Annotated in this window: 49 protein-coding genes and 3 tRNA genes; 16 read left to right on the forward strand and 36 right to left on the reverse strand. The window is 65.1% G+C overall.

Translation table 11 applies throughout. From position 1 onward, the window contains the following. Positions 1-19: 19 nt before the first annotated feature. The 6 genes from QA639_RS23195 to QA639_RS23220 form a co-directional block, all read right to left on the reverse strand. Positions 20-754 carry a PopZ family protein gene (locus QA639_RS23195; RefSeq protein WP_157341285.1) on the reverse strand — a complete coding sequence of 245 codons (735 nt, stop codon included), beginning with the start codon at positions 752-754 and terminating at the stop codon, positions 20-22. A 334-nt stretch (positions 755-1,088) separates the two neighbouring features. Continuing rightward, complete coding sequence (locus QA639_RS23200) at positions 1,089-2,492, reverse strand: TolC family outer membrane protein (protein ID WP_028331944.1); 1,404 nt, start codon at positions 2,490-2,492, stop codon at positions 1,089-1,091. 215 nt (positions 2,493-2,707) lie between these two features. Continuing rightward, positions 2,708-3,373 carry a protein-L-isoaspartate O-methyltransferase family protein gene (locus QA639_RS23205; RefSeq protein WP_157341283.1) on the reverse strand — a complete coding sequence of 222 codons (666 nt, stop codon included), beginning with the start codon at positions 3,371-3,373 and terminating at the stop codon, positions 2,708-2,710. Positions 3,374-3,507: 134 nt separating this feature from the next. Then, positions 3,508-3,687, reverse strand: coding sequence for a hypothetical protein (locus QA639_RS23210; protein WP_028331942.1), 180 nt, complete (start codon positions 3,685-3,687; stop codon positions 3,508-3,510). A 136-nt stretch (positions 3,688-3,823) separates the two neighbouring features. Further along, positions 3,824-3,898 (reverse strand) — tRNA-Asn (locus tag QA639_RS23215). A gap of 260 nt (positions 3,899-4,158) precedes the next feature. Next, positions 4,159-4,641 carry an anthrone oxygenase family protein gene (locus QA639_RS23220; protein ID WP_283087483.1) on the reverse strand — a complete coding sequence of 161 codons (483 nt, stop codon included), beginning with the start codon at positions 4,639-4,641 and terminating at the stop codon, positions 4,159-4,161. A gap of 94 nt (positions 4,642-4,735) precedes the next feature. Here QA639_RS23220 and QA639_RS23225 point away from each other — a divergent pair, with 94 nt between their 5' ends. Together QA639_RS23225 and QA639_RS23230 are read left to right on the forward strand one after the other, a co-directional pair. Continuing rightward, positions 4,736-5,380: a TetR/AcrR family transcriptional regulator gene (locus QA639_RS23225; RefSeq protein WP_157341281.1), complete on the forward strand. Its 645-nt coding sequence runs from the start codon at positions 4,736-4,738 to the stop codon at positions 5,378-5,380. 435 nt (positions 5,381-5,815) lie between these two features. Beyond that, positions 5,816-5,998 (forward strand): hypothetical protein, encoded by a 183-nt coding sequence (locus QA639_RS23230; RefSeq protein ID WP_024584196.1) that lies wholly within the window; start codon positions 5,816-5,818, stop codon positions 5,996-5,998. A 43-nt stretch (positions 5,999-6,041) separates the two neighbouring features. On the opposite strand, the gene QA639_RS23235 is transcribed toward QA639_RS23230, so the two are convergent. The 6 genes from QA639_RS23235 to QA639_RS23260 all read right to left on the reverse strand — a co-directional run bounded on the left by QA639_RS23235 (position 6,042) and on the right by QA639_RS23260 (position 16,179). Beyond that, positions 6,042-6,115: transfer RNA gene (locus tag QA639_RS23235), tRNA-Cys, on the reverse strand. A gap of 120 nt (positions 6,116-6,235) precedes the next feature. Next, positions 6,236-6,961, reverse strand: a complete 726-nt coding sequence (locus tag QA639_RS23240; RefSeq protein ID WP_157341280.1) for a tRNA-uridine aminocarboxypropyltransferase — start codon at positions 6,959-6,961, stop codon at positions 6,236-6,238. 35 nt (positions 6,962-6,996) lie between these two features. Further along, the gene (locus tag QA639_RS23245; RefSeq protein ID WP_283087484.1) at positions 6,997-10,101 is read right to left on the reverse strand and encodes an efflux RND transporter permease subunit; all 3,105 of its coding nucleotides are present in this window, start codon (positions 10,099-10,101) and stop codon (positions 6,997-6,999) included. Continuing rightward, the gene (locus QA639_RS23250) at positions 10,098-13,226 is read right to left on the reverse strand and encodes an efflux RND transporter permease subunit (protein ID WP_157341278.1); all 3,129 of its coding nucleotides are present in this window, start codon (positions 13,224-13,226) and stop codon (positions 10,098-10,100) included. The genes QA639_RS23245 and QA639_RS23250 overlap by 4 nt, the downstream gene beginning before the upstream one ends. A gap of 48 nt (positions 13,227-13,274) precedes the next feature. Continuing rightward, entirely contained in the window at positions 13,275-14,720 is a 1,446-nt protein-coding gene (locus QA639_RS23255) for an efflux RND transporter periplasmic adaptor subunit (protein WP_157341276.1), read from the reverse strand. Continuing rightward, positions 14,710-16,179, reverse strand: coding sequence for an efflux transporter outer membrane subunit (locus tag QA639_RS23260; RefSeq protein ID WP_157341357.1), 1,470 nt, complete (start codon positions 16,177-16,179; stop codon positions 14,710-14,712). The genes QA639_RS23255 and QA639_RS23260 overlap by 11 nt, the downstream gene beginning before the upstream one ends. Positions 16,180-16,793: 614 nt before the next feature. On the opposite strand from QA639_RS23260, the gene QA639_RS23265 reads away from it, so the two are divergent. After that, positions 16,794-17,828: a cysteine synthase A gene (locus tag QA639_RS23265; protein ID WP_157341274.1), complete on the forward strand. Its 1,035-nt coding sequence runs from the start codon at positions 16,794-16,796 to the stop codon at positions 17,826-17,828. A 50-nt stretch (positions 17,829-17,878) separates the two neighbouring features. Here QA639_RS23265 and QA639_RS23270 read toward each other — a convergent pair whose 3' ends face one another. Genes QA639_RS23270 through QA639_RS23285 form a run of 4 tightly spaced genes read right to left on the reverse strand, consistent with a single transcriptional unit; the run spans position 17,879 to position 22,393 of the window. Beyond that, positions 17,879-18,619, reverse strand: coding sequence for an amino acid ABC transporter ATP-binding protein (locus tag QA639_RS23270; protein ID WP_028331915.1), 741 nt, complete (start codon positions 18,617-18,619; stop codon positions 17,879-17,881). 11 nt (positions 18,620-18,630) lie between these two features. After that, positions 18,631-20,151 carry an amino acid ABC transporter permease gene (locus QA639_RS23275; protein ID WP_157341272.1) on the reverse strand — a complete coding sequence of 507 codons (1,521 nt, stop codon included), beginning with the start codon at positions 20,149-20,151 and terminating at the stop codon, positions 18,631-18,633. Beyond that, complete coding sequence (locus QA639_RS23280; protein WP_157341270.1) at positions 20,148-21,353, reverse strand: amino acid ABC transporter permease; 1,206 nt, start codon at positions 21,351-21,353, stop codon at positions 20,148-20,150. Before QA639_RS23280 ends, QA639_RS23275 begins: the two co-directional genes overlap by 4 nt. 23 nt (positions 21,354-21,376) lie before the next feature. Next, positions 21,377-22,393, reverse strand: coding sequence for an amino acid ABC transporter substrate-binding protein (locus QA639_RS23285; protein ID WP_157341268.1), 1,017 nt, complete (start codon positions 22,391-22,393; stop codon positions 21,377-21,379). Positions 22,394-22,716: 323 nt separating this feature from the next. Here QA639_RS23285 and metC point away from each other — a divergent pair, with 323 nt between their 5' ends. The 5 genes from metC (at position 22,717) to QA639_RS23310 (ending at position 28,516) form a co-directional block, all read left to right on the forward strand. Continuing rightward, positions 22,717-23,913 carry a cystathionine beta-lyase gene (gene metC, locus QA639_RS23290; RefSeq protein WP_157341266.1) on the forward strand — a complete coding sequence of 399 codons (1,197 nt, stop codon included), beginning with the start codon at positions 22,717-22,719 and terminating at the stop codon, positions 23,911-23,913. A 281-nt stretch (positions 23,914-24,194) separates the two neighbouring features. Then, positions 24,195-24,995 carry a Flp pilus assembly protein CpaB gene (gene cpaB, locus QA639_RS23295; protein ID WP_157341264.1) on the forward strand — a complete coding sequence of 267 codons (801 nt, stop codon included), beginning with the start codon at positions 24,195-24,197 and terminating at the stop codon, positions 24,993-24,995. 34 nt (positions 24,996-25,029) lie between these two features. Continuing rightward, entirely contained in the window at positions 25,030-26,478 is a 1,449-nt protein-coding gene (locus QA639_RS23300) for a type II and III secretion system protein family protein (protein WP_157341262.1), read from the forward strand. Positions 26,479-26,510: 32 nt separating this feature from the next. After that, complete coding sequence (locus tag QA639_RS23305) at positions 26,511-27,251, forward strand: CpaD family pilus assembly protein (RefSeq protein WP_157341260.1); 741 nt, start codon at positions 26,511-26,513, stop codon at positions 27,249-27,251. Beyond that, positions 27,248-28,516 (forward strand): CpaE/TadZ family protein, encoded by a 1,269-nt coding sequence (locus QA639_RS23310; protein ID WP_157341258.1) that lies wholly within the window; start codon positions 27,248-27,250, stop codon positions 28,514-28,516. The genes QA639_RS23305 and QA639_RS23310 overlap by 4 nt, the downstream gene beginning before the upstream one ends. A 19-nt stretch (positions 28,517-28,535) precedes the next feature. On the opposite strand, the gene QA639_RS23315 is transcribed toward QA639_RS23310, so the two are convergent. After that, entirely contained in the window at positions 28,536-29,360 is an 825-nt protein-coding gene (locus QA639_RS23315; RefSeq protein ID WP_028331906.1) for a tetratricopeptide repeat protein, read from the reverse strand. A gap of 140 nt (positions 29,361-29,500) precedes the next feature. Then, positions 29,501-29,746: a PilZ domain-containing protein gene (locus QA639_RS23320; RefSeq protein ID WP_026192789.1), complete on the reverse strand. Its 246-nt coding sequence runs from the start codon at positions 29,744-29,746 to the stop codon at positions 29,501-29,503. A gap of 338 nt (positions 29,747-30,084) precedes the next feature. Here QA639_RS23320 and QA639_RS23325 point away from each other — a divergent pair, with 338 nt between their 5' ends. Then, positions 30,085-31,785 carry a Na/Pi cotransporter family protein gene (locus tag QA639_RS23325; protein WP_157341255.1) on the forward strand — a complete coding sequence of 567 codons (1,701 nt, stop codon included), beginning with the start codon at positions 30,085-30,087 and terminating at the stop codon, positions 31,783-31,785. Positions 31,786-31,834: 49 nt separating this feature from the next. On the opposite strand, the gene QA639_RS23330 is transcribed toward QA639_RS23325, so the two are convergent. From QA639_RS23330 to QA639_RS23360, 7 genes are all read right to left on the reverse strand, one after another. After that, complete coding sequence (locus QA639_RS23330; protein ID WP_157341253.1) at positions 31,835-33,634, reverse strand: M23 family metallopeptidase; 1,800 nt, start codon at positions 33,632-33,634, stop codon at positions 31,835-31,837. A 203-nt stretch (positions 33,635-33,837) separates the two neighbouring features. Then, complete coding sequence (locus QA639_RS23335) at positions 33,838-34,176, reverse strand: lipid-A-disaccharide synthase N-terminal domain-containing protein (RefSeq protein ID WP_016845896.1); 339 nt, start codon at positions 34,174-34,176, stop codon at positions 33,838-33,840. Continuing rightward, the gene (locus QA639_RS23340) at positions 34,176-34,967 is read right to left on the reverse strand and encodes a glycosyltransferase family 2 protein (protein WP_028352429.1); all 792 of its coding nucleotides are present in this window, start codon (positions 34,965-34,967) and stop codon (positions 34,176-34,178) included. The genes QA639_RS23335 and QA639_RS23340 overlap by 1 nt, the downstream gene beginning before the upstream one ends. Before the next feature lie 66 nt (positions 34,968-35,033). Continuing rightward, entirely contained in the window at positions 35,034-35,879 is an 846-nt protein-coding gene (locus tag QA639_RS23345; RefSeq protein ID WP_028331904.1) for a phosphatase PAP2 family protein, read from the reverse strand. Position 35,880: 1 nt separating this feature from the next. Then, the gene (locus QA639_RS23350) at positions 35,881-37,626 is read right to left on the reverse strand and encodes an ArnT family glycosyltransferase (RefSeq protein ID WP_028331903.1); all 1,746 of its coding nucleotides are present in this window, start codon (positions 37,624-37,626) and stop codon (positions 35,881-35,883) included. An 82-nt stretch (positions 37,627-37,708) separates the two neighbouring features. Then, a complete protein-coding gene (gene pbpC, locus QA639_RS23355) occupies positions 37,709-39,916 on the reverse strand; it encodes a penicillin-binding protein 1C (RefSeq protein ID WP_198400082.1) in 2,208 nt (735 codons plus the stop codon). Beyond that, on the reverse strand, positions 39,913-45,120 hold the full coding sequence (locus QA639_RS23360) for an alpha-2-macroglobulin family protein (protein WP_283087485.1): 5,208 nt from the start codon (positions 45,118-45,120) through the stop codon (positions 39,913-39,915). The genes pbpC and QA639_RS23360 overlap by 4 nt, the downstream gene beginning before the upstream one ends. Before the next feature lie 288 nt (positions 45,121-45,408). Between QA639_RS23360 and QA639_RS23365 the strand changes: the two genes are divergently transcribed. After that, a tRNA-Arg gene (locus QA639_RS23365) sits at positions 45,409-45,485 on the forward strand. A 193-nt stretch (positions 45,486-45,678) separates the two neighbouring features. Continuing rightward, entirely contained in the window at positions 45,679-45,894 is a 216-nt protein-coding gene (locus QA639_RS23370; protein ID WP_283087486.1) for a peptide deformylase, read from the forward strand. Positions 45,895-45,952: 58 nt separating this feature from the next. On the opposite strand, the gene acuR is transcribed toward QA639_RS23370, so the two are convergent. The 3 genes from acuR to QA639_RS23385 form a co-directional block, all read right to left on the reverse strand. Beyond that, a complete protein-coding gene (acuR, locus tag QA639_RS23375; RefSeq protein ID WP_283087487.1) occupies positions 45,953-46,585 on the reverse strand; it encodes an acrylate utilization transcriptional regulator AcuR in 633 nt (210 codons plus the stop codon). A gap of 60 nt (positions 46,586-46,645) precedes the next feature. Further along, the gene (locus QA639_RS23380) at positions 46,646-48,274 is read right to left on the reverse strand and encodes an alpha/beta hydrolase domain-containing protein (RefSeq protein WP_283087488.1); all 1,629 of its coding nucleotides are present in this window, start codon (positions 48,272-48,274) and stop codon (positions 46,646-46,648) included. Between the two features lie 85 nt (positions 48,275-48,359). After that, a complete protein-coding gene (locus QA639_RS23385) occupies positions 48,360-48,878 on the reverse strand; it encodes a hypothetical protein (protein WP_283087489.1) in 519 nt (172 codons plus the stop codon). A gap of 1,217 nt (positions 48,879-50,095) precedes the next feature. On the opposite strand from QA639_RS23385, the gene QA639_RS23390 reads away from it, so the two are divergent. Further along, positions 50,096-50,566, forward strand: coding sequence for a DUF992 domain-containing protein (locus tag QA639_RS23390; protein WP_283087490.1), 471 nt, complete (start codon positions 50,096-50,098; stop codon positions 50,564-50,566). A gap of 660 nt (positions 50,567-51,226) precedes the next feature. Here the strand turns inward: QA639_RS23390 and QA639_RS23395 are convergent. Then, the gene (locus tag QA639_RS23395) at positions 51,227-51,466 is read right to left on the reverse strand and encodes a YdeI/OmpD-associated family protein (protein WP_283087491.1); all 240 of its coding nucleotides are present in this window, start codon (positions 51,464-51,466) and stop codon (positions 51,227-51,229) included. A gap of 20 nt (positions 51,467-51,486) precedes the next feature. After that, positions 51,487-51,900, reverse strand: a complete 414-nt coding sequence (locus QA639_RS23400) for an SRPBCC family protein (protein ID WP_283087492.1) — start codon at positions 51,898-51,900, stop codon at positions 51,487-51,489. Between the two features lie 232 nt (positions 51,901-52,132). Here QA639_RS23400 and QA639_RS23405 point away from each other — a divergent pair, with 232 nt between their 5' ends. Then, positions 52,133-52,438 (forward strand): hypothetical protein, encoded by a 306-nt coding sequence (locus tag QA639_RS23405; RefSeq protein WP_057016599.1) that lies wholly within the window; start codon positions 52,133-52,135, stop codon positions 52,436-52,438. Positions 52,439-52,454: 16 nt separating this feature from the next. On the opposite strand, the gene QA639_RS23410 is transcribed toward QA639_RS23405, so the two are convergent. The 3 genes from QA639_RS23410 to QA639_RS23420 all read right to left on the reverse strand — a co-directional run bounded on the left by QA639_RS23410 (position 52,455) and on the right by QA639_RS23420 (position 54,373). After that, on the reverse strand, positions 52,455-53,090 hold the full coding sequence (locus tag QA639_RS23410; RefSeq protein WP_283087493.1) for a 2-dehydro-3-deoxy-6-phosphogalactonate aldolase: 636 nt from the start codon (positions 53,088-53,090) through the stop codon (positions 52,455-52,457). An 11-nt stretch (positions 53,091-53,101) separates the two neighbouring features. Next, complete coding sequence (locus QA639_RS23415; RefSeq protein ID WP_283087494.1) at positions 53,102-54,016, reverse strand: 2-dehydro-3-deoxygalactonokinase; 915 nt, start codon at positions 54,014-54,016, stop codon at positions 53,102-53,104. 141 nt (positions 54,017-54,157) lie between these two features. Continuing rightward, entirely contained in the window at positions 54,158-54,373 is a 216-nt protein-coding gene (locus QA639_RS23420) for a hypothetical protein (RefSeq protein WP_026192800.1), read from the reverse strand. Positions 54,374-54,581: 208 nt separating this feature from the next. Between QA639_RS23420 and QA639_RS23425 the strand changes: the two genes are divergently transcribed. Beyond that, positions 54,582-54,758: a hypothetical protein gene (locus QA639_RS23425; protein WP_167350394.1), complete on the forward strand. Its 177-nt coding sequence runs from the start codon at positions 54,582-54,584 to the stop codon at positions 54,756-54,758. A gap of 14 nt (positions 54,759-54,772) precedes the next feature. Here QA639_RS23425 and QA639_RS23430 read toward each other — a convergent pair whose 3' ends face one another. Both QA639_RS23430 and QA639_RS23435 read right to left on the reverse strand, forming a co-directional pair. Beyond that, positions 54,773-55,048 carry a hypothetical protein gene (locus QA639_RS23430; protein WP_050384538.1) on the reverse strand — a complete coding sequence of 92 codons (276 nt, stop codon included), beginning with the start codon at positions 55,046-55,048 and terminating at the stop codon, positions 54,773-54,775. A gap of 140 nt (positions 55,049-55,188) precedes the next feature. Next, a complete protein-coding gene (locus QA639_RS23435; RefSeq protein WP_283087495.1) occupies positions 55,189-55,365 on the reverse strand; it encodes a hypothetical protein in 177 nt (58 codons plus the stop codon). A gap of 188 nt (positions 55,366-55,553) precedes the next feature. On the opposite strand from QA639_RS23435, the gene QA639_RS23440 reads away from it, so the two are divergent. Continuing rightward, positions 55,554-55,778 carry a hypothetical protein gene (locus tag QA639_RS23440; protein WP_028331884.1) on the forward strand — a complete coding sequence of 75 codons (225 nt, stop codon included), beginning with the start codon at positions 55,554-55,556 and terminating at the stop codon, positions 55,776-55,778. A 211-nt stretch (positions 55,779-55,989) separates the two neighbouring features. Then, positions 55,990-56,346, forward strand: coding sequence for a DUF6481 family protein (locus QA639_RS23445; protein ID WP_050384537.1), 357 nt, complete (start codon positions 55,990-55,992; stop codon positions 56,344-56,346). Between the two features lie 57 nt (positions 56,347-56,403). Here QA639_RS23445 and QA639_RS23450 read toward each other — a convergent pair whose 3' ends face one another. Continuing rightward, positions 56,404-56,637 carry a pentapeptide MXKDX repeat protein gene (locus tag QA639_RS23450; RefSeq protein WP_428841060.1) on the reverse strand — a complete coding sequence of 78 codons (234 nt, stop codon included), beginning with the start codon at positions 56,635-56,637 and terminating at the stop codon, positions 56,404-56,406. Positions 56,638-56,819: the final 182 nt, after the last annotated feature.

Here is a 56,819-nt window from a genome sequence, read left to right on the forward strand (position 1 = left end):
AGCTAGCGCCCGCGCGGAGCTAACGCCCGCGGGATACCCGCTCGATCTCGGCCTTGACGATCCGCTCGACCAGCCCGGGCAGATTGTCGTCCAGCCAGGACTTCAGCATCGGCCGCAGCATCTCCTTGACCAGATCCTCGAGCGTCCGCGCATTGTTGCTCAACACCGTGTTGGCCAGCGAGTTGAAGGCCGACTCGACGGCCCGCATCGTGGTTCCCGAGATGATCTGCTGCATGGGCGCGGTCTCGATCGCCGGCGGCTCCCGGGCCGGTTCCGGCGCCCGGCTCCGCGCTTCCGTGAACTCGAGGTCGTCCTGCGGCTCGACCTTGCGGAACGACGGCGCGGCGGCCGGGTCCGGCAGCGCCATCTCGTCGGTGAGTTCGAACACGTCGGCTTCGGGCTGGACCGCGGGCTGCGGCGACGGCCTGATCTCGGCTGCGGGCGTCGCCTCGTCGAGGCTGGCGAGCAGCGAGTCGATGTCGTTCTGACTGTTGCTGGCCGCCGGTGCAGGCGCAGGCGGCGGTGATTTCGGCGCCGGCGCGGCGGCCTTCGCGGCCGGTGGCGCTGCGGGCGGCGGGCTCTTCATCGCGGGCTTGGTTGCTGGTGCTGGCTCGACCTTCGGCGCCGGCGCTGCAGCGGCGGCCGCAGGCTTCTCGGCCGCGGCCGGCTTCGCCTCGTCGTCGGCAATGATGCGACGGATCGACGCCAGGATCTCCTCCATCGAGGGCTCTTGGACCTTCGCAGGTTGCGTCATCTCCGACTCCACATCGAAACGATTTTACATCAAGCCCGAGAGGATTCGCCGGTTCCGATGATGCGGGCGGAGATTTTTGTTGATCCCGCCCGACTTGTCCCCAGATCAAGCCCGCCCGAGGCTTTGTGCAAGCTTCGTGTCGCCCAATGCAGCTTGATCACAGGTGGCGTCGCACCTGTCATCACGCTACGCCGGCGCGCCGCGAATCGCCTTGCTGCCCGACAAAACGGTATGTCAGGCCAATTATCGAATGCAAGCAAACGCGCCTGTTTGCGGTCCTGATTAACTCAGAACCACAAACATGACGCGACAAGCGATGATGATGCGAAGGTGTTTAGCGGCCGTCGGGCGTGCGTACGCCGGCCCAGTTGTCACGAACCTGCTGGTAATGCACGCTCGGATCGTAGACGTTGGTCGAAAGGCCGAGCACCTGCGGCGACAAGCGGCCAACTGCGCTCAGCACGTTATAGGACGCGACGACGCGGTCATGCTGCGCGGTGACCAGCGCGTTGCGCGCGTTGACGAGCGCCTGCTGCGCGTTGAGCACGTCGAGCGTGGTGCGCTGACCGGCCTTGGCCTCTTCGCGCACGCCGTTCAGGGCGATCTCCGACGCGGTCACCTGCGCCTGTGCCGACGCCACCTGCGACTTGCCGGCGACCAGCTGGCCCCACGCGGTGACGACGTTGGCGCGCGCCTGATCGCGGGTCTGTTCGAGCACGAGGCGCTGCTGCGCCAGCGATTCCTTGGACTGGCGGATCAGCGAATATTCCGCACCGCCCTGATAGAGCGGCACCGACAGCTGGACCGCTGTTCCCGCGCTGAATGCGCGCTGGCTGATCAGGGTCTGCTCGTACTGCTGCTGCACCGACGTTTGCAGGTTGACCGACGGGAACAGCGCACCCTCGCTGACCTTGACCTGCAGGAAGTTGACGTCGACGCCGTACATCGCCGAGGTGACGTTCGGATTCTGGGTCAGACTGAGGTCGACGGCGGACGCAAGCGTCGTTGGCAGGAAGCGGTCGACCGGCGAGCCCGGCGCGAGGTTCTGCGGTTCGTTGCCGATGATGCGGCGGAAATTCGAACGCGTCGTCGTCAGGTTCGATTCGGCGGTGAGCTGCTGGGTCTTACCTGCTGCAAGCTGCGCTTCGGATTGCGCGACGTCGGTCCGCGTCACTTCGCCGACATTGAAGCGGTCCTGGGTCTGCTTCAGCGTCTGTTCCAGCACGCGCGTGTTGCTGCGCTGAACTTCGACGATGGCGGAGTCGCGGAGATAGTCCATGTAGATCGTGGCCGCGCTCAGGATCACGGTTTGCTCAAGCACACGCAGGCCCTCGCGCGCCGCCGAGACCTGGCTTTCCGCCGCGCGCACCCTGGGCGCGGTCTGCGCGTTGAACAGCGATTGGTTGACCGTGAGGCCTGCGCTGCGCGGCGCATTGGCGCCATGGATTTGGGTGCGGACAAGATTGTTCGCGTCGCCGCCCTGTGTCGTCAGCGTATCGGTGTATTGGTACCCCGCGCTCGCCGTCAGTGCGACTTTCGGGCGGTAGCCCGACAGTGCCTGCGGAACGTTCTCGTCCGTTGACCGCACCTGCGCGCGTTGCGCGTTCAGCTGGGGATTGTTTTGGTAGGACCGCACCAGCGCGGCCTCGATTGTATCGGCGAGTGCGGGCACAGGGCCCATCTCCGCCAACAGAAGGACGGCAGTCGCAGCCGCGGTGACAACCTTCACCCCACGCATCCCCGGAAATCCAATCATTGTAGTCGCCGTCTCCCACACGCAAATCAGTCCGGCGGTCGCTTCAGTCGAAGTGAGTCCCGCCTCACCTTAGTCCGCAGCTAGGCCCAACGGAACTACCCCGCAACGGAACACGGTCGAAACTCTTCACATGGGGCAAACGGGCCACACTTCTGATTCGGAACGGGATTTTATCAGCCCTGCGCCGCAGGAGAGGGTCAGAAGACGAAGGCGGGAACTCGCTCGAATCCGGGTAAAACGGGGGCCGAGGCGTCGAACAGCTCGCGATGGCCGAAATCCCCGTGGGAGTGCGTCACCAGGGTGGCGCGCGGCGGCGGCAACAGACCGAACACCCCGACCAGCCTGCCCCCCTCCTTGAGCTGGCCGAACAGCCCGGTCGGGACGATCTCCGTGGCACCATTGAGGATAATGACGTCAAACGGGGCGCCCGCGGCATCGCCGTCGGTGGCTGCGGCCGTTTTGACGGTGATATTCTGGATCCCGAGTTCGGCGAACGCCGTGGTCGCCCTTGCGGCAAGCGCCGGATCGCTTTCGGTCGCGCAGACGTCTGCGGCAAAGCGCGCCACGACGGCGGCGGCGTAACCGGTCGCGCAGCCGACCACGAGGACGCGGTCGGTGGCCTTGATCTCGGCGGCCTGGAGCATCCGGGCGAGCAGCGCCGGCGTGATCAGGCAGCGCCTCGTCGCACCGCCCTCGGCGACATCGAGGTCGAGGTCGAGATACGCCAGCGCCTGCTTGCTGGCCGGCACGAATATCTCGCGCGGCACGGTCAGCATGGCATCGAGAATACGATCATCGGTCACGTCGCTCGGACGCACCTGACCATCGACCATATACTGGCGCGCGGTCGAAAAACCGGTCATTGGCGGAGACCCTGCAAGTCGCGGCATTGCCGCTGGAGAAGCTAGAACAGGGCCATCTTTTGGAACAAGCTCCGCCAAAACGCAACACGCCGTTGGCGGGCGATCGCGCTCCCAGAACGGGCTCGTGGCGCCGTCTATTCGATCGTGACGGCAAGCCGGCCGATCAGGCGGGCCACTTCGTCGAGATGCTCGGAATCATGCTCCTCGACGGCCTTCGCGAGTCGGCGGACGCATTCATCGTCACTGATGTCAGGCGCGTCATTCGGAACGAGCGTCGGCTGCGGCATCGACAGGTCGATCAAGTTAATGGTCATCAAAATCACCTCTCAAGACCCGACGGAAGCGAGTGTTGAAGGTTATTGAGTCGATTTGACGACGTTTTCGGCCTGTCCGCTGCGGACCACGGGCTTGTGATTGGCGATTTGGGGGATCGATGGGGCCAGACCAAACTGGCTCCCCGGGCTGGATTCGAACCAGCGACCATTCGATTAACAGTCGAATGCTCTACCGCTGAGCTACCGAGGAATAGGCGAACATCTGTTCGCGAGCGGGCAGCGTATAACAAAGCCTTTCGGCCTTGCAAAGAACCAAATCGCCCCTCCGGCGAAACTTTACCGGGGACCGTAAATCTCTGCGTTACAAGGGTTTACCCATTCCTCCGCGCGGTGCGCGCCCGGCCGCCGCCCTTGCGGGCACCTGGAAACACCGCCAGCGCGGCGATCGCGTCGCGGCTGCGATTCTGGTCTCGGGCACCACCGCCCGGCTTCGCCGCGCAAGCCGGCAGGCTATCGCCCGCCGATGGCAACGATGAACAGCGCGGTCGCGGCCAGCGAGGCGATGGTCCGCACGTGGTTCCAGAAGGTCCAGTCGGTCAGATAGCGCGCCCAGACAGATGCCGCCGACGTGCCCGCAGGGTCAGAGGCCGCAAGCTGATCGTTCAGCGGCACATTGAAGGCGACCGTGACGACGAACATGCCGACCACGTAGAGGGCGCCGCAAATCATCGCAATCGCGCCCGGCTCCTGCCATCTGAGCCCGCCGAGCACGACCAGCACAGCGCAGGACAGCGTGGTGCCGAGGAACACCGGCATGAACGGCGAGCGGACGATATCGGCATTGATCGCGTTCATTGCCGAGATGCCGGCGGCCTGATCGATGCGGCCGAGCGCGGTCATGACGAAAGCCGAGAACGCGAAATAGAGCCCGGCGAGCAAGCCGCAGCCGAGCGCGGAAAACCACAGCAAGGCCGAGGTCAGGATCTGGCGCATCGTTCCGCCTCCAAATGCGAGATATACTCGTATTTGTGAAATGCGATAAACTCTCGTATTAGGGCCGTCAACCCCGATCGCAGGGAAGCGAGAGATGTCGAGACGAAAGGCCGCGGCCGTGGAAGTCCCCCTCCCCGGGCTGGCGCGGCTTGCCCCGACCCAGCAGCGCAGCCGCGAGCGCTTCGAGCGCATCCTTGCCTGCGCGACCGAGATCATGGCGGAAAAGGGCAGCGAGGCCTTCCGCATGAGCGACGTCGTCGCGCGCAGCGGCGTCGCATTCGGCTCGCTCTATCAATATTTCCCGGACAAGGCCGCGATCATCGGCACCCTGGCCGAACGCCATAACGCGGTCGGGCGCGATTGCGTCAGGCGCGATCTGGCCGCGGTGACGACCGCGCGCGACCTGCACCCGGCACTTTGCCGGATCGTCGACAGCTACTACGAGATGTTCATGCGCGAGCCTGTCATGCGCGACATCTGGCAGGCGACGCAAGCCGACCGCGCCCTGCAGAAGCTCGATGCGGACGACATGGCCGTGCTCTCCGGCCTGCTGTCCGACGCGGTCAGGCGGATTGCGCCAGACATGCCGACTGCCGCCTTCGCCACCTTTTCAGCACTGATCATGACGCTGATCGCAGCCGCCGTGCGTCACGCGATCACGCTGCCACCGCGGAAGGCGCGGCAGGCGCTGACGCAGTTCAAGACCATGCTGCCGCACGACCTCACCGGGCTGACGTAACGGCGCGCAGACGTCGGGAATTTCCTCCGGCTCGAGGCGATAGACAGCGGGCGTAGGCGATTTGCGCTGTCCGGGAACTGCCCGCAGCGCCCAACACTGCCCACTGGTGAGACCATGTCAGCAAGAGCCGCGGATCGAGGTGGCATGCGATCAACAAGTATCCCGCGATGCACGCCCTCATTGTCACGGCTCCCTAAAAGTCCTGCGATATTTGACGGCTATGAGGATTGCCGGGAATTCCGGGCGGAGTTTTTCGCAAGATGTGATCTGTCTCACATGAGGTGCGGCCACGCCGACCTAGGTTCCCGAAGGGTCACCAACGATTTGTTAACCAACACGGGCGCCATCGTTCTTTTCATAAAATTCGAACGAATCGCTCAATCCGGACCGAAGACAGTTTTGCGACCATGGCGCTCTCGAACCTCGGAGAGCGCGATGAGCGAAGTCGAATTTGATCTGCTGCTGGACGCCGTGCGAACGGCGATCGCGCCCATTGCTCAGGAGGATTTCGTGGCTCAGCCCTCGCCCCGCATTCAGCCGCCACCGCGCGCGGCCAATGACAACCAGGCGCCGTGGCCGCTGATTCCGTTTCCTGAAGGTTGGTACGCCGCGAGCTAATGCGGCTTCTCATTGATTGGCTGCAAGCCATTGATGAGATGAGTGGAGGCCACGACCAGAATTGAACTGGTGTACACGGTTTTGCAGACCGTTGCGTAACCACTCCGCCACGTGGCCCCTTGCGGCGGACTTCATATACGGCCTCTCTCCGATAGGCAACCGAGCCGGAAGGTAAGGTGCCCCTTGTTTGAGCAATATCCTTCCGGAAGACCGCTTCGCGCTTTTCCGGATCAGGCTCTAGCGCCGGCGTTTCCGGAAATCCCGCTTCTTCGGTTTGGGCGCCAATTCCGGCAATTTGGCCTGCACTTCCCGGAACCTCGCCAGCATCCGCTCGAAACTGCCTGACAACGTTGCGGCGATGTCCGGCCGCTTCTCCAGCCCCGCGAGCAGGATCGCGGCCGCCTCAATGGTGGACAGGCCGTCGCGGCGCGGTTCCCGCCGCAGTCTGCCGTAGAGCGAGGGCCGTTTCGGCCCGAGAATCACCCGTTGGCACTTCAGCATCCAGGCATTGCGCCACCACAGCGCCTTGGCCTGGCTCCAGGTGCCGTCGAGCAGCACGATGCCCTCGATGTCGGCCAGGATGGCGCGCTGATGCGGCTCCAGCTCGCCCTTGCGGTTGATCGCGACGATCTCGGCATCGGTCTCGAGGTCCTCGACCTTGGCGGAGCCGAGATAGAGCACCGCCCAGCGCGACGGATCGGGCACCGGCCGGCCCAGTGCCTTGGCAAGGCTCGGCCAGGACAGCCCGATCCGGACCACGGCGTTCTCGAAATGCCGCGCCAGCAGTCGCGCGGTGCCCAGCGCCCTGTCCTGCTCCTGCGGATGGATCAGGATCAGGAGCTGGACGCGGCTCTCGATCGGCGTGACGCTGTCGCAGATGCACAGCGGCAACGGCTTGCCGCAATGCGCGCACTCCTCGATCTCGGCGACGATATCGGTTTTTGCTTCGGTCGGTTCGGACATCGCTCCGCTATACGCTTGCAATCGTGCAATTCAAACTATTCCGCGGGTGCGTGCACGCCTGACGGCTCGCGGCGCTGGCGCAGCCGGTCGATCAAGAGATAGATCACCGGTGTCGTGTAGAGCGTCAGGATCTGCGACACGAACAGGCCGCCGATGATGGTGATGCCGAGCGGCCGGCGCAGCTCGGTGCCCGGGCCGGTCGCAATCACCAGCGGAATGCCGGCGAACAGCGCAGCCATCGTCGTCATCAGGATGGGGCGGAAGCGCGCCCGGCAGGCCTCGAAGATCGCGTCCCGCGACGACAGGCCCTGATGCCGCTCGGCCTCGAGCGCGAAGTCGACCATCATGATGCCGTTCTTCTTGACGATGCCGATCAACAGGATGATGCCGACGAAGGCGATCACCGTCAGCGGCGTGTTGGTCACCTGCAAGGCGAGCAAGGCGCCGAGGCCGGCCGACGGCAGTGTCGAGATGATCGTGATCGGATGCGCCAGGCTCTCATAGAGCACGCCGAGCACGATATACATCGCGACCAGCGCGCCGAGGATCAGCAGCGGCTGCCGCCCGCTGGTCTTGTTGAAATCGCCGGCATTGCCGTCGAAGCTGCCGCGAATGCCCTCGGGCATGTGCAACTCGTTGACCGCCTGCTGGATGTTCGTCGTCGCGACCTCCAGCGGCACGTCCGGCAGCAGGTTGAACGACACCGTGGTCGAGGGGAAGCCGCCGGAGTGATAGACCGCGAGCGCCGACAATCCACGCTGGTAGTGCACCAGCGCCGACAGCGGCACCTGCACGTCGTTGGCGCCGGCAACGTAGATGCGCTCGAGGTTCGACGGATCGCTCTGGAATTTGGGATCGATCTCGAGCACCACCACGTACTGATTGCGCTGGGTGTAGATGTAAGAGATCTGCCGCTGCGAGAAGGCGTTGTTGAGCGCGTTGTCGATGTCCTGCACGCGGACGCCGAGGCTGGAGGCGGTCTTGCGGTCGATCACGAGGTTGAGCTGCAGGCCGCCGGGATCGCGGTCGGAGGATACGTCCGTGATGCCCTCCACCGTCTCCATGCGCTTGGCCACGATCGGCGCCCATTTCTGCAACAGCTCGAGGTCGGTCGAGGCGAGCGTGTACTGGTAGTCGGAATCACTCTGCCGGCCGCCGGTGCGGATGTCCTGGGCGGCGAACATGAACAGGCGGATGCCCGGCACCATGAACAAGTTGCGGCGCAGCCGGTCGATCACCTGCGCGGTCGACATCCCGCCCCGCTCCTCCGGCGGCTTCAGGCTGATGAACATGGTGCCGCGGTTGGAGGTGGCGCCGCCCGGGCCGCCGCCGGAGCCCACCGACGAGCCGATGCCGGCGACCGCGGGGTCGGCCATCACGATGTCGGCGAGCCGCTGCTGCAGCTGAAGCATCGCCTGGAACGAGATATCCGCCGACGCCCGGGTCGAGCCGATCACGAAGCCGCTGTCGTCGGTCGGGAAATAACCCTTCGGCGTCTTGATGTAGAGCGTCACCGTCAGCGCGACGGTGGCGAAGAACACCACCAGGGTCAGGAAGGGATAGCCGAGCACGATCCGCAGCGTCGCTGCATAGAACGCCACGACGCGGGACAGCGTGCCCTCGATGACCCGATCGTACCAGGTGGCATGATCCGAAGTCGCCTCCCTGATGTAATGCGCGCAGATCATCGGCGTGATGGTCAGCGACACCACGGTCGAGACCGCGATCGCGAACACCAGCGTCAGCGAGAATTCGCGCAGCAGCCGCCCGACGATGCCATCCATGAAGATCAGCGGCGTGAAGGCCGCGATCAGCGACAGCGAGATCGACAGCACCGTGAAGCCGATCTGCTTGGCGCCTTCGACGGCAGCCGGATATGGCGCCATGCCCTGCTCGAGATTGCGGTACATGTTCTCGATCATCACGATGGCGTCGTCGACCACGAAGCCGACGGAGATCGCCAGCGCCATCAGCGACAGATTGTCGATCGAGAAGCCGGCGAGCCACATCCCGGCGCAGGTGCCGGCCAGCGCCAGCGGCACCGAGACGCCGGCGGCGATCGTCGGCACCGCCCGACGCAAGAACACGAACACCACGATCATCACAAGCACGGCGGTCGCCAGCAGCGTGAACTGCATGTCCTCGACGCTGGCGCGGATCGTTCCGGTGCGATCGACCAGGGTGGAGATCTCGACGCCTGCCGGAATCCATTTCTTCAGTTCCGGCAGCATCCTGCGAACGCCGTCGACGGTGTCGATGACGTTGGCGTCGCCCTGCTTGGTGATCTGGATCAGCACCGCCGGCTGCTTGTTGAACCAGGCGATCGAGCGCGAGTTGCGCACGGAATCCTCGACCTCGGCGACGTCGGCGAGGCGGACGTAATTGCCGTTCGAGCTCTTGATGACGATGTCGCGGAACTCGGCCGCGGTGCGCATCTGCTTGTTGATCGAGAGCGTCTCGCTCAGCCGGCCGCCGTTGAAGATGCCGACCGGCCCCAGCGGGTTGGCATTGATGATCGCGAGCCGGACGTCGTCGGTCGCGATCCCGGCGTTCGCCAGCGACACCGGGTTGAGCGCGATGCGCACCGCCGGCTGGTCGGCGCCGCTGACGGTCACCTCGCCCACTCCCGGCACCTGCGAGATGCGCTGCGCCAGCACCGTGTCGGCGACGTCGTACATCGCGCTGGTCGAGATCGTCTTCGAGGTCAGCGCCAGCACGAATACCGGCGACGCGGCCGGGTTGGCCTTGCGGAACTTGGGCAGCGACGGCAGGTCGCTCGGCAAATCGGCGAGCGAGGCGTTGATCGCGGCCTGCACGTCGCGCGCGGCGCGGTCGATATTGCGGCCGATCGAGAACTGCACCTGGATGCTGGTGGTGCCGAGCGAGCTCGTCGAGGTGATCTGGTCGACGCCCGAAATGGTGCCGAGCTTGCGCTCCAGCGGTGCGGCGACGGTCGCGGCCATCACCGAGGGATCGGCTCCCGGCCTGGACGCCGACACCCGAATGGTCGGGAAATCGACGTTCGGAACCGACGACACCGGCAGGAACTGGTAGGCGACGATCCCGACCAGGAACAGCCCGATCGCAAGCAGTGTGGTGCCCACCGGCCTGCGGATGAAGGGCTCCGAGATCGAGATCACTGCATGCCCTCGGTGGCGCCCGCGATCGGCGGGCCGCTGGGACCCGGCTCCGGCACGGCCCGCTCGATCCGGCGGTTGAGGCGGTCGAGCGCCAGATAGATCACCGGCGTGGTGTAGAGCGTCAGCAGCTGGCTCAGCAGCAGGCCGCCGATGATCGAGATACCGAGCGGGAAGCGCAGTTCGGCGCCGGTACCGCTTTCGATCGCGAGCGGCAGCGCGCCGAACAGCGCAGCCAGCGTCGTCATCATGATCGGGCGGAAGCGCAACAGGCAGGCCTGCACGATCGCGTCATAGGACGACATGCCCTGGTGACGCTCGGCCTCCAGCGCGAAGTCGATCATCATGATCGCGTTCTTCTTGACGATACCCATCAAGAGGATGATGCCGATCAGGCCGATCACCGAGAGATCCTGCCCGCACAGCATCAAGGCGAGGATGGCGCCAACGCCGGCCGAGGGCAGCGTCGAAAGGATGGTGATCGGATGGATATAGCTTTCATAGAGCACGCCGAGCACGATGTAGATCGTGATGATCGCCGCCAGGATCAGCCAGGGCTGGCCGGCGAGCGAGCGCGAGAATTCGGCGGCGTCGCCGGAATAGATCCCGACGATGCTGCCGGGCATTCCGATCCTGCTCTCGATCGCTTTCACGGCCGCGACCGCGTCGCCCAGCGCCTCGCCCGGCGCCAGGTTGAAGCTGAGCGAGACCGACGGGAATTGCGCCTGGTGCGAGATCGCGAGCGGCGCCGTGGTCCGGACCAGCGTCGCCACCGCCGACAGCGGCACCTGCGCGCCGTTGGCGCCGGGCAGATAGAGCTTGTCGAGAATCGACGGGTCGCGCTGATACATCGGCAGCGCTTCGAGCACGACGCGGTACTGGTTGGCCTGGCCGTAGATCGTCGAGATCTGCCGCTGCGCGAAGGCATCGTTCAGCGTGTCGGTGACGCCCTGCAGACTGACGCCGAGCTGGCCGGCGCGCTGGCGGTTGACGTCGAGCGCTGCGCGCAGGCCGCCCTCCTGCGCCTCCGAGGAGACATCGCGGAAGATCGGGTCGCGCCGCATCTCCGCGACGAGCTTTTGCGCCCATTGCGAGACCTCGGCGGCGTCGGTCGCGGTCAGCGTGTACTGGTATTGCGAGCGGCTCGACTGGGTCGAGATCTGCACATCCTGCACCGGCTGGAAGTACACCGTCATGCCGGGCACCGTCGCGATCTTCTCCTTCAGCCGCTCGATCACCTTGACCACGCCCTCGCGCCGCTGGTCGAGCGGCTTCAGCGTCATCACCAGACGGCCGACATTGGTGGTCGGATTGACCGAGCCCGAGCCGATCACCGAGACAACGCCGACCACATCAGGATCGGCCTTGATGATGTTTGAGACCGCGCTCTGCCGCCGCTGCATCTCGGCGAACGAGACGTCGGGCCCGGCCTCGGTCACCGCCGTGATCGAGGAGGTGTCCTGCAGCGGCAGAAAACCCTTCGGTGCCAGCACATACATGATCAGCGTCAGCGCGATGGTCGCGAACGTCACCAGCAGCGTCGCGCGCTGGCGCCGCAGCACCCAGAGCAGCGTCCGATGGTAGAACTCCACCATGCGGTCGATGAAGCGGCTGACCGCGGCGAGGCCCGGGACCGCCATCTCCTCATGGATGTTCTTGAGCAGCCGCGAGCACATCATCGGCGTCAGCGTCAGCGAGACGATCGCCGAGGTCACGACCGCGATCGTCAGGGTGAGCGCGAATTCGCGGAACATGCGGCCAACCAGGCCGGACATGAACAGCAGCGGGATGAACACCGCGATCAGCGACACCGTCAGCGAGATCACGGTGAAGCCGATCTCGCTGGCCCCCTTCAGCGAGGCCTCCATCACCGTCTCGCCGTCTTCCATATGGCGAACGATGTTCTCGATCATGACGATGGCGTCGTCGACCACAAACCCGGTTCCGATGGTCAGCGCCATCAGCGATAGATTGTCGAGGCTGAAGCCCGCGAAATACATGATGCCGAAGCTCGTGATCAGCGACAGCGGCAGCGCGACGCCGGCAATCAGGGTCGCGCGCAGCGACCGCAGGAACAAGAGCACCACCAGGGTCACCAGCACCACGCTCAGGATCAGCGTGAACTGCACGTCGCGGACCGAGGCGCGGATCGTCACGGTGCGGTCGGAGACGATGGTCAACTTGACGCCGGCCGGGACCGACCGCTGCAGCCGCGGGATTTCGCCGCGGATCTGCTTGACGACGTCGATGACGTTGGCGCCAGGCTGACGCTGGATATCGATGATGACTGCCGGCGTGCCCTGGTACCAGCCGCCGGTGCGGTCGTTCTCCAGCCCATCGACGATCTGGGCGACGTCGCCGATCGTGACCGGCGAGCCGTTGCGATAGGCGATGATGATCGGCCGGTAGGCGTCGGCGGCGGCGATCTGGTCGTTGGCGGCGATGGTGTAGGATTGCTGGGCGCCGTCGAGCGAACCCTTCGGCCCCGACACGTTGGCGCCGGCGATCGCGTTGCGCAGGTCCTCCATCGCGATGCCATAGGCCGCGAGGCGGGCCAGATCGGCCTGGACGCGCACCGCCGGCTTCAGGCCGCCGAGGATCGAGACCCGGCCGACGCCGGAAATCTGGCTCAGCCGTTGGCCCAGGATGGTGTCGGCGAGATCGCTCATCGCCCGCAGCGAGATCGTCTCCGAGGTCAGCGCCAGCGTCATCACCGGCGCGTCCGCCGGGTTCACCTTGGCATAGACAGGCGGATACGGCAGCGTCTTCGGCAAAATGCCGGCGGCAGCGTTGATCGCGGCCTGCACATCCTGCGTGGCGCCATCAATGTCGCGGTTGAGGTCGAACTGCAGCGAGATCTGGCTGACGCCGAACGAGCTCGTCGAGTTCATCGACGACAGTGACGGGATCTGCCCGAGCTGCCGCTCCAGCGGCGCCGTGATCAGCGAGGCCACCACGTCGGGGCTCGCGCCGGGCAATTGCGTCGTCACCTGCACGGTCGGGAAGTCGACCTGCGGCAGCGCCGAGACCGGCAGCGCCCAGTAGCCGAGCGCGCCGCCGATCATCAGCGCGATGCCGAGCAGCGAGGTGGCGATCGGCCGGCGGATGAACGGTTCGGAGACGCTCATGGCTGCGTGCTCGCTGTTAGATCGGACATTACGAAGTCAGGATGCCGGTCATGGCTGCGCCTTCGGCGCGCCGCCCGACTGTTCGCCCCCTGCTGCCGGCGCGGGCGCCGGTCCGGTCTGCCCCTTCTGATCGCCTTCGCTGTGCTCGTGCCGGCCGCGATGCTCGCCGTCCTTGCCCTGCCAGTCTTTCTTACCGTCCTTGCCTTGACCTTCGCCTTGCGCCCCGCGCTTGCCGTCAGGATTGCGGCTGCGCTTGCGCGGCGCGAGATCGGCGGCCGGCGGCCCGTCGTCCTTGCCGACCACGACCTTCGCGCCATCGGCGAGATTGGCAAAGCCGGTTGTCACGACGCGGTCCGACGTGGTCAGGCCGCTGGCGATGACGGCTTCATGCTCGTTCTGCTGGGTGACCGTGACCGGCTTGGCGGTGACGATGTCGCCCTCGCCGATCACGTAGCTGAAGGTGCCAGCCGGACCGCGCTGCACCGCCGAGGTCGGCACCACGATCGCCTGCGGCAGGGTCTCGACCTTGAGCCGCACATTGACGAACTGGCCCGGCCAGAGCTGGTAGCTGGCGTTGGGCAATTCGGCCTTCAGCTTCAGCGTGCCGGTGGTCGGATCGACCTGGTTGTCGATGCCGGTCAGCTTGCCGGTATCGATCACGGTGACGCCGTCATTGCCGAACACGTCCACCGCAAGCTGGCCCTTCGCGGCTGCGGCGTTGACCCGCATGATCTGCTGCTGCGGCAGGCTGAACCACACCGCGATCGGCTGCAGCTGGGTCAGGATCACGAGCCCGGTGGTGTCGGAGGCGTGGATGATGTTGCCCTGGTCGACCTGACGCAGGCCGGCGCGACCTGTGATCGGCGCGACGATCTTGGTGTAGCCGAGCGTGGCGCGTGCATTGTCGATCTGGGCCTGATCAGCCTTGATGATGGCCTCCTGCTGCGCGACCAGCGCACGCTGCGTGTCGGCCTGCTGCTTGGAGCCCGCATTGGTGGCGGCGAGTTGCTCATAGCGGGCGAGATCGATTTTTTGGTTGGCGAGCAGTGCTTCGTCCTTGGCCTTCGTGGCCACCGCCTGGTCGTACTGCGCCTGATAGATCGCAGGATCAATCTCGCCCAGCACGTCGCCCTTCTTGACGTCCTGGCCTTCGACGAAATTCACCTTGAGCAGCTTGCCATCGACCTGCGAGCGCACGATGACCGTGTTGAGCGCCCTCACCGAGCCGACGCCGTCGAGGTAAACCGGCACGTCCTGTACATGCGGCGTCGCCGCGAGCACCGGCACCGGCAGATCGGGCCGCGCGCCCGCACCACGCCCGCCGCCGCCATTTTGCTTGGGCTGGAAGGCGAGCCAGCCGAGATAGCCGAGCCCGCCGAGAATCACGAGCGTGATGAGCAGCGACACCATGCGCCCGAGCAGGCGCGAGAGGAGGCTCCGCTTGCGCGGCGCCTTGCTTTTCTCCTCGTCCGTCGAGTCGGGCTTAAAGAGCATCGACCGGTCTTTCCATCTTCGGTTCCCAGCCGCCCCCTAATGCCTGATATAGGCTCACGATCGCCGATAGCCGGGCCAGTTGGGCCTGCGAATAGGCATCTTCCGCCTGGAACAGGGTCAGCTGCGTGTTTAGCACAGTTACGATATCGGCGGTGCCGGCCTTGAGTTGCTGCTCGGCGAGGTCGAAGGCGCGCCGCGACGACGACAGCACGTCGCGCTGCAGCTGCAGCCGGCGCGTGGTCTCGCGGATCGCGACCAGCGCATTGTCGACGTCGGTGAACGACTGCACCACCGTCTTGCGGTAGGTCTGCAGCAACTCGTCCTGCCTGGCCTTGGTGTATTCGAAATTGCCGAGGATCCGGCCGCCGTCGAAGATCGGCTGGGTCATGCTGCCGACCAGGTTGAAGAAGGCGGCATGCGGCTGGAACAGCGAGACCAGCGCCTGGCTCTGGTAGCCGCCCGTTCCGGTCAGCTGGATGCTCGGGAAGAACTGCGCCCGCGCGCTGCCGACATTGGCGGTGGCGGATGCAAGCTGCGCCTCCTGCCGGCGGATGTCGGGACGCTGGGTCAGCAATTCAGACGGCAGGCCCGGCGTGACGCGCGGGATCGCAACGGCGTTGAGCGAGCCGCCGGAGACGCGCACGCTTTCCGGCGGCCGCGACACCAGCACCGCCAGCGCGTTGATACTCTGGTCGAGCGTCTGCCGCAGCGGCGGCACCAGCGCGCGCTGGTTGGCGAGCACGCTCTCCTGCTGCGCGACGTCGAGATCGGAGCCGGTGCCGGCCTTGAAGCGCTCCTTGATCGCATTGAGGATGCGCTCGGCGCTGGCGATGTTGCGCTGCGCGGTGCGCAGGCGGTCCTGCGTCGCCAGCACGGTGAAATAAGCATTGGCGACGCTCGCCAGCGTGGTCAGCGCCACCACCTCACGGTCGAACCGGTTGGCAACGGCGGTCTCCTCCGCCGCCTGCGCGGCGTCGCGGTTCTGGCCCCAGAAGTCGAGCTGATAGCTGGCGCTCAGCGAGGCGTTGTAATTCACCACCTCGCGCCCGCCATTGGTGAGGCCGCTGGCGCTGGAGCCGGAGGTGCGCGAGTAGGTTTCCGATCCGTTGAGATTGAGGGTCGGCAGCAGCGCCGCGCCGGCCTGGCGCGCCAGCGCGTCGGCCTGGCGGAAGCGCGCAACCGCAGCTGCGATGTCGAGGTTGACGGTCTGCGCCTCCTCCATCAGCTGCGTCAGCTCCTTGGAGCGGAAGCCCCGCCACCAATCGAGCGTCGGAAGCGCATCGCCCGGCCGGCCGAGACGCGCGGCCTTGTAGCCTTGCGGCACGTCGAGCGCCGGATCAGGGATGTCCTGGGTCAGAATGCAGCCGGCAGAGCCGGCGACCAGGCCGAGCGCAATAAGCGAGCGTGCCGCGAGCCGGCGCGCGCGGACGGCGAGGCCGAACCGGCCTCCAGGCACCATCACGGACACGGGCTGGGTCACACCCGTTCTCCGCCGAAGCCAGACTTTGCCCGTGGCACACGAATGCCGCGTTCAGCGATGGTCTGGGTGACGTTCACGGGGGTATGCTTCAAATGGAACCTGCCTGTCCCATTCTACCCTTGGGACAATGGGGCGGACAGCCCCGTCACGATTGCGCGGCGTCGCATCGCAAGCGATTCGTGGCTACCTTGAATGCCGACTTTTCCCTATTTTTTACGGCATTTTCGCGCATTTCGGCCCCGTGCCGGAAGTCACGATTCTTACAAAGATTTCATGGGGATTTCTCGGCTCCTGTTGCATTGAATCCGCAAGATGTGCCGGCGCGACGCCAGACTCGCGCCACCGCCCACTGCGCCGTCAGGTCTTGATTGGCCGAGAGCGCGCAACTCGTGCGAAACCGCCGACCACAGGATGATTCTACTGGCCGACCCGACCGCCGCAAAACTGCGTTCTCCCCACGCCCGTGACATCCGCGCGTGCGAGGTCAAGCGTGTTGAACCGGTCTTTTGCCGCAGTGCAAAAGCCCTTCCCTTTTTCGATCAGCACACTAGGTTCGCCAAGCAAGACACAGACCGGCAAAGAAATTCCCCGACATGATATTCAACAAAGACGTCATCGAAGCGATCGGCAACACCCCGCTCATCAAGCTGAAACGCGCGTCCGAACTGACCGGCTGCACCATTCTCGGCAAGGCCGAATTCATGAACCCGGGCCAGTCGGTGAAGGATCGTGCCGGCAAATGGATGATCCTGGAGGCCGAGAGGCGCGGCACGCTGAAGCCCGGCGGGCTCGTGGTCGAGTCGACCGCGGGCAATACCGGGATCGGGCTTGCTGTCGTGGCGAGTGCGCGCGGCTACCGCACCCTGATCGTCATTCCGGAGACGCAGAGCCAGGAAAAGAAGGACATGCTGCGGCTGTGCGGCGCCGAGCTGGTCGAGGCGCCGGCGCTGCCCTTCGCCAATCCGAACAACTACCAGCATCTCGGCAAGCGGCTCGCCGAGCAACTGCGCAAGACCGAACCGAACGGCGTGCTATTCGCCGACCAGTGGAACAATCTCGACAATCCCAAGGCGCATTACGACTCGACCGGACCGGAAATCTGGCAGCAGACCGACAGCAAGGTCGACGGCTTCATCTGCTCGGTCGGCACCGGCGGCACGCTGGCCGGCGTCAGCCGCTACCTGAAGGAAAAGAACCCGGCCATCGTCACCGCCTGTGCCGATCCGCACGGCTTCGGCATGTATGAACTGTTCAAGAATGGGCAGGTCAAATCAACGCCGGGCGATTCGATCACGGAAGGCATCGGGCTCGGACGCGTCACGCCGGTGGTCGAGACTGCGAAGGTCGACACCGCGTTCCTGATCTCCGATGAGGAAGCCGTGACCATCATCTATGAGCTTTTGGAGCACGAAGGCCTGTGCCTCGGCGGCTCGACCGGCGTCAACATCGCGGGCGCGATCCAGCTCGCCAAGCAGCTCGGCCCCGGCAAGACCATCGTCACCATTCTCTGCGACTCCGGCAACCGCTATCAGTCCAAGCTGTTCAACCCGGCCTTCATGCGCTCGAAGAATTTGCCGGTCCCGGAATGGCTGGAAAAGCGCAGCAAGATCGAGCTGCCGCTGGTCTGAGGGAGCGAATGGCGCGTAGCGAATAGCGGGATTCGCCATTCGCTACTCGCTCATCTCAGGATTTGACTTAGGAACAGCTTCGACCGCGCGTGCTGCGGGTTGGCGAAGAATTCCTGAGGCGTGTTCGATTCGATGATCTGGCCCGCGTCCATGAAGACGACGCGGTTGGCGACCTCGCGGGCAAAGCCCATTTCATGGGTCACGACCAGCATGGTCATGCCCTCCTTGGCAAGATCGACCATGGTGTCGAGCACCTCCTTGACCATCTCCGGGTCGAGCGCCGAGGTGGGCTCGTCGAACAGCATCACCTTCGGGTTCATGGTCAGCGCGCGGGCGATCGCAACGCGCTGCTGCTGACCACCCGACATCTGGCCGGGAAACTTGTTGGCCTGATGCGGGATCTTGACCCGCTCGAGGAACTTCATCGCGGTGGCCTCGGCATCCTTCTTCGGGATGTTGCGCACCCAGATCGGCGCCAGCGTGCAATTGTCGAGCACGGTGAGATGCGGGAACAGGTTGAAGCTCTGGAACACCATGCCGACCTCGCGGCGGACTTCGTCGACACGGCGAAGGTTCGGGCCGAGGTCGATGCCGTCGACCACGATCTCGCCCTCCTGGAATTCCTCCAGCGCGTTGATGCAGCGGATCAGGGTCGACTTGCCCGAACCGGACGGGCCGCAGATCACGATACGCTCGCCCTTGCCGACCTCCAGGTTGATGTCGCGCAGCACGTGGAAGTCGCCGTACCATTTGTTGAGAGCGGAAATGTTGACGATCGGGGTTGTGGACATGGTGACCTTGTTCAGTGGCGGCGGTGAGCGTTGAGCCGGTTTTCGACGAACAGCGAATAGCGCGACATTCCAAAGCAGAACACGAAGTAGATCATTCCAGCGAAGGCGAAGCCGGTAAAGGCCGTGGTCGGCGTCGACCAGGTCGGATCGGAGAACGTCGCATGCAACGACCCCAAGAGGTCGAACAGCGCAACGATCGAGACCAGCGAGGTGTCCTTGAACAGCGCGATGAAGCTGTTGACGAGCCCCGGAATGACGTGGCGCAGCGCCTGCGGCATCACGATCAGCGACGTGGTCTTCCACCAGGACAGGCCGAGCGCGCTCGCCGCCTCGCCCTGCCCGCGCGGGATTGCGGCAAGGCCGCCGCGCACCACCTCGGCCTGGTAGGCGCCGGCAAACAGCGCAATGCCGATCAGCGCACGGACCAGCCCGTCGACGTTGAAGTTGCCCGGCAGGAACAGCGGCAGCATGTAGGTAGCGAAGAACAGCACCGTGATCAGCGGCACGCCACGCCAGAACTCGATGAAGGCGATCGAGAATATCCGGATCAGCGGAATGGTCGAGCGGCGGCCCAGCGCCAGCGCGATCCCGATCGGCATCGAGGTGACGATGCCGGTGACAGACACCACCAGCGTCACCAGGAGGCCGCCCCACAGCCTGGTGTCGACGATGGGCAGTCCGCCGCGGTCGAGCCCCATCAGCTTGATCACGATCGCGATGCCGGCAAAGCTCGCCAGGCTCCCGAGCAGCGCGCGTTGTCCGGTTCGCATGCCGCCGCCGAGGAAAAACAGGATCGGCGAGACGATCGCCGTGGTCAGCAGGAAGTCGAACCACAGCGGCTGGCTCGACATCTGGAGCTGCTCGCGCAGCCAGGTCAGGGGAAAGATCAGCCAGCCGATCAGGCTGCCGACGAGCACGATGATGTTGCCGACCGCCCACAGCAGCGGCCCGATCGCCGAACTCCGGCTGAGATTGACCAGCGCCTGACCGGCATTGACGACGCTGTCGTCGAACAGCTGCAACAGGCTCGCGACCCAGCTGACGCCGAAACCGGCTAGTCCGCCGCCGCGCAGCAGGAAGAAGGCGACCGCCGGGAACGCGAAGAAGAACAGGCTCGCATTCAGGCCCTTCGCCGGCAGGCGCGGAATAAGGAGTGGCAGCAACAGGACGGCCGCGAGGACGAAGGTCAGGTTGACGCGCCAGCGCTCGGCTTCCGGATAGAAGCCATAGATCAGCTGGGTGAGCTTGGCCTGGATATAGGGCCAGCAGGCGCCGACCTGACGGCCGGCAGTCTCGGCGAGGCATGCATTGCGGTCCTTGCCGCTCCAGACCGCATCGACCAGCAGGAACTTGAACGCGGGAACGATCGTGTACCAGAGCAGCCCCAGCGCCACGACCGTCAGCAGGATATTGGTCGGCGAATTCAACAGCCGCGTGCGGATGAAACCGACGAGGCCGGTGGTCTTCACCGGCGCCCGGCGCTCGGGCACCAGGTCCTGCCGGACAAAGGATGACGCGGTGGCGTCGGTCATGCCCCAAGGCTCCGGTTGATGCGCCAGCCATAGACACTCATGATCGCGCTGGTGACCAGCGAGATCAGGAGGTACACGCCCATGGTGATGGCGATGATCTCGATCGCCTGGCCGGTCTGGCTCAGCGTCGTTCCGGCAAATACCGAGACCAGGTCGGGATAGCCGATCGCGACCGCCAGCGACGAATTCTTGGTCAGGTTGAGGTACTGGTTGGTCAGCGGCGGAACGATGACGCGCATCGCCTGCGGCACGACGATCAGCCGCAAGGTGGTGCCGCGCGACAGGCCGAGCGACGAGCCGGCTTCCATCTGTCCCTTATGGACCGACAGAATACCGGCGCGGACGATCTCGGCGATGAAGGCGGCCGTATAGGTCGACAGCGCAACCACCAGCGCAACCAGCTCCGGAATCACCCGCGCGCCGCCGGCGAAGTTGAAGCCCTTGAGTTGCGGCAGCTCGAAGGTCACCGGCAGCCCGAACACCAGCATCGTCACCAACGGCAAACCAGCTAGCAGGCCGAGCACATAGGGCCAGATCCGGATCGCCTGCCCGCGTTGAAACAGCGCCCGCCTTGCGTAGCCGCGCAGCGCCAGCGCGCCTGCGATGGCGATCGCGAGCGCGATCAGAAACGGATCAAGCCCGGCCTCGCCGATCGGCCGCGGGATCACCAGCCCGCGATTGGAGAGGAAGAAGGCGTTGAACAGCGAGATGCTCTGGCGCGGCCCCGGCAGCGCCGCGAGCACCGCGAGGTACCAGAATAACAGCTGGAACAGCAGCGGCAGATTGCGGACGATCTCGACATAGATCTCGCCGAACCGCGCCAGCAGCCAGTTCGGCGACAGCCGGCACAGCGCAATGATGAAGCCAATGATGGTGGCGAAGACGATGCCAATGCCCGCAACCAGCAGCGTGTTGAGCAGGCCGACGAAGAACACCCGCGTGTAGGTGTCCGACCCCGAATACGGGATCAGGTTCAGGCTGACATCAAAGCCCGCATTGTTTTTGAGAAACCCGAACCCGGAGGCAATGCGCTGCGTCTCCAGGTTGGCGCGGGCATTGGCCACGATCTCATAGGCGACCCAGGCCAACACCGCCGCGAACACGATCTGCACGGCAAGGCCAGTCCAGCCGGACTGGCCGCCGAGCGCGCGCTTCAGGCGGAAGATGAACTGCGGCGGTGGTTTTCGGGGCTCGGTCGTCATCGCCGCAGCCGCCTCGTCACCGATCAGCGGATCGGAGGCGCGTACTGGATGCCGCCCTTGTTCCAGAGATTGTTGAGCCCGCGTGCGATCTGCAGCTTCGATCCGGCGCCGACGTTGCGGTCGTACATCTCGCCGTAATTGCCGACGGCCTTGATGATGCGGGAGAACCAGTCCTTGGTCAGGCCGAGCTGCTCACCGAGATTGCCGTCGGTGCCGAACGCGCGCTTGAGGTCGGGCTTGTCCGACTTGGCCATCTCGTCGACGTTCTTCTGGGTGACGCCGAGTTCCTCGGCATTGATCTGGGCGAACAGCGCCCACTTCACGATGTCGAACCACTGGTCGTCGCCATGGCGAACCATCGGGCCGAGCGGCTCCTTGGAGATGATCTCGGGCAGCACGACGTGGTCGGCCGGGTTGGCGAGCTTCAGCCGCTGCGCATAGAGCTGGGACACGTCGGAGGTGAACACGTCGCAACGGCCGGTCTCGTAGGCCTTCACGGTCTCGTCGGCGCCGGCGAACGCGATCACCTCGTACTTCATGTTGTTGCCCTTGAAGTAGTCGGCGAGGTTCTGCTCGGTCGTAGTGCCGGTCTGCACGCAGACCGACGCGCTGTTCAGCTCCAGCGCCGAGTTCACCTTGAGCGACTTCTTCACCAGAAAGCCCTGCCCGTCATAATAGGTCACGCCGGTGAAGTTGGCGCCGAGCGAGGTATCGCGCGACAGCGTCCAGGTGGTATTGCGCGACAGCACGTCGATCTCGCCCGACTGCAGCGCGGTGAAGCGGTCCTTGGCCGACAGCGGCACGAACTTGACCTTGGACGGATCGTCGAAGATCGCCGCCGCGATGCCACGACAGATGTCGACGTCGATGCCGGTCCAGTTCCCCTTGTCGTCCGGCGACGAGAAGCCCGGCAGGCCGCCGCTGACGCCGCAGGACAGCTGGCCTCGGTCCTTGACCGTCTTGAGGGTTTGCGCCGAGGCGGCCTGGACCGACAGGGCGGTGGCAGCGGCAAGGGTGACAGCCAGGGATACGCGTTTCATGGGCGGGGCCTTTCAGGGTCGTCCGGTGGACGTTTGCATTGTGATCGCCTCGCGTTCACGGGCCATCCCAATGATCCCTTGCAGCAAAAATGCCGATTTGACCGGCAGTTTGACCTGCAAACCGGTCAGGCAACGGATCGTAGGTCGCGGCAGGCCCCTCAACGTGCGGCGACTGGTAGTTGCGCCGCATCACATAGCGACTGACGAGCCGGGTCAAGGGGTTGACGCATGTCTTCTACCTCTTGTTAGTAACACCTCCCGGCCTGGCCCCGTCTTCGCGGTACGGCTGCGGCAAAAAGTCTAAAGTTCAACGGCAGCGCTTCATGACCTCCTCCGACGGCTCCACGCCCTCCCACCCGCAACAGGCCGCCACCCGCCTGGTCACGGCCGGCCGCGACACCAAGGCCCAGAAGGGCTTTGTCAATCCGCCGGTGTTTCACGGCTCGACCGTGCTCTACCCGACCGCGGAGGACCTCCACGCCCATCGCGCCGAATTTACCTACGGCCGCCACGGCAGCCCGACCACACGGGCGCTGCAGGACGTGCTGATGGCGCTGGAAGGCCCGCAATGCGCCGGCGTCGGCCTTGCCCCGTCGGGACTGGCGTCGATCAGCACCACGCTGCTCGCCGTGCTCAAAACCGGCGATCACCTTCTGGTGTGCGACAATGCCTATCGGCCGACCCGCAATTTCTGCGACAACATGCTCAAGCGCTACGGCATCGAGACCAGCTATTTCGACCCGCTGATCGGCGCCGGCATCGAGACGCTATTCAAGCCTAACACCCGCGCCGTGCTGATCGAAGCGCCCGGCTCGCAGACGTTCGAGATGCCGGACGTGCGGGCGATATCGGCCGTGACGCACGCCCGCGGCGCGCTCATGATCGACGACAACACCTGGGCGACGCCGCTCTATCACCGCTCGCTCGAACAGGGCGTCGACATCAGCATGCAGGCCGGCACCAAATATATCGGCGGCCACTCCGACATCATGTTCGGCACCATCGCAGCCAATGCGAAAGCCTGGCCGCTGATCCAGGAGGCGATCCGCCTGCTCGGCGTCTGCGCCGGCCCCGACGACGTCTATCTCGCGCTGCGCGGGGTTCGCACGCTATCGGTGCGGCTTGCTCAGCACCACCGCTCCGGGCTCGAGATCGCGCGCTGGCTCGGCGCGCGGCCCGAGGTCGATCGCGTGCTGCACCCTGCCCTCGACACCGATCCCGGGCACGCGATCTGGAAACGCGACTTCACCGGCGCCTCCGGGCTGTTCAGCATCGTGCTGAAGCCGGTGCCGCAGACCGCGGTCGATGCAATGCTGAACGCGCTCACCCTGTTCGGCATGGGCTTTTCCTGGGGCGGCTTCGAAAGCCTCGCCATCCCGTTCGACTGCAGCGACTATCGCACCGCGACCAAATGGTCGCCGGGCGGACCGACGCTGCGGCTGCATATCGGGCTCGAGAATCTCGACGACCTCAAGGCCGATCTCGACCGTGGATTTGCGGCGTTGAAGGCCGCGCTCTGATCCTCGCGCCCTGCCACGTTAGACGACATTAACCACGCTCCACCGGCGCTGACGCCGCGTTGCGACCAACGTCGTACGCCTTAAGCACGCACGATCTCCGGGATTCTGCGGAGATGCAACGGCGCCGATAACCCGCCGTTCACCATCCCCACCAATCCCTTAATTGTCCGGACCTTCCATCAAGTTCCCTTATACTTTTGCGGCCGTAGTGATGCCTCGGGAAGGGCTGTCAGTGCCGCAAGGACGCGATTGCCCTGTGTGAAGGGCATTCAGACAATCGCATGAAAACGGCACGCATCGTGGTCCTCGGCATCGCCGGCGTCGCAGGCCTCGCGGCCATGTATCTCGCGAGCGTTGGCGATCGCAAACCGGCGCCGATCGCGCCGCCCGTCGCGCAACTGCCGACCGTCGAAGTGCTGGTCGCAAAGTCCGACATCGGGCTCGGTCAATCGGTCAAGGCCGAGGACATCCAGTGGCAGCGCTGGCCGGCTGAAACTGCAAGCAGCGCGTTCATCCGTCACGACGCCAACGCCAATGCCATGAACGACGTTATCGGTTCGATCGCACGCGCGCCCTTCATCGTCGGCGAACCGATCCGCGAGCAAAAGCTGGTCAAGGCCAATGGAAGCGGCTTCATGGCCGCGATCCTGCCCTCCGGCATGCGCGCGATCTCCACCGAAATCTCGCCGGAGACCGGCGCCGGCGGCTTCATCCTGCCGAACGACCGCGTCGACGTGATCCTGTCGCGTCGCGACAAGAATCCCGATCAGCAAGGCGGCCGCGATATCGTCACCACTGAAATCCTGCTGTCCAACGTCCGCGTGCTGGCGATCGACCAGGCACCGAAGGAGAAGGACGGCAACAACTCCCTCGTCGGCAAGACCGTGACCCTCGAGCTCAAGCCCGAGCAGGCCGAGACGCTGGCGCGCGCCCGGCAGAGCGGCACGCTGGCGCTGGCACTGCGCAGCATCGCCGACGTCAACGAGCAGACCGACGAGACCAGAGACCATGCCCCGAAGCGGGGCGAGAGCATCAAGGTGGTGCGCTTCGGCATCCCGAGCTCTCTGACGACACAGAAGTGATGGGGGCTTCGATATGACGACGGGTGCGAAACAAATGGCGACGTCGACCACGCTGGTCCGCGCGCTGTCATTGTCGGCGATCACCGCGCTGATGCTGATCCCTGCCCTTGCCAGCGCGACCGATCCCGACAAGAACTCGGATGTCGCGGTGACCAGCAGCATCGCCGCCAAGACGCGCTCCGTCTCGCTCGGCGTTGGCAAGTCGGTCGTGGTCGACCTGCCGCGCGAGGCCAAGGACGTTCTGGTCGCCGATCCCAAGATCGCCAACGCCGTGATCCGCTCGGCGCAGCGCGCCTATATCATCGGCGCGGCGGTCGGTCAGACCAACGTGGTGTTCTTCGACGCCGACGGCAACCAAGTCGCCTCTTACGACATCGCGATCAAGCGCGACCTCAACGGCATGCGCGCCGCGCTGAAGCAGATGCTGCCCGGCGTGCAGATCGAGGGCGTCGGCGACAGCGTCGTCCTGACCGGCACGGTGGCAAGCCCGGTCGAGGCCCAGCAGGCCGGCGACATCGCCGCCAAACTGGTCGGCAGCGCCGACAAGGTCGTCAATTCCATCGTGGTCCGCGGCCGCGACCAGGTGATGCTGAAAGTCACCGTCGCCGAAGTCCGCCGGGACGTCGTCAAGCAGCTCGGCGTCGACCTCAGCGCCAACATGAACTACGGCACCGCCGCGGTGGTCTTCAACAACGCCAACGCCTTCACCGCCAATAACGGTGCGCTCGCCCCCAACAACGGGCTGACGGGCGCAGCCCTGAACAAGCTCGGCGTGCCGACCGTCACCGCGACGCTGCGCGCGATGGAGAGCGCGGGCGTGGTCAAGACGCTGGCCGAACCCAACCTCACCGCGATCTCCGGCGAGTCGGCGACCTTCATTTCGGGCGGCGAGTTTCCGATTCCGACCGGCGTCACCTGCCAGACGACGACGTCGGGCACGATCGGCAATTGCGTTCAGACCGTCAGCTTCAAGAAATTCGGCATCTCGCTCAACTTTACTCCGGTGGTGCTAACCGAGGGACGGATCAGCCTGAAGGTGATGACCGAGGTCTCCGAAGTCTCGATGGAAAACGCCCTGACCGGCGGCCAGAACGGCACGACCATTCCCTCGATCAAGACCCGCCGCGCCGATACCACGCTGGAGGTGCCCTCCGGCGGTTCGATCGCGATGGCCGGCTTGATCCAGGAGCAGACCAAGCAGGCCATCAACGGCATGCCCGGCGTCGATCAGATCCCGATCCTCGGCCAGCTCTTCAGGAGCCAGGACTTCGTCAACAACGAGACCGAGCTCATGGTCATCGTGACGCCCTACGTGGTGCGCGCCGTGGCGCAGAAGGAGCTGTCCCGTCCCGACGACGGATTTGCCCCGGCGTCCGACGCGCAGTCGGCCCTGCTGGCGCGCGTCAATCGCATCTACGGCGTCGCCGCCCGCAGCGAGCCGATCGGCGCCACGCCAGTCAATTTCGGCTTCATCATCGACTGAGGCGCGGACCTGAAGGGTTGGGGGATCCTATGATGACACGCAACACACAAGCTGGTCGTGCCAGGAGGCTGTCGCTGTTCGGCGCCCTTGTCACGTCAGCGATCGCGCTCGGCGGCTGCAATCTGACAGGCGACAATCTTGCCACCGGCACCGTGGGCGACGACTACCGGCAGCGGCATCCGATCGCAATCACCGAAGGCGAGCAATCGATCGTCGTCTTCGTCGGCCGCGCCCGCGGCAATCTCACCGAAACGCAGCGCGACGACGTCATGGGGCTGGCGCGCACCTGGCGCCGCGAAGGCACCGGCGCGATTGCGATCGACGTGCCGGCCGACAGCTCGAACGCGCGCTCGGCACAGGCGGTATATCAGGAGATCCGCGGCCTGCTGGCGTCGATGGGCGTGCCCGCCCATGCCATCACCAAGCGCCCCTATCATCTCGACGATCCGCGCGCGCTTCCGACCATTCGGCTGAGCTATCCGAAGATGGCCGCGGTCGCCGGTCCCTGCGGAGTGTGGCCGAGCGACCTTGGTCCCTCGATCTACAATCCGAGCTACAACGAGAACAAGCAGTACGACAATTTCGGCTGCGCCACGCAGCGTAACCTTGCCGCGATGGTCGCCAATCCGTCCGACCTCGAACAGCCGCGCACCGAGACCGCAGCCTACACGCCGCGCCGTACGATCGCGTTCGATAAATACCGCAAGGGTGAGTCGACCGCGACCGCCTACCCCGAAGCCGAGAAAGCCAAGCTGAGCGACGCCGCGAAATGACCGAACAACAAGACGAGCCGCAGCACGCGAACGATTACATCGCGCCGGCGCCGCGGATTTCCGTGCAGGCCTTCTGCGCCAGCGTCGCGACCGCCGCGAACGCACGCGCGGCTGCCGACGACCGCCGGCTCGCCAAGGCTCATCTCTCGGTCCATATGGGCGGCATCGCCGCGGCGATCGACGCCTACCACAAGGCGCCGACGCCCAACGTCATCATGCTCGAGACCGAGCCGGATCATGATTTCCTGGCCGGTCTCGACGAACTCGCCACGGTCTGCGACCCCGGCACCCGCGTCGTGGTGCTCGGCACGGCCGGCGAGACAGCGCCGTATCGCGAACTGGTCCGGCGCGGCGTCAACGACTACGTCATCGGGCCGGTCAAGGTGCTCGACATCGTGCGCTCGATCTGCAGCCTGTTCTCGGCCTCCGAAGCGGTCTCGGTCGGCCGCCTGATCGCGGTCGCGGGCGCCAAGGGCGGCGTCGGCGCCTCGACCATTGCCCACAATGTCGCCTGGACCATCGCGCGCGACCTCGGGCTGGATTCGGTCGTCGTCGATCTCGACCTCGCCTTCGGTACCGCCGGGCTGGACTACAATCAGGATCCGGTGCAGGGCATCGCCAACGCCGTGTTCTCGCCCGAGCGTCCGGACTCTGCCTTCATGGAACGCCTGCTCGCAAAGTGCGGCGATCATCTTAGCCTGCTGGCAGCGCCGGCCACCCTCGACCAGGTCTACGATTTCGGCGCCGAGGCGTTCGATGCCATCTTCGATACGATGCGCATGACGACGTCCTGCATCGTGCTCGACGTGCCGCATCAATGGACCGCCTGGACCAAACGCGTGCTGGTCGGTGCCGACGATATCCTGATCGTGGCCGAGCCCGACCTCGCCAACATGCGCAACACCAAGAACATGATGAACCTGTTGAGGACCGCGCGTCCGAACGACCGTCCGCCGCTCTACTGCCTGAACCAGGTCGGCATGTCGAAGCGACCCGAGATCGAGGTCAAGGATTTCGCCAAGACGATCGAGAGCCAGCCGATCGCGGCGATCCCGTTCGACTGCAGGCTGTTCGGTGAAGCCGCCAACAACGGTCAGATGATCGCGGAAGTCTCCGCGCGTCACCGCACCACAAGGACTTTCCTGCAGATCGCGCAGCGCCTCACCGGCCGCCCCGACCTCGCGGAAGCCCGCGAGTCGTTCCTGTCGCCGATCCTCAAGAAGCTGCAGTCGCGCCGAAACGACGGGCGCCGGGCCGCCGGCTAGCGTCCCGCCTGAAAGCGCCCTAGTCGCGTCGACTGGCTGCGACCGGGATCTTCTCGGCGTCGGTGCGGCTCGCATCCCGGCGCGCCAACAGCCGCTTCAGCGCGGCGACGTTGGCTGAGCCCTGCTCCGGCGGCAAATCGGCCTTCATGATGGTTTCCGCTTCGGACTGGCGGCCCTGCAAGCCAACCACGACGGCGAGATTGGTTCGCACCCGCATGTCGCCGGGGGCGCGCTCCCGGGCACGGCGCAGCGTCTCTTCGGCCTTCGGCAGGTCCTTCGACAGCAGATAGGACAGCCCGATATTGGAGAGCACTGAGGGATCGTCAGGCACGATCTTCAGCGCACTCGCATAATACTGCCGCGCCTCGTCGTGGCGATCGAGCTGGTCGAGCACGGCGCCCTGCGCCGACAGGATACGCCAGTCCGGATCTTCCGGGGTATGCGCGCGCCCGAGCACGTCGAATGCCTGCTGGAAATTGCCGTTGTCGGCGAGCGCCCGTCCGTAGCCCGCGAGCAGCGCCTTGTTGCTGGGCTGCGCCAGCACCGCCTGCTCCATCACGGCGACCGCCTGGGCCCGCTGGCCAGTGGCGCGCAGCGCACGGGCATATTTCAGCGCGGCATCGGTGTCTTTCGGGTTGGCGCGGACACGCTCGTGGTAGGTCGCGATGTCGCGCCGCGGATCGGCCGGGGCCGGCGTGGCTTCCGCCGTCTCGCCCAATGAGCCGGTGATGTCCGACGGGCCGGAGGTTTGACAGGCGGACAACCCGATCAGCAGGATCACGGCAGATACCGTGCCCGCGAGACGGCGCGCGCGGCCTGAGGGTCGGGGTAAATTCTCAAACATTAAGCGAGACTCGGAACGGCGAAGGTTCCGGGATGCTCACAGCTTAACCCTAAGGTCCGGTTAAGGATGCCATCATGTCGCCGTCATCCGGCCCAGATGCGCTGCCGGACGCCTGGCGAGAAAGCAGCCAAATGGCTGGTTCAGTCGACGAACTGGGCGCCGAACTCGTGCCCGATTTGCCAGGCCAGCCGGCACTGACGCGGACTGCCGGTCGACAGGATGATGGTGAATTCCGGCGGGATCTCCAGATATTCGGCGATCACCTTGACGCCGCCGGCCGAAATATCGGTGATCATGCAGTCGCGTGGCAGCGACCCTGTGCCCAGCTGAATTTTGGCGACGCTCCGGCACGGGCGGCGTTCGCTCTTGCGGCGATTCATAAACATTCTGATCCCCAAGCCTTTCTGGGCAACTTCCTAGCCTACCGTCATAGCCGGGAAAGATTGGAAACTGCCTAGCGGAACCCATCGTAATTGAGCGGTCGCATTCGAGATTCGTTTACCGGGGGCGCCCTCGCCCAGCCCCGCGAGCTTGGATCAATCAAAAATAGAATAGTTGAGCTATTTGTCCTGCAGGGCGCATCACGCACCTTCGATCAGGCCGCCCCACTCGATAGCGTGCGTTGCTACCGTCCTGTTCGCATGAGAACAAAAAGGGGTTGATCGCCAGTCGATAGACGATACCTATATCGTTTCGACTCGAATTCGCCGGGATGCCAGGAAGCATGGGAAGCATTGTTCTGCTCGATCTGATGGGGGGCGTGGCGCTCCTGCTGTGGGGCCTGCACATGGTCCATAGCGGGATTCTGCGCGCCTTCGGGCCGGACTTGCGGCTGCTGCTCGCCCGGGCGCTGCGCAATCGCTTTACCGCCCTTGGCGCCGGTCTCGGCCTGACCGCCCTGCTCCAAAGCTCGACCGCGACTGCCCTGATCACCAGTTCCTTCGCCGCCGAAGAGATCGTCAGCCTGGTGCCGGCGCTCGCGATCATGCTCGGCGCCAATATCGGCACCACGCTGATCGTGCAGGTGCTGTCGTTCAACGTCGCCGCCATCGCGCCGGTACTGTTCATTGTCGGCCTCGTCGCGTTCCGCAGCGGGCCGCGCTCCCGGATCAAGGATCTCGGCCGCGTCTCGATCGGCCTCGGCCTGATGCTGCTGGCGCTGCACATCCTGCTCGATACGATGGCGCCCGCCGAGAATGCTCCGGGCGTGCGCGTGTTCCTGGGCGCGATCACCGGCGATCCCGTGCTCTGCATCCTGATCGGCGCCGTCGTCACCTGGCTGGTCCATTCCAGTGTCGCCAGCGTGCTGCTGGTGATGTCGCTGGCCTTTTCCCAGTTCATCTCGCCCTATGCTGCATTTGCGCTGGTGCTCGGCGCCAACCTCGGCAGTGCCATCAATCCGTTGCTGGAGGGCGCGCGGCGCGACAATCCGGCGAGCTACCGGCTGCCGGTCGGCAACCTCGTCAACCGCGTCGTCGGCATCCTGCTGGTGGCGCCGTTCCTGCGCCCGATCACCGAGATCATCTACGCCTGGCAGCCCGATCTCGCCAAGGCGACTGCGCTGTTCCACATCGCCTTCAACGTTGCAACCGCGCTGCTGTTCATCGGCGTGCTCGACCACATGGCGCGGCTGCTCGAGCGTCTGCTGCCGAAGCGAGCGCAGGAGACCGATCCATCACGGCCGCGCTACCTCGACGAGAGCGCGCTGGAGACGCCTTCACTGGCGCTGGCCGATGCGGCGCGCGAGGTGCTGCATATGGGCGATCACACCGAGGCCATGCTGCGCAAGGTGATGGCGGCGATGCTGACCAACGATCGCGCCCTGGTCGACCAGGTGTCGAAGATGGACAACACCGTCGACCGGCTGAACGAGGCGATCAAGCTTTACGTCACGAAACTCACCCGCGGCAGCCTGGACGAGCGCGAGGGCCAGCGCGCGATGGAGATCGTCGCGTTCGCGATCAATCTCGAACATATCGGCGACATCATCGACAAGAACCTGAGCGAGCTCGCGACCAAGAAGATCAAGCATCGCCTGCAATTCTCCAGCGAAGGCGCGGAGGAATTGTCGGCGTTCCACAAGCGCACGATCGACTCGCTGCGGATCGCGTTCGGCGTGTTCATGTCGGGCGATGCCAACGAGGCGCGCAAGCTGCTCACCGAGAAGGCGGCGCTGCGCGCGGCCGAATTGGCCGCCGTCGAGCGTCATCTGGAGCGCCTCCGCGAAGGCCGGCCCGAAACCATCGAGACCACTTCGCTGCATCTCGACGTGCTGCGCGACCTTCGCCGCATCCATTCGCACATCTGCTCGGTCGCCTATCCCGTGCTCGATGCCGCCGGCGAAACCGCCGCCGACCGCGAGAGCACCACCATGGAAGCGACCGAGGTTGCGGCGCCCGTGCCTTCGAGCTCTCCGGGCTCCTGACCCCGGCAAGGCCCGCCGCGGCGGCACGGCGTGATGCGATCTGCGCTCGCTATGTCGGCGGCCGATGTTCGGAGCCGGAACGCCGCTGTGGAAGCGCAGAGACCGCAGCGAGTTGGTTGATGCTGTCACGCTGGCGATCGAACGCCCCGAGCAGATCCCCTTGCAGCAGCCGGCCGCCTGACAGCTTCATCCGAAGCGGATCGACGTTGCGGCCGTTGATCCGCACCTCGTAATAGAGGTGCGGTCCGGTCGAGAGCCCGGTCGATCCGACGAAGGCGATCGTCTCACCCTGACGGACGCGGTCTCCGATCTTCAGCCCGGGCGGGAAGCTCGCGACGTGGGCATAGGTCGTCTCATAGCCGCGGTCGTGCCGCACGCGGATATATTTCCCGTAGCCCCGTTCGAATCCTTCGGTCTCGACGACGCCGGCGCCCGCGGCCGCGATGGGCGAACCATAGGGCGCTGCATAATCGACGCCCTCATGGAAGCGGCGGTCGCCAAGGATCGGATGAATCCGCCAACCAAAGCCGTCGCCGACGCGGCCGGTCACGACCGGCTTGCGCAACAGGAATTTGGTGATGGACTGGCCGGTCTCATCATAGAAATCGGAGCTGCCATCGTCCGGCGCCGTGAAGCGATAGTACCGGCGGGTCTGTCCGCCCGCCGTCAAATCGATGAAGACCAACTCCGGCTGACCGATGTCGTTCGACGCATAGATGATCTCGGCCACATCGGCGTCGCCGAGCGGCTCGTCGAGATCGAAATCGCGACCACAGAGCCGCATCAGTTCAGCAACGATCCCCTGATCGACGTGGTTGGAGCTCGCAAGCGCGTTGAGGCCGTCACGGAGCGTTTCGCCCGGAACGGAATGCGTATCGATCGACTCACGCAGCGGGCTGTCGCTCCGCGAGGCGACGTCGGGCTGTTCCGGTACGATCGGCTGGTATTGGCCGCGATCGGTGCGACCGACGGCAGACACATTGGAGCCGGCCCGTTCGATCGACACCGTCGCGACATGGCCGCGCGGCGAACCGGCATCTCCGCCTTGTTCGATGACCGTGATTTTCTCGCCACCGGACAGCGTCTCTTGAGCGCCGGGCGACGGGAAAGCGGCAAGGATCGCCGGCGCATCCTCCGCTGCCGCCGCCAGCGCCCGCAGAATGGCGGACAGCGTGTCGCCGCTTCTCGCGATAATGACATGTCGCCGGTGACGCGATGACGAAGGCGACTTCGGAAGGTTGGTGACGTTGACAGCCTCACCTATCGGAGCCGGCGGATGCGGCACGTCCTCACCATCAGCATAGGCGCTGGTGCCGCCCGGCAGTGGGCGCCGCGATGGACCTGTCCGTATGATGGCTGGCAGTTCCGACAGCAGGTCGCGTTGCGAGCCCGCTCGCGCGTCGTCCTTTTCGTCTCCCCGCGCTTCCTGGTGTGGTTCGAGATCGATCTCCGCGAGCCGCGCCGACACGCGGGTAAATCGACGGACCGCGCCGGCATCGCTCAGCTGCTCAATCTTGAGCGTAGCGGAATTGCCCTGCGAGCCGAGCCTCCGGTCGAGACGATCGCCGCGCCGCACCTCGTCAACCACCTGCCCTGCGAAGCGCGGAAGTGACACGACCGGCGCGCTTGCGAATCGCGCGTGATCGCCAAACGTCCCGCGAAGCGCGCCGGCAAGAAGAGCGACGGCGGCGGATCCGATCAGAATCGTCCCCGCCATCCAGCGGAGGCTGACGGCGCGCCGGTCAGGCAATTTGCGCTCGCCTGTCAGCGGCGGCTCGTCAAGCGACGGAATACCAGGGACGCTCGATAGATAACCACCCGCCTTCGTCGCTTCGTCACGGCTGGTCATCAACGCCCCTCATCCCCTGGGGCACGGTCTCGAGATGCCGCCACGCCCACGGCAAGCCGTAGATGCCATGCGGCTTGGGGCGAATGTTTGACCCTGGTTCAGATTCGGTCGCAATTGATGCCGGGCTGAGCCCTATGCTGGAATCTATCGAGATTGCCGAACAAGGCCCGGCATACCGCTCGCCGCTCCGACGATGACGGCAGTCAGCTATCGAGCGTTTTCGACCCGCGGCCGCGGTTCTTCACGATCAGCATGATGTTGCGGATGTAGATCAGCGTGGCGAGACCCTGCCCGATGATGATGACGGGCTCGCGCTTGGCAAGCCCGTAGATCAGCGTCATCAGGCCGCCGCCCATCGAAAAGAACCAGAACGCCATCGGCACCACGCTCTGGCCGGCGCGTTCGCTGGAGATCCACTGCACGAGGAAGCGCGCGGTGAAGAACAATTGCGCGATCAGGCCGAACGCCAGCCAGAAGTCGAACTTGGCGATGAACACGTCGTAGAGATAGGCGCTCAACGCCTGACCGTACTGAATCAGCATCACTTCACCTCGGTCACGCCCGGCACGCCAGTGACACCGGGCACTTCAGCGACCACTTCAGTGACGACCGGCGTCGGCTTCTTGCGGCGGATCAGCCACCACACGCCGGCGAGATCCATGATCCCGATCCAGAGCCGGTCGAAAAATCCATAATTCGACACGCCGGAATGGCGCGGCCGATCGACGACATCGACATAGGCAATCGCCAGCCCCTCGCGGCGGACCAGTGCCGGAAGAAAACGATGCAGCCCGTCGAAATAAGGCATCGCCAGAAACACCTCGCGCGGAAACGCCTTCAGGCCGCATCCGGTATCGCGGGTGCCGTCGCGCAGGATGATGCCGCGCACCGCGTTGGCGATGCGCGATTGCAGCTTCTTGAAGCCGGTATCCTTGCGCCCGACGCGCTGGCCCGCGGCGAGGCCGACGCGGCCGTTGCCGCTCTCGACAGCCGCGATCAGGTCCGGCAGGAAGGCGGGATTGTTCTGCCCGTCACCGTCGAGCGTCGCCACGATCGCGCCGCGCGCGGCGCGCACGCCGCTGCGCACGGCCGCCGACTGGCCCGACGAGACCGCGTGGCGGAGCTGCCGGAGATTGGGCCGCCGGGCCATGACCGCGCTCAGCCGCTCGCCGGTGGCATCGGTCGAGCCGTCATTGACGTAGACGATCTCGTAGGCCCAACGTCCGTCGAGCGCGGCCGCGATCTCGGCGATCAACGGCGCTATATTGTCCGCCTCGTTGCGCACAGGCACGACGATGGAAACGGCGACCGGAATCTGGTCGGGAGCAGGCAAATCGGCACTCGTGGTTGGTGTTGTCGGCGATGGAACCAGCCCGATCCGGCCATCGGGCGACCGCTTTTATGGGGCGAAGGCGCTCCTCGCAACCCTTTTGAGACGCCCGTCCGACGGTCCTGACAGCGCCACCACAGTGCCGTCGCGATGAATGGCAAAACCAAGGCGGCGGGCGGCGAACCAGTAGCGCACGACCATTGCGCCGATCACCCCGACCAGCGCGCCGGCCACCACGTCGCTCGGATGATGCGCCAGCAGCACGAGCCGGGTTGCGGCGATGACCAGCGCATAGATCAGCATCGCGAACCGCGCGCCCGGCCACACCGCGGACACGGCAAAGGCCAACGCGAACGCGGTGATCGAATGTCCCGACGGAAAGCTCGAATAGGCCTCGGTGCCGGCGAAATGCTGGAAGTTGAAGGCATTGGCCTTGCCGCCGACAAAGGGCCGCCCGCGGCCGACGATCCACTTGATCAATTCACCGACAGCGACCGAGAGCACAACCGACAGAAACAGGTATTGCAGCCTCGTCCCGAAGCCAAGCAAGGTGGCGCGCGGCACGCCGCGCAGCGCAGGCGCCGCCAGCGCGACCGCGATCAGCAGCAGGCCAAGCGCGCACAGCACATACTCGTCCTTGCCGAAATCGGTGAGCGTCTTCACCCACCACAGACCAGGCGTGCCGCGTGGCGGCATCAGACTTATCTCGGTGACATCGAACGCATACATCAGCGTGATGATCACGGCGCCGACGATGACGACGAGCAAAAGTCCGTGGCGCGCGGAACGGCGCGCCGCCTCGGCGCGGCGCGAATGCGACGGCGCCCGCACGAGTTGGGCAAAGGACAGCCAAACCAGCGTCAGCAATCGTCCGAAATAGTTGGCGGATTCCGGGGTGGCTGGCAGCGCCGGCATGTCATTCCGTCCCTTCGGAACGGAAGATCGCGATCGAGACCGCCTTGCCCTGCGAGATGTTGTAGCCCTCGACGCGCACCGGTGCGTTGTAGCGCAGGCCGATCGCCTCGGCGCGCTGCACGAAGGCACGCTCCGAGCGCTGTTCGACCAGCGCGAAGCGGCAGGAGCCCTGCCCGAGGAAATCCGCGGCGCCCGATCCGTCGGTGAGCAGCGTCGAGGTATCGGTCATGAACACGAGGCTCGGCTCGTGGAAGCCGGCGGCTGCCGCCTTCGGGCCGACGCAGGTCACGTTGCGCAAGGCGCGTGCGACCTCCTGGCTCGGAAATACGGTGGTGAGCCGCGGCAGCACCACGCCATAGGTACCGGCTGCCATCAGCGCCGCGGCAATCACCGCATTGAGCAGCGAGCGCTCGGCGCGGCTGTCCTCGAACAACCACCACGCGATCAGGCCGAACACCATCGCGACGGCGAACAACGGCCAGGCCGGAAACACCGGCTGATGGATCGCCTTGATCGCGCCGACGATCACCAGCACCGCGCCGAATGCGGGAATCGCGAACCACCAGGCGGCGCCCCGCAACAGCCAGGGCGAGCGCGACAGCACGCGCCGCTCCAGCGCGCCGACGGTCAGGATCGCGATCGCCGGGTAGAGCGGCAGCACGTAATGCGGCAGCTTGGTCAGCACCGCCTCGAACACGATCCAGGACGGGATTAGCCAGGCCAGCAGGAACTGCGCACCGGGCTCGCGCCGCGCCCGCCAAACCGCAGGCGCCGCCATGCCGGCCAGCGGCGCACCGGGCCAGAACGTGATCCAGAACAGCAGCAGATAGATTCCAGGCGGCGCGCCATGGGATTCCTGTGCACCGAGCTTGCTCAGCATGTCGCCGCCGACCGAGTCGGCAAAGAAGGTCTCGCCGGCGCGCAGGAAGATCAGCACGAACCACGGCAGCACCAGCACGAGGGTCCACGTCAGGCCCCAGACTGGGCGCATGCGCCAGAACCAGGCCGCCGACCGATCGAGAATCGCAAGCCCGGCCATGGCAAGGCCGACGAACATCAGGATCAGCGGCCCCTTGAGCAGGATGCCGACCGCCAGCGCCGTCCAGAAGACCGCGGGCGGGCCCCATGACGGATGCGCAGGATCCTCGCCGCGCTGCCACGACAGATAGACTCGCGCCATCGCGCCCATCGCCGCGGTGACTGTCAGCAGCAGCATCGCGTCGGTCTTGGCGAGCCGCGCTTCGACCCCGAGCAGCACGCAGCTTGCCATCATCAAGGCGGCCAGCACCGCCCCCTGCCGCGTCACGAAGGCAAGCGCCGTCCAATAGGTCAGCAAAACAGCGCCGATGGCGCCGATCAGGGACGGCAGGCGGTACACCCAGATGCGGACCTGGGCGCGCGGCACCCCGAGCGCGGAGACGGTCTTCAGCGCCGCCGCCTGCAGCCAGTAGATGCCGACCGGTTTCTTGTAACGGACGTCGTCCTGGAAGCGGATGTCGACGAAATCACCGCTCTCGACCATCTGCTTGGTCGCCTGGGCAAAGCGGACCTCGTCACGGTCGATCGGCGGGATGGTGAAAAAGCCCGGCAGGAACAGCACCAGGCAGGTCAGCGTCAGGAACAGGATCGAACGCCATTGGCTGGCCGTTGCGAACTCGAACGCCATGAACAGCCTGCGGCTCGAATGCGCAGGTTTTACAGACTGTTGCCCTGCTCCGAAGCGCCGGGGTTGGAGGCCATCCACCATGGGTTTCGCATACGATGAAACCGCACCGCAAACAACCGTGCTGTTCCGCTTTCCGACCGTGCCGCTCCGCTTTCCCGTGCGATCATTGCACGCGGATCACAACGGTATCCGCGGCCCCCGTGGCGTCGATCACGGTGAGCCGCGCAAAGCCCGGCCCGGGCGGCTCGATCAGGCGCTGCCGCCGGCTGTCGATGTCCCCGGCTGAGACACCATTCACGAGCACCGTCAGCGGCAGCACCCCGCCGGCGACCTTGACCGGCAGCGCGGCGTTGCGGCCGTCCTCGGATTGATCGACGTCGATGCGCGAGCCGTTCAGCGGAAACTGGATGTGCGGGGCCTGGTCGTTGCCGCTACGGACCAGTTCGCCGAGCGGCCGGAACCGGCGCAGCGGCGGCGGCAGCTTCGTGTTGCTGGCGACCAGCACGCCGCGTGGCGGCTTCGGCAATGCCGCCGGGATCTTGCCGGTGCGCGCAAAGGCGTCGAACAGGATCGGCGCCGCGGCGGTGCGGCCGACCAGACCCGGCACCGGCGCGCCGTCGGGACGGCCGACCCAGACGCCGATCGTGATGCGGCCGTCGAACCCGACCGACCAGGCATCGCGATAGCCGTAGCTGGTGCCGGTCTTGAACGCGATCCGGTTGTGCACGCCGTTCTCCGGCGGCGGCGTGCCGAGCAGGACGTTGCCGACCTGCCAGGCTGCGGCCTGATCCATCAGCCGCATCGTGTCGCGGCCGTCATTCTCCTGCATGATCTCGCGCAACGGCTTGGTGGCGCCAAGCCGCGCCAGGCCGGAATAGAGCTGAGCGAGATCCTGCAGCGTGATGCCGACACCGCCGAGACCCATCGCAAGGCCCGGCGCCTCGTCCTTCGGCAGCACGAGACTGGTGCCGGCCTGCTTCAGCCGTGACGACAACCGGCTGGCACCGACCCGGTCGAGCAGCGCAATCGCCGGCACGTTCAACGACAATTGCAGCGCCTTGCGGATCGGCACCGTGCCCTGGAATGTCATGTCGAAATTTTCCGGCGCGTAGGTGCCGAAGCGGATCGGCCGGTCCTCGATCAGGCTGTCGGGATGAACAAAGCCATCCTCGAAGGCAAGCCCATAGATGAACGGCTTCAAGGTCGAGCCCGGCGAGCGCACCGCGCGCGTCATGTCGACCTGCCCGGCCCGCCGCTCGTCGAAATAATCCGCCGAGCCGACGCGCGCGAGCACGTCGCCCGTCTCATTGTCGACCACGACGATCGCAACCGAGACATCAGGCCCCTGCGCAATGGCGCGGTCGCGCGCCAGCGCCTCCAGGTTTCGTTGCAGCGTGGCGTCGAGCGTCAGCTTGATGATGGGCGCATCCTTCATCGTCGCAATCGCCTGATCGGACGAATGCGGCGCCAGGATCGGAATCTGCTTGCGCATCTTCGGCACCGCCGTCGCCGTGGCCTGCGCGGCATCGTCCTTCACCACGCCATCCTCCACCATGCGTTCGAGCACGCGGTCGCGCGCGGCGTGGGCGGCGTCCGGGTAACGATCGAGCCGCCGCCGCTCCGGCGATTGCGGCAGCGTCACCAGCAGCGCGGCTTCGGCGAGCGACAGCCGCTTCGGCTCCTTGCCGAAATAGGCGATCGAGGCGGCGCGGATGCCTTCGAGATTGCCGCCGAACGGCGCCAGCGCAAGATAGAGATCGAGGATCTGGTCTTTCGAGAGCTGCCGCTCCAGTTCGACCGCGCGCACCATCTGCCGCAGCTTTGCGTAGACCGAGCGCTGGTGGCGCGGCTCGATCAGCCGCGCCAGCTGCATCGTGATCGTCGAACCGCCCGAGACGATATGGCCGCTGGTGAGAAGCTGGAATGCGGCGCGCGACAGCGCCAGCGGATCGATGCCGTAATGCTCATAGAAGCGCTTGTCCTCGTAGGCGAACAGGAGCTTCAGATAGGTGGGATCGACTGACGTCTTCGCGTCAACCGGCAGCCGCCAGCGCCCGTCCGCCATCGCATAGGCGCGGAGCAGCTTGCCGTTGCGATCGATCACCGTGGTCGAGACCTGCTGCGCCTTGTCGAGCGGCAGCGGCCCGAGCGACACGACCCAGGCGGCGAAGGCGCCGGTTGCGACCATTACAATGGCGACGAAGCAGGCTACGACGCGTAGAACGAGCCCTTTGGTGCGCCCGTCATGGCCGGGCTCGACCCGGCCATCCACGTCTTCCTCGCGCGCGGCAAACGTGGATCCCCGGGTCAAGCCCGGGGATGACGAGGAGAGATGTGAGCGCCGGTCCTTGCCCATTCCACGATCACTCATTTCGCCGGCTTCACCTCAACCGCGCCGGTTCCGCTGCGGCCGTAGCGCGAGGGATTGTACATGTCCTCGACATAGGCCTGCGGCAGCACATATTTGCCCGGCGACACCGCGCGTACGACATAGGCGACCGTAAACACCGACTTGTCGTTGGCGCCCCGGTCGATCGCCGCCGTGAAGCGGTCATCGCGGAACTCGGTGTTCTTCGGCTCGACGCCGTCTTCGATCCACTCGAGCGTACCGGAATCCCCCGATGACACCAGGTTCGGGTTGTCGATCTCGAGCCCGGCCGGCAGATAGTCGGCCACCATGATGTGACCGAACTCCGGTTTGGCTTCCGTCACCTTCAGGACAACCGCGAAGCGGTCATTCTGTTTCGCCTTGGTGACATCGGCCGGCTTGCCGTCGAGCGTGAAATAGCTGCGCTCGATCTTGAAGCCGTTGGAGGCCGCCGGCTCCGGCGTGACCGGAGAGCCCGACACCGAGATCACCGCCTGCACCGGCGCGTCGCCGGTGTTGGTGATCCTGAGCGGCTGGCCGGTCATCTCCTCGGCCTTGTAGCTGCGATGGACCGCGGTCTTGACCGGCTGGCCATTGATGTCGAGCGCCAGCGTCTCCTTGGCGAGCGCGCGCGCCGCCAGCACCATCCACGCATTTTCCTGCGTCGAGGTGTAGGGCGACAGTCCCCGCGCCGCCTCGACCCGCAGCACGGCCTGCGTCAGCGTGGTGCGTGGCGCATTGCCTTCGCCGGCGAGCGAGACCAGCGCCGCAGCGTCGCGCAATGCCGAGCCGTAGTCGACCCGGCCGAACTCGATCACGGGTTTCGGGTTCAGCGCATCGAGCGCTGCACCATAGACCCGCTCGGCCCTCGCCTTGTCGCCGACCAGCGCCAGCGCCGCCGCAAGCTGGGCCTTGGAGATCGGAGTCGCCAGGTTGTTCAGCTTGGTGTCGGCGAGATAGCGCAGATCGCCGATCGGTGCCGCGCCGTTGCGCGCAAGCACGTAGAGACCGTAGGCCAGATCGCGGCCGCCGTCCTTCTCCGGCTCGTTGGCATTGACCACCGAGTTCCTGACGCGGTCGAGCGCGTTCTTGAACAGCACGTCCGGCACCGCAAAGCCCTTTTCGCGGGCCCGGGTCAGGAAGTCAGTCACGTACGCATCGAGCCAGGCGTCGTCGCCGCCCGCGGACCAGAGGCCGAACGAGCCATTGGACCCCTGTCGAGCGAGGAGCCGCTCGATCGCGTCGCGGATGCGCTGGTCGACCGCGGTGTCCATCGCAAGATGGGCGCCGGCGGCGAGGTCGTTGACATAGAGCAGCGGCAGCGCGCGGCTCGTGATCTGCTCGGAGCAGCCATAGGGGTAGCGGTCGAGCGCCTTCAGAATGCTCGCGGCATCGAGCGCGGTCGACAGGCTCGCCGAGACCGAAACGCTGCCGGTGCCCGGCACGAGATCGGAGAACATGTCCGAGGTCAGCGTCAGGCTTTCGCCCTTCGCCAGGGTGCGGATCGAACGGCGCGCCAGGACTTGCGTCGCCGGCTTGACGTCGAGCGCATAATGCCGCGCCAGCGTCAGCCCGTTCGGCCCGGAGATGTCGACGTCGAACTCGGCACGTCCGGCGCCGCCGGCCTCGAGACCCAGCGACAGCGAGGAGCGCTGCTTGGCGGCGAGCTTCACCGTCGTAGTCGAATTAGCCGAAGCCTTGATCGGGCCGCTCGCCTTGACGCTGATGGCATAGTTGCCGGCTGCACCTTCGACGTTGTCGATATCCATGCTGATGGTGCCCTTGTCACCGGTCAGCAGGAAGCGCGGCAATGTCGCGGTCACCACCACGGGATCGCGCACGATCACGTCGACATTGGCGCGGCCGACCTTGGTTGCGCTCCACGCCACCGCCATCACCCGCGCGGTGCCGGCAAATTCCGGGATGTCGAAGCTCACCTCGACAGTCCCGTCCGGCCCGACCGTGACGATGCCGGAATAAAGCGCGAGCGGCTTCTGCGTTGGCGGCGAGCCCTGCAGCTCGGCGCCGGCGGAGTCGCCGCCGCTGCGGATCTGGCCGCGGGTGCCCTGCATGCCGTCGATCAGTTGGCCGTAGAGGTCGCGGATCTCGGCGGTCAGGCGGCGCTGGCCGAGATAGTAGTCGTCCGGCGCCGGCGGCTTGTAATTGGTCAAATTGAGAATGCCGACATCGACCGCGGCCAGCACCACCTTGGCATCCTCGCCGGGATTGAGCCCGCCGAGCTTGACCGGGATCTTCAGCGTCGAGCCCGGCCGCACCAACGCGGGCGGCGACAGTTCGACGGCAAGCGTGCGCGCCTTCTTGTCGATGCCGAACCATTTCAGCCCGATCGCGCGGCCGGGCATGCGCCCGGCGGCGACATCGAGCGGACGACGCAGCGTCGTCATGACATAGGCGCCGGTGCCCCAATCCTTGCCGACGGGGAGCTTGACCTGCCGGGTGCCCTCCGTGACGTCGACGCTTTGGGTGGTCAGCAGGCGGTCGCCAAGCACATAGACCGTCAGCTTGCCTGACGTGCGCGCATTGACCGACACGGTCATGGTGTCGCCCGAGGCATATTCAGGCTTGTCGATCGAGGTTTCCAACAGATCGGGCGTGTCGGCGCTGCCGTCGGAGTACCAGCCGACGTCGAAGTGCACCGAGGTGACGGGACCGTCGGCATCGGTCGATTTCACGTCGAGCCGGTAGCGGCCGGGCTGCGGCTGGAAGGTCAGGCGCATCGGCTTGTCGGCGGCGAGGTTGACGTCGCCATCGGCGACGCGGCGGGTCGACTTGACCGGCTCATACTGCCAGGACGAGTTCTGCCGGTACCATTGGTAACGCGACTCCAGCTTCAACAGCTCGTAGCGAAGCCCGTTGCGCAGCAGCTGCTTGCCGTCCGGTGCGACGAACACGACGTCGAACTCGGCCTTGTCGCCCTCGGCCACGCTCTTGTCGCCGAACAGCGGCTTGACGCCGATCAGCGAGGCGCTAGGGGCCACCGGCAGCACGATCTTGCGCTCCACCGAGCGGCCGCCGGTCTCGGCCATGCGGATGTAGATCTGGGCCTCCTGCGGCCGGGTCGACGTCGGCACCTTCTCGAGCTTCACCGGGAAGGTCGCCGCGCCGTTGGCATCGGCCTCCGGCAGGTCCTCGATCGGGGTCCGTTCGTTGCTCGCGGTCTGCTCGTCGTCGACGCCGAACTGATAGCCGGCATAACCGGGCCGGCCGTTCGCCGCGGGCGCCACCAGCATGTCGCCCTCGAGCTGCAGGCCCGAGGCAGGCGCGCCGTAGAGGAAATGGCCGGAGACCTGAAGTTCCACTGGAACTTCAGCCTTGATCACCTTCTCCTTGCTGGTCAGATCGAATTCGACCCGTTCGGGGATGTAATCCTCGACCATGAAGGTGGTCTCGCCGACCGACGAGCCCTTCGGGTCGGTAAAGACGCGGGCGCGCCAGGTGCCGGTCGGCACAGCCGAATTGAGCGCCACCGCCAGCATCCGGCCGCCGGCGCCCTGGTCGGGCAGCACGGCGCGGCGGAATTCGACGCCGTCGGGGCGCTCGATCACCATGGTCAGCGGCGTCCCGGTCAGGGCGTTGCCCTGCCCGTCGCGCAACAGCGCGGTCAGATAGACGGTCTCGTTGGAGCGGTAGACGCCACGCTCGGCGTAGACGAAGGCGTCCGCGCCGGCCGGGATCGCCCGGCCCGCGACGCCGCGGTCGGTGAGGTCGAACGCGTTGGTCTTCAGGCTCAGGAAGGCGTAGTCGGCCTTCTCACCCATGACAGTCAGCAGCGCCGGCGACAACCCGCCCTCGCCGCGGGCCAGGCCTTGCTCGAACAGCACGTGGCCGGCCGCATCGGTCTTGCGGGTCGCCAGGATCTCGTTGTTGCGGGCGACCAGCTTCACGTCGGCGTTGGCGACCGGTTCGGTCGAAGCCAGTGAGTTGACGAAGACGTGGATACCGTCATTGCCGGAGAAGGCCGACAGGCCCATGTCCGAGACGATGAACCATTGCGTCGCCAGCGTGCCGTCGTCGTCGGTGCCCGGCCCCTTGGCCGCGGCGGTCATGACATAGACACCGGGTTGCAGGTCGCCGAGCGCCTGGTCGACCGGAAACGCCGTGACGACGTCCTGATTCAGCGTGGTCGCTGTCGCAAGCTCGCCGGACCACACCTTGACGCCGCGCTGGTCGCCGAGATCGGAGAGCTGGTAGCGGCTCAGCGTGCTCTGGAAGTCGCTGTCGATCACCGTGTTGATCAGGTTGCGGTCGCCGATCCGGAAGACGTCGACCTTGACCGCCGGCGTGTTGACGCTGACCACCGGGATACCGCGCTGTCCGGTCCGCGGCAGCACATAGGCCCGCCCGGTGAACCGCACGAACGGCTTGCGGTCGCGAACATAGATGTTGAACTCGGCCGATTTCGGCAGGGTCTCCTTGACGGTCGACGGCAGGCCGGCGCGCAGATTGATGTTGTAGCGCTCGCCATGCTTCAGCCCGTCCACGCAGAGCTGCTGGCCTTCCGCCGACAAGGCCGGCTTGTCGGTGCCGGCGAGCGCCAGATACGGCGCGAAGTCGACGCGCTTGGCGAGTTCCTCCGAGAACTGGAAGCAGGCCCGCGGCGACGCGGCGTCGGAATCGACGGTGTAATCGAGCAGCCGGAAACCGTGCTCGTCGCGCATCTTCTCGTAATGGCCGCGGACATCGGCGACCTCGCGCATGTCGAGCGACAGCCGCAAGCTGTCCAGCGCCGGGCGCCACAGCTTGCGTTCGGCGAGCGCTTTGCCGAGCACGGCCAGCGCGTCAGCCTCCTCGCCCGCATTGCCGGCGCGCTGATAGGCGATGTAAGCGGCAGTGGAGGCGCGCTCCATCAGGAACGTCTGTTCGCTTGAGCTCGCCGACCGGATCTGGAAGATCGTCCTCGCGAGCCGCAGCCAGTTGGCGCCGTCCTCCGGCGTGGTCGCCGCGACCTGGCCGAGGATCTGCAGCCCGCCACGGAAATCATTGCGCTTGAACGCGGCGTCAGCGTCGGTGCGCAGGGTCGCGGCCGATTTGTTGACCGCGCCGGCCTCGCTCTTGATCTGGGCTTCCAGCTTGATCGCGGAATCGGCGAGATCGTCGCGCTTGAAGGCCTTGTCCGCGGCCTGGGCGCTCACCAGGGCGAACGCCAGCGTGGCGCATATCGTGGCGGCACGAACCAATCCGATCATGATGGAGCTCCTGAAAGCCCCGCGGTCGCACGCCGCGTTGGGGCCAAAAGTGCGCGAAAAGGTGACGGAGTGAAGGCACGGACATGAACGGACGAAAAACGTCGCAGATCGCATTGCCGACATTCCTTTGACCAGCCCCGACGGCAGCATCGTGCGGCTCGGCGGGCTGGACAGGCCAACGCAGGACGGGCGCCCTGCTCGCCTTTGTCGTTCGACCACAAAAATCGGTTCGGACGGACTTGGCGGAAAGGCGGATTTTTCATAATGGCGGTGCTACAAGGCCGCCACGGTCCCGTAGCTCAACTGGATAGAGTAGCGGATTTCTACTCCGCGGGTTGCAGGTTCGAATCCTGCCGGGATCGCCAGTTTGCACCGGCAGATTTTCTTTATATTTCAAGGGCCTTTAACCGGTTTGCGACGCAAAGCAAATTCACGCTTTGTGTAGAACAAATGCGGATCAATGGCGCTGTTTGTCGCCAGATATTGCACCAAATCACCGGAAGATCCCCGGACCTATTCCGCACAACGAAACGATTGCACGGCGAAGGCAGCGTCTCGATGCCCGGCGTCAACGACGAGGTCGAGCGCCACGCGCGCATCCGCATCCGCTGTCAGGACGTCTACGGCAACATGCAGACCGAAGACTCCGACGGTCTGCGCGCCGTCTGCCATCAGCACGAGATCGAGCAACTCGATGGGATGTTCTGGATCGGCAGGCCGTCGCGGCTGAAGCGGGAGCGGCTGATCAAGCGGTTTGAGAAGATGTCGGCCTAGTGCGGGGTTGGGGAAAAGGAAGATACAGTAATATTGAACGACCCAATGACAAAAAGGCTCATTTACTGAGAAGCTTGAAAAAGCCTTTCGAGAAGGAGTGAAGCGGCTCGGAACGGCGCTCGAGTTTGGCGCGCAGGACCGCGCCCTCCCAGCCGATCCAGAAGAATTCGGCAAGCCAGTCGCAATCGTGGCTGGAAGAGATCGCACCCATGGTTTGAGCATACTTCAAGCACTTGGCTGTGCGCTGCTGCCAGTCGATGAACACATCGAATAGTTGCCGACGAAAAGATTGTGGAAGTGCCCCCATCTCCTGGCCAAGATTGCCCACCAAACAGCCGCGCGTATAGCGGAAGCGCTTCATGGCAGACGCAGCATCGTCGGTAAAACCCCTGAGCCTTTCGAGCGGGGGATGCTGCTCTTTCAGGAAGAAGCTGTCGAGCTTCCGCGAAAAATAGCTGGCGTAGCTGTCGATCAGTTCCGCTCCAAACGCTTCTTTGCTCGCAAAGTAGTGGTAGAACGAGCCCTTCGGCACGTCGACGCTGCGCAAGACTTCCTCGATCCCCGTCGCGGAATAACCCTTCTCCGTCAGCATGACGACACCTGCACGGACCAGCGCGTCACGGGTCGCGCTAGTGCTGGCAAGTTCTTTAGGTGGTCGCCCGCGACGGCGGCGAGGCAGCGTCTTGCTCATGCAGATCGTAATAGACCGATCGTCTAGGAGAAGCAAACCGCCTGTGATGCGGACGAACCTTCACCGTGGTTCGGTATTCACTGGTGCGGGCGCGAACAGGTTGCTCGACGCGGCTTCCTGAATGATCACCGCTGCATCTTCCGGCAGTATGAATCCGCGCTTAATGAGATCCTGCGCGGCAACCCGAATCCGGTTCACGTAATCGTCGCGGCCGTGATATCGCTCCTCGATCGACGGGCGGGCGTCGCCCGTGCGTTCCCGTTCGGCTTTCGTCGCTGGGAACGGGGAGAAGGACCCGATCAGCATGCAGGTGAATGTCTGCGGCAGGTTCTGTCCGCCATTGGTGCCGGTCGGCACCGCGACATCCGGCAACCGCACTCCGCCGAGCGCGTTGCCGTCCTGATCGCGCTTCGGCACCTGTATGACTGCGGCGGAAAGCCGGGTCGGGGCGCGCAGCGCAGGTACCTCGCCGCCCGCGGCTTCAAGCGGCATAAGTTCGCTGGCGGGCGGCTTGGCGCCGCGGCTCACCCAGGCATCAAGGTGCAGCAGGAGGGCCCGCGACAGCGGCGCCCAATCGAGGCGGCCCGGCGTCAGTGTGCAGGCCGGAGCCCTGGGGGCGGGTACGTGCGGGCCGCCCGCGATATCGTACATCCGCGCATTGGCGGGCAGTGGCTGATCTGCGGTTCCGGACGCGCCTGTGCGGCCAAGCGAAGCGCGCAGTGAATAGTAGTCCGTGGTGGAGCTGACGAGTAACATCTTCGGAGGCACCTCGCCGCGCGCCTCGACCTTGGCCGTGATCTCGCCGATAGTGAGAGGTCCGTCATTCACGCCGGGAAAATCCGGATTGTCGAATGTGGGAGCCCCCTCGGCGCTCGACATTGGTCCAAGGCCCGTCTGAAGGATCGGAAGAAGGCCGGCGGCCGAGACGAACATATGCATGCCGTCGAAGACGCGCCGGTTGCCCATCATGTTGAAGCCGTTCAGGAGAAAGGTTTTCAGGAATCGTCCATCCTGGGACCTGCCGCTCGCGAGCACGCGGTTGATCGCTCCCCCGAGCGGGTTGGGCGTTCCACCCTTGTCGGAGGCTGCATGCGCGAGGAAATCCGCGGCGTCGCGGACGATCGCAAAGCCCACTCCCTCGACGAAGCGTGTCTTGCCGTCGGCGTCGGCGAACGAAGGCAGGTCCGCGCCCTGTCCAAGCTCCCAAAAAACCTCCGCAACCGCGAAACCGTGATCCTGGAGAAAGCCCGTGCCCTGCTCCAGCGTGCCCGGGAGGAATCGCACATCGCGTGGCGAGTTGTAGATCGCCTCGGCCCAGACTTGCCCGCGGTTGGGTACGTCCACCAGCAATGCGCCGTTTCCCCCGCGAGGAGCCGCCGGCATCATGAGAATAATCTTCGCGGCGTAGTCGACGCGACCGCGTTCATTGCGCGACGCCTTGTCGATCCCCGGAATGACCTCTTGTGGCGATAGGTCGCCGTGGATCTTGCCCTGCCAGATCACATAATCGCCGGCACGAAATGTGCCGTAAGGCTGCTTCGACGTGAACTCGATCCGGGTGACTTCCGCGCTCGCGGGCCGTGCCGTCGACATGAGGGTGAACAAGCAAAACAAGAACATCCCAATTGGCCCGTTTCGACGGTGCGGCATGGGAATTCTCCATAGTCGATAGCGGATGGTTCCGAGCATTTTTTGATCACGATACGCCGTATCAGAAGCAGACATCATGGATCGGCAATTTCTCACCGGTCCATCGCCTGTCGCGAAGACCTTCTCACTCCATCCAATAGTCGATGTCGGTCTGATTGGCATTGACGCCGGCCTTCGGCTCGGACGGCCCGTGGCTGCTAATGATGCCACGAATCCTGGCGAGGCTACCTGTGCCTCCAGTAATGACGCCCGATGTCATGTTTGTAAGCTTCCCGTCTCCACTGCTTTGGGCGACCAGAGATGTCCTGACAAAAAACTTGTCGCCATTCTCCAGTATCCAGACGTTGTAGATGAGGGCCGGACCATTGTTATCGATGTAGTCCGACATGCCGCGCGTCCACTGCTCCTTCAACTTCGACCCGTTGATCATGGGGGCATCGCCCCCATAGGTCCGCCGAATTTCGAAGAGCCGAGCTTGATGTCCCGGAATGTCGCCAACGTCGATGACGTGTTGTTGGGTGTATACCGTCTGAGTTGCCGGCGTATCATAGCTGACGTGGTGGTTTTGCTGCGCAATGGCCACCGGCGCGGTTAGAGCCATTGCGAGAGTGATCGTCATTCCAAGCGCGATATTGCGAAACATGCGTGACCTCTCATGCTGGAAACCAGCCAACCGCGAAGGAGTCGGCGGACGTTGCTTATTGAAGATGTCTCGATCAATCCGTCAGCGCTCGGCAGCGATCGAACTCCGCCAAAGCCAATCACTGCATTTCACCGAGACCCATAAATTAGACCGATCGTCTAATATTTGGCTGCGAGCGATTTCGCTAATCACTCTTTATTGACGCTTTGCCGGGACACGTTTCCTGCCGCGAAGGCAGCGTCTCGATGCTCGACGTCAACGGCGAAGGCGAGCGCCACGCGCGGATCGGGTATCAGGACGTCTACGGCACCTGACCTGCGGACGCGCGAGCTGCAGCGAGAGCGACGCGTGCCGCGAGCGTGACCGGGCATGGGCAGCGCGCCAGGCGCGGCAGCTCAATGCCGATTGCGAGGAGGAGATCGCGCGGCGGCACGGCGCCCGGTTTGTACTCCGCGGGTTGCAGGTTCGAATCCTGCCGGGATCACCACCCTCCCTCCTCGATGAAACCATTTTCCAGAAGCCGCGAAGCCGGCCGGAAACAAACCCGGCGTAGTGTCCCGGCATTGGACCAAGGGGATTAGGTCATGTGGGATTTCATCAACGAATTGTATCGGGATTTCTGCCTGGCTCGCCTGCAGGAGATGCGGAAGCTCGAGCATCATATCTGATCGGGCGGAGCATTGATGGCGATCCGCCGTTCTCGCGCCGCGGCTTGGATCACCCCCGACAATCGGACCTTCGCGGGCGCACAAGTAGCCAACACCAGTCCATCGCGGGACACGAGCCCCCGTATGATTACGGGGGCGTTCGAACCTTGGCGCCGGTTTTGCAGACACAAACATGACTGGGATTGCGGGCCCAGATTGGAACAGGCGCCGCCGGGACAATGCATTTCGAGCCCGGCGGCGTAATTTTTCGGGACAGGCTCACCGCCGTGATCCGAACGGCTCGGCGTTAGCGCCAGGACTGGTCCCTTGCTTCGCCCCGTTACTCTCCTGCCTAGAAATCAAGCACGCTCGTTCGACGGCGATAGATACACAATCGAGGTGTCAGCCGGCACGGCGATGAAAAAGGATCGCCGTTGCTTGATCGTCGTCTTCCTGGCCGATCGCTCGCGAACGTCGACCGTCGGCAGCAATCAAACCCATCTCTAAGGCTCTCTTAACCACAAACGAAGGCCGCTCGCGGGGAATGGGCCGATTGCACGCCGATCCGCGTTGTCCGGCACCATGCGTATGACAAGCCGTTCGATCGCCTCTGCTGTGTGTGGTGCGGCGGTTCTCGCTGCGCCGCTCGCAGCCGCCAATGCGCAGCAGGTGCAGGCCGGAACGCTTGAGTGTCGTGGTGGCCCCGATACCGGGTTCGTCGTGGGTCCGGTGACCAATCTCAATTGCGTGCTGCACGTCGACAGCTCGCCGGACAGTCGTTATGTCGCGGCCATCCGCAACCTCGGTGTTTTGATCGGAGATCAAGAAGTCGCCATGACCTGGAACGTGATGGCGCCCGTGCCGTGGCTAGGCAGCGACGATCTCGCCGGCGGCTACGCCCATGCCGACGGCGCCGGCGTCAACGTTCTCGCCGGCGGCACGAATACGCCGATCACGCTGCATCCGTTGAACGAGCAGAACGTCCCCTCAACGCCGCCCCTGAAAATCGAGAGCCTCGAGATTCGGCCGGTGGACCGCTGACCCTGAGCGCAGCCAGGCCATGGCCGGCGCGGCCGCCCAAATGCACAACGCCGTCCGCTTGAAATACATGCGGACGGCGCTGGCCCTAGCCCCAGGAAGGTGATGCAAAATCCTGACAGCTCCAAGTGTGCACACTTTGTGCCAGCGGCGCATGTCCCAAATTGGCTATCACGCGGCATGGCCCAAATGGGCCATTTGGAAACACAGAAACAAAGATAGGTTAGGCACCGAGGCGCCGGCGACGGTGCCTCACGACCAAAGTGTCTACTTGGCCTCAGCGTGGCCCACGCGCTGAGGCCTTTCTTTTTCGATGTTCGCCATGCGCCGTGAAATCACTCTCCGTTTTTATCATTCAGCGCACGAAACGATTCCGTAGTTCTCCGTGCGTGAACAAAGTTCCGGCGGCGATTGAGGGACTGATCGCTTTCCGTTCGTGCGATTGCAGGTTCCGCTTGCCCGTGAGCGCCGGCAGCGCGCTTCGCAATTCCTTAATCCAAGAATGCTTCGCTAGAAGATCGTGAGTGCGCGCGTCGGTCGTCGATATTTTTCAGGACCGCGATGGACGATTCCGAGATCGACTTTTTCTTCGATGAGGATTCGCGCGACCAAAACATCAAGCGATGAGGACACACAGCGCGCAGCGATCGCGCCGCGAGAGTCTCACTTTGGTTTGCTCGGCCGATGGGCCATTCCCATATACACCCCACCGGCCTTCAATTCCGCCAGCATCTGGTCGATCCGCTTGCGCTGTGTTGCAGTTCGCACGCTGCGGGCGATCCAGTGCAGATAGTCGTTGCGCCGATACGGCGGGCGCGCGTTGAAAGCCCGCATCAGTCCGGTCGCATCGAGCTCGCGGCGGATGCTCGCCGGCATCGCCGCGCGCGGTCGCTTCAGGGTCACTCCGCCCTCCAGTCGCCGGATCAGGACCCCCGCTTTGCTTCGACGTAACGCTTGAAGTTATCCAGGATCGCCTGCCAGCCGCCGCGTTGCTGCTCGACCGAATGGGTATCCTCGCTGTCGAAGCTGACCTGCACCTTGACGCCGCCGCTCTCCGGCGTGAATGCGACCTGCGCGCTGCGATCGCCGAACGAATATTCGAGCAGCCGGGGCTCCTCGACCCTGGTGTAGGTGCCGGCGAAATCGAACCCCATGCTGCCGTCCTTGGCTTCCATCCGCGACGAGAAGGCGCCGCCGGTGCGCAGGTCGACGGTCGCGGCGGTCGTGTGCCAATCGTCGGAAGCCGCGTTCCACTGCTTGATGTCGTCGGGCGTCGTGTAGGCGCGCCAGACATCCGCGATCGGCGCGGCAACGGTCGTTTCGACGGCAATCCTCATATCTATTCCCTCGTCGTGATGGGTGAAGCTGACGCGCCTCCCGGGCGGCGCCGGACCGCGGCCATTCTATTAGGGCCATCGACGCCTTCGTCAAATGGCAATGCCCGGGCCGCCGGGAACATGAGGAGATCCGGGACGCCATTCAACCAACCAAATGGTGCGTGGTCGTCACAAGAATTTCGTCAGGAATGACCGTGTATGGAAGACGGGTCCAATGCCCGGAGAGTGCGTCATGCGGAACCTGAACACCGTCCTGAGCAAGCTGAACGACCGCCTGCTGCGGCTGGAGGGCGAATTGTTCGTGCTGCGATCGATCGCGCGCGCCGCCCTCACCGCGGGCGATGAGTCCGCCGTCCGCACCCGCAAGCTGCTCGAAGGCGCAAGGCTCGCGCTCTCGGACGAAGCCGAGCGTCCGCTGGACGCCGCGACCGGCAAATACGTCGCGGCCGCGATCGCCATGGTCGAAGAGCTGCTCGAGAATCCGCGCGAGGCGGCCCCGCTGTTCAGGGTGATCGACGGCGGCAGGCGGGACGATTAGCGCACTTGCTTTGGGTCTAGCCGGCGCCCGCCACGGCCCTGTCATACGCCTCGATCGTCACCCTTGCCCTGATCGCAATATCCGCGGCCGTCATGCCCGGCTTGTAGAGGCTGCTGCCGAGACCGAAGGCGCGAATGCCCGCCTTCACATACTCGGCGAAATTCTGGTCCGAGACGCCGCCGACCGCGGCGATCATCACATCCGGCGGCAGCACGGCGCGGATCGCGGTGATGCCGGCGGCACCGAGCACGCTGGCCGGAAAGAATTTCAGGCTCGACGCCCCCGCGCGCACGGCGAGCAGCGCTTCCGTCGGCGAGAACACGCCGGGCATCGTGATCATCGCGTGGTCCCACGCACGCGCCAGCACCTCGACATCGACATTCGGCGACACCATGAGGCGGCCGCCGACGTCGTGCAGGCGATCGACGTCTGCTGCGGTCAGCACCGTGCCGGCGCCGATCAGAACATCGGCCGGCGCGCGCTTCGCCGCAATCTCGATCGAGCGGAACGGCTCGGGCGAGTTCAGCGGAATCTCGATCGCGGTCATGCCGGCGTCGAGCAGCGCGCTGACGATGCCCGGGACCTCGTCCGGCTTGACGCCGCGCAGGATCGCGACCAGCGGCCGCTTCATCGGCGGAAACGGAATACTCATGCGCTGATCCCTCACTTCTTCCAGATCGCCGCCGCTGCGCCGGCGAGGCCACGGCGAACCGCCTCCTCCGCATCGATGACATTGAGCGGAATCGAAAGGGCTTCGAGCGCCCTCTGATAGAGCCGCTGCAACCGGCCCGAGGCAATCAGCGTAACCGGCGCTCCCTGCTCCCGCTCCGCAAGGCCGGCCGCGAGCTCAACGCCGATCAGCGTGCCCGAGATCGTCTCGCGCGCGGCCTGTGCGCTGCCGCCGAACAGCAGCTGCCGCGACCGCACGCGAAACAGCAGATTGGCCGATAGCGCCGGAGCCGCGAATGCCGCCGCGACAGCCGCGCGGAACGCATCGCCATCAACCGCTTCCTCAGCGCCGACGACGGCATGCGACAGGATGGTGTCGCGCGCCACCGCGCTGAACAACTCTCCGGTCATGAAGGTCGCAAAGCGCTCGACCGTTCCGCCGCGGACCTTCACCCATTTGGAATGCGTTCCCGGCATGCAGACGAGAGCCTCGCCTGGCGCGTTCAAGCCGAGCGCACCCAGCAGCTGGGTCTCCTCGCCGCGCATGACGTCGGGCGCGGCGGCATCGCGCTGCGCGATCCCAGGCAGGATAAGGATCTCGCGCGCCTGCCCGCTGACCACGACGGCGCCGTTGAGGATGTCCGTCAGATGCGCCGGCGTATCGATATAGCCGGCCTCGACCCAGCCCTGCCGCGCGCCGGCCATGCCGCAAATCACGACCGGCAGGTCGGCCGCCGCGCCCAGCGCATCGAGATGCGATTGCAGCACGGCCGCAAAGCCGGTCCTGGCGGCCGCGGTCATGCCTTGATCGCTGCGGCGCTCACCGAGCACCTTGCCACTGGCGCTCATCAGCCAGAGCCGGAAGCTGCTGGTGCCCCAGTCGACCGCGACATAGGAAAGCCCGCTCATCGCGCCCCGTTCCACGCTCTCAGTGTCCGGCGCGCCGACGGCGCCGCTGCCCAGACGCGATAAAGGCGATCATCGCGCCACGCAAGGCGGCCCGCTGACGTGTCGCCACGAGGCCTCGCTGGCATCAGGTGCGCGGATCGATTACCGCGCGCCCTTCAGCGTGCAGGAGGTCGTGCAGGTGGTCACGTTGCCGCGGTCACATTTGATGCAGGCGTTGACGCACTGATCCATGACCTTGGGATTGTACTGACTGTAAAGATTGGCCGCACAGCTGTTGGTCGATCCCGTAACCTCCGGGTCGGACCAGCAACCGGACAGTAAAAATGCTGCGGCACTCAAAATGGCGACCTTGCGCATAAGGCCTCCTGCCACGCCGTATCCAAGTAACGTTGCAAGTAACCTTGATGGGTTAGGTTAAATTCCGGTTTCAATTGCGGCCTTATTCGGAAGCAGTATTGCTTATCCACCGGACATTTCCCCAAGGTCCGGGCCCACACCGGCAAGGCCGTCAGGCGACCCCGCCTGGCGGCTTTGTTGCCCAGCAATGCACAAGGAAACCAACAAGATGGCCCGAAAGCCGCGGTGGTCGTTCAAGGAGGACCGACGACTGATGGAACTGGCACGCTCCTCGAAGTCGCTGGAGGAGGTCGTGAAGGCGACCGGCCGCTCGCCGGAGCGGATCAAGAAGATGGCCATGCGCCTCGGCCTGTCGATCAAGCCGCGCGGTACCACCAAGAAATGACTTGAAATACGGCGCTAGAGTTCTGGCGGACAGTCGTCCTTCGCCCGCACCGGGATCGCCTTGACCTCGCCCTCCGGCTTGGCCTCAGCCTCGCGTTCCGCCTCGGTCCCCCGGGTGCAGGTGGTCAGCACGAAGGCAACCCGGCTGCATTGCCATTCCGGCCCGAGCGCCGCATTGGACACCGGCTCGGGCGACGCCAGCGTCAGGGATAGATACGCCACCAAAACGGCACCCGCCGCGCCTGCGGCAGCCAGCGCCGCGCCCTTTCCGGACCACAGCTTGGACATCATGGCCTTGGTTCCCGCCGATCTCCAGGAGTCGAGGCAGCCCGCCTGTCCGCGTGTGATCGGAATCACAACCGGGATCAAACAGTTCAGCCCGAGTCTTTGCGCTTGATGTGGGATCGATATTGCACTGCCGCAAGACGGCGTCAGCGCGTTGGCTCGATCACATTACAGTTGGTCCGGCCCGACATCAGGCAGTCCTGCATCTTGCTCGCCGCCGTCAGGTCATGCGCGAGCCAGAGGCCGACCGCGAGCATGACCGCTGCGACCAGCAGTCCGATCAGCGCGCCCCTTCTGCTGCCTCCGTCGTCGGATTCGCTCATGCCCGCTTCGGTTCCCGGTTGCCACGGTCCGCATCATGACCCTTTGCATGGTTGCGTGCGATCAATTCTGCAACAGTCGCACAACGAAATGCACGGCCGCGGCGGTCGGCACCGCAATTCCGTTGCGAGCCAGGGGCGACTCGCGAAAAACTACTCGCTGAAGTGGAGCGCGTGTGCGGGGCGTGCCGATGAGCGAACAAGAAGCGACGACGTACGACTATCAGCGTTACAGGCAGTTGCTCTCGGAGGCTGTCGATGAGAGCAGCAGGCAGCGGCTGATCAGCCTACTGATCGCCGAAAAGGCGCGCGACAGGCTGGAAGCCCAGCGCGCCTCGGACCGGAGCGCGATGACCGCCGAGACGGTCGCCAAAGTCCTGGGTAACGGACGACGCGAGCACCTCCAGCGCGGCTGAACTTTTCAACAGCCCTTGGTTCAACAGCCCTTGGTGACCAGCCACTCACCACGCGCCCGCGGAGCGCGAACGATGGCCGCTTGACGCTGGCTCATATCTCCCTTGCTCCACAGCCCTCCGTTCGCCACTGGCAATTTCGCCGCCATTCACTTATTGAAACGCCGAACCAACCCCATCCATCACCCGAACAGAAAGCAGCAAGGCTTCCTCTATGAGTGGCTTCAAGGAACCGGGTTTTGCCGACCGCCAGAAAGCGGCCCTGCAGGCGCGGCAAAACCTCCTCAACAAGTTTCGCGCCCAGCCGGGAGCCGACGATCCCGCTGTGAAGGCACGTGCCGAGGAGCGCGCGGCGATCGCCGACCGCCGCGCCAAGGCCAAGGAATCCCGTGAGGCCGAAAAGGCCGAGCAGAAGCGCCGCGAGGAAGAGGCCGCAGCCGCCGAGGCCGCGCGCATTGCGCGCGAGAAGGAAGAGGAAGCCGCCCGCGAGGAGGCGCTACTCGCCGAGCAGAAGGCCAAGCGCGATGCCCGCTACGCGGCACGCAAGGAGCGCGGCAAGAAGAAGCGCTAAAGGCACAACCAGGCCCGCCAGAGCGGCGGGCCTGCGCACAGCGGGCGATGACGGCACTCAGTTCTTCTTCATGCCGTCGTCTTTCTTCATCATCGCGCCGCCGTCCTTCTTCATGGCATCGTCCTTCTTCATCATGCCACCGTCCTTCTTCATGGCATCCTTGGACATCGAGTCTTCCTTCTTCATCGCGTCATCCTTGCCCATCTTGTCCTGAGCGAAGGCGGCGGGCGCCAGCGTCAGGCTGAACGAGAGCAGCGCGGCGGAAAGGCCGAGGCGGGTCTTGGTGGTCATGGTGATGATCCCTTGTGTGGTCGAATGTGAGCGCGACGACTTGCCGCTCTCTACTCGACGCACTTGCGCCGGCCGTCGTTACCTCCAATAACAAATTCTTGAAGCGGCCCGGCGCGATCACCGACGGATGGTCGCGCCACGGTTGAAAGCGACGCGGGCCGGCGCACGGCTGTGTGCGGCGC

Origin of the sequence: Bradyrhizobium pachyrhizi, from assembly GCF_029714545.1 — a bacterium.
Classification (GTDB): domain Bacteria; phylum Pseudomonadota; class Alphaproteobacteria; order Rhizobiales; family Xanthobacteraceae; genus Bradyrhizobium; species Bradyrhizobium pachyrhizi.

Coding starts and splice junctions, on each gene's coding strand:
- pbpC (WP_198400082.1), bottom strand. CDS start 39,916: ATGAGTGATCGTGGAATGGGCAAGGACCGGCGCTCACATCTCTCCTCG.
- QA639_RS23425 (WP_167350394.1), top strand. CDS start 54,582: ATGGCCCGAAAGCCGCGGTGGTCGTTCAAGGAGGACCGACGACTGATG.
- QA639_RS23275 (WP_157341272.1), bottom strand. CDS start 20,151: ATGACCGACGCCACCGCGTCATCCTTTGTCCGGCAGGACCTGGTGCCC.
- QA639_RS23260 (WP_157341357.1), bottom strand. CDS start 16,179: ATGGTGCCTGGAGGCCGGTTCGGCCTCGCCGTCCGCGCGCGCCGGCTC.
- QA639_RS23325 (WP_157341255.1), top strand. CDS start 30,085: ATGGGAAGCATTGTTCTGCTCGATCTGATGGGGGGCGTGGCGCTCCTG.
- QA639_RS23255 (WP_157341276.1), bottom strand. CDS start 14,720: ATGCTCTTTAAGCCCGACTCGACGGACGAGGAGAAAAGCAAGGCGCCG.
- QA639_RS23440 (WP_028331884.1), top strand. CDS start 55,554: ATGAGCGAACAAGAAGCGACGACGTACGACTATCAGCGTTACAGGCAG.
- metC (WP_157341266.1), top strand. CDS start 22,717: ATGACCTCCTCCGACGGCTCCACGCCCTCCCACCCGCAACAGGCCGCC.
- QA639_RS23220 (WP_283087483.1), bottom strand. CDS start 4,641: ATGCGCCAGATCCTGACCTCGGCCTTGCTGTGGTTTTCCGCGCTCGGC.
- QA639_RS23285 (WP_157341268.1), bottom strand. CDS start 22,393: ATGAAACGCGTATCCCTGGCTGTCACCCTTGCCGCTGCCACCGCCCTG.
- QA639_RS23410 (WP_283087493.1), bottom strand. CDS start 53,090: ATGAGTATTCCGTTTCCGCCGATGAAGCGGCCGCTGGTCGCGATCCTG.
- QA639_RS23420 (WP_026192800.1), bottom strand. CDS start 54,373: ATGCGCAAGGTCGCCATTTTGAGTGCCGCAGCATTTTTACTGTCCGGT.
- QA639_RS23280 (WP_157341270.1), bottom strand. CDS start 21,353: ATGACGACCGAGCCCCGAAAACCACCGCCGCAGTTCATCTTCCGCCTG.
- acuR (WP_283087487.1), bottom strand. CDS start 46,585: ATGAGCAAGACGCTGCCTCGCCGCCGTCGCGGGCGACCACCTAAAGAA.
- QA639_RS23320 (WP_026192789.1), bottom strand. CDS start 29,746: ATGTTTATGAATCGCCGCAAGAGCGAACGCCGCCCGTGCCGGAGCGTC.
- QA639_RS23265 (WP_157341274.1), top strand. CDS start 16,794: ATGATATTCAACAAAGACGTCATCGAAGCGATCGGCAACACCCCGCTC.
- QA639_RS23415 (WP_283087494.1), bottom strand. CDS start 54,016: ATGAGCGGGCTTTCCTATGTCGCGGTCGACTGGGGCACCAGCAGCTTC.
- QA639_RS23315 (WP_028331906.1), bottom strand. CDS start 29,360: ATGTTTGAGAATTTACCCCGACCCTCAGGCCGCGCGCGCCGTCTCGCG.
- QA639_RS23300 (WP_157341262.1), top strand. CDS start 25,030: ATGGCGACGTCGACCACGCTGGTCCGCGCGCTGTCATTGTCGGCGATC.
- QA639_RS23385 (WP_283087489.1), bottom strand. CDS start 48,878: ATGTTTCGCAATATCGCGCTTGGAATGACGATCACTCTCGCAATGGCT.
- QA639_RS23450 (WP_428841060.1), bottom strand. CDS start 56,637: ATGACCACCAAGACCCGCCTCGGCCTTTCCGCCGCGCTGCTCTCGTTC.
- QA639_RS23435 (WP_283087495.1), bottom strand. CDS start 55,365: ATGAGCGAATCCGACGACGGAGGCAGCAGAAGGGGCGCGCTGATCGGA.
- QA639_RS23240 (WP_157341280.1), bottom strand. CDS start 6,961: ATGTCCGAACCGACCGAAGCAAAAACCGATATCGTCGCCGAGATCGAG.
- QA639_RS23250 (WP_157341278.1), bottom strand. CDS start 13,226: ATGAGCGTCTCCGAACCGTTCATCCGCCGGCCGATCGCCACCTCGCTG.
- cpaB (WP_157341264.1), top strand. CDS start 24,195: ATGAAAACGGCACGCATCGTGGTCCTCGGCATCGCCGGCGTCGCAGGC.
- QA639_RS23225 (WP_157341281.1), top strand. CDS start 4,736: ATGTCGAGACGAAAGGCCGCGGCCGTGGAAGTCCCCCTCCCCGGGCTG.
- QA639_RS23445 (WP_050384537.1), top strand. CDS start 55,990: ATGAGTGGCTTCAAGGAACCGGGTTTTGCCGACCGCCAGAAAGCGGCC.
- QA639_RS23400 (WP_283087492.1), bottom strand. CDS start 51,900: ATGAGGATTGCCGTCGAAACGACCGTTGCCGCGCCGATCGCGGATGTC.
- QA639_RS23230 (WP_024584196.1), top strand. CDS start 5,816: ATGAGCGAAGTCGAATTTGATCTGCTGCTGGACGCCGTGCGAACGGCG.
- QA639_RS23430 (WP_050384538.1), bottom strand. CDS start 55,048: ATGATGTCCAAGCTGTGGTCCGGAAAGGGCGCGGCGCTGGCTGCCGCA.
- QA639_RS23350 (WP_028331903.1), bottom strand. CDS start 37,626: ATGGTGGATGGCCTCCAACCCCGGCGCTTCGGAGCAGGGCAACAGTCT.
- QA639_RS23310 (WP_157341258.1), top strand. CDS start 27,248: ATGACCGAACAACAAGACGAGCCGCAGCACGCGAACGATTACATCGCG.
- QA639_RS23200 (WP_028331944.1), bottom strand. CDS start 2,492: ATGCGTGGGGTGAAGGTTGTCACCGCGGCTGCGACTGCCGTCCTTCTG.
- QA639_RS23335 (WP_016845896.1), bottom strand. CDS start 34,176: ATGCTGATTCAGTACGGTCAGGCGTTGAGCGCCTATCTCTACGACGTG.
- QA639_RS23205 (WP_157341283.1), bottom strand. CDS start 3,373: ATGACCGGTTTTTCGACCGCGCGCCAGTATATGGTCGATGGTCAGGTG.
- QA639_RS23360 (WP_283087485.1), bottom strand. CDS start 45,120: ATGATCGGATTGGTTCGTGCCGCCACGATATGCGCCACGCTGGCGTTC.
- QA639_RS23370 (WP_283087486.1), top strand. CDS start 45,679: ATGCCCGGCGTCAACGACGAGGTCGAGCGCCACGCGCGCATCCGCATC.
- QA639_RS23380 (WP_283087488.1), bottom strand. CDS start 48,274: ATGCTCGGAACCATCCGCTATCGACTATGGAGAATTCCCATGCCGCAC.
- QA639_RS23305 (WP_157341260.1), top strand. CDS start 26,511: ATGACACGCAACACACAAGCTGGTCGTGCCAGGAGGCTGTCGCTGTTC.
- QA639_RS23195 (WP_157341285.1), bottom strand. CDS start 754: ATGACGCAACCTGCGAAGGTCCAAGAGCCCTCGATGGAGGAGATCCTG.
- QA639_RS23405 (WP_057016599.1), top strand. CDS start 52,133: ATGCGGAACCTGAACACCGTCCTGAGCAAGCTGAACGACCGCCTGCTG.
- QA639_RS23330 (WP_157341253.1), bottom strand. CDS start 33,634: ATGACCAGCCGTGACGAAGCGACGAAGGCGGGTGGTTATCTATCGAGC.
- QA639_RS23345 (WP_028331904.1), bottom strand. CDS start 35,879: ATGCCGGCGCTGCCAGCCACCCCGGAATCCGCCAACTATTTCGGACGA.
- QA639_RS23270 (WP_028331915.1), bottom strand. CDS start 18,619: ATGTCCACAACCCCGATCGTCAACATTTCCGCTCTCAACAAATGGTAC.
- QA639_RS23210 (WP_028331942.1), bottom strand. CDS start 3,687: ATGACCATTAACTTGATCGACCTGTCGATGCCGCAGCCGACGCTCGTT.